Below are 55,393 nucleotides of genomic sequence, written 5' to 3' on the forward strand. Positions count from 1 at the left end.
TGGCCACGGCCTGCCGCTGGCCGCCGGAGAAGTTGCTCACCGGCGCGTCGAGGCGGGTCACGTGGAAGTCGAGCCGTGCCATGGTCTGGCGGGCCGCCTCCGCCATCTTCTGCCGGTCGAGGACGGGCAGGAAGCCGAATGCCTTCCGCACGGGTTCGCGGCCGAGAAAGATGTTGGCGCCGATCGGCAGATTGTCGGCCAAAGCGAGGTCCTGGTAGATCGTCTCGATCCCCATGTCCCGCGCTTCGTGGGGCGTGCTGAAGCGGACGGGGTCGCCGCCAAAGCGCAGTTCCCCCTCGTCGGGCTGGTAGACGCCCGAGATCGTCTTGATCAGCGTCGACTTGCCGGCACCGTTGTCGCCTGCGAGCGCCACCACCTCGCCGGCATGGACCTGCATCGACACGGCTTCGAGGGCCTGCACGCCGCCGAAGCGCTTGGAGACACTGCGCGCCTCCAGGATCGGGGTTCCCGCTTCAGTCATTGCTGCGCTCCCCCGTGAGGCGGCGCTGGCTCTGGTCGACGAGCACCGAGATGATGATGACGACGCCGACGGCGACGAACTGCCAGAACGGCTCGACATTGATGAAGACGAGACCGTACTGGATGACCGCGATGACGAGCGAGCCCGCGACCGTCCCGAGGATCGTCCCCGAGCCGCCGAAGAGGCTGGCGCCGCCGATGACGACGGCCGCGATGGAGTCGAGCAGCAGCGGCTCGCCCGCCTGCGCCGCGCCGGCCGTGAACCGCGCCGCATAGAGCACGCCGCCGATGCCGGCGCACACCGCCGACAGCAGGTAGAGCTTCAGCGTGTGGCTTCCGAGGTCAATGCCGGCCCTCGCGGCGGCCGTTCGGCTCGCTCCGATGGCATAGGTGTGCTGGCCGAAGCGGGTCTGCGACAGCATGTAATGGATGACGAGCACGATCACCGCGGTGATCAGCACCACGATGGGGAAGCCGAGCAGCCGCCCGTTGCCGAGTGCGGCGAACCATTCGTTCGAGACCGGCACCGTGGTGCCGCCGGCGAGCAGGAAGGCGGCGCCGCGGCAGACGCCGAACATGCCGAGCGTGCCGATGAAGGGCGGCACCTTGAGCCGCGAGATCAGCAGGCCGTTGACCAGCCCCGGCACCAGCGCGACGGAGATGCCCGCCCCGATGCCGACCAGCATGGCGAGCGGCGCCGGCATGTAGAGGGCGGCCGTGTTGGCGCCGTGTGCGGCGATGACGGCGGCCAGCCCCATGGTGAAGCCGACCGACAGGTCGATACCGCCGGAGATGATGACGAAGGTCTGGCCCAGCGCCAGCAGCAGCGGCGCCACTGCGAAGATCGATACCGACTGGAGGTTGAAGGTCGAGAAGACGAAGGTCGCCCCGAAGGCGGTGCGGGCCCAGACCTCGAAGAACACCAGCAGGAGCGCGAGGAACAGCCAGGCCCGGGCCCCTGCGATGAAGGCGAGCACGGCCTTGCCGCGCGAGGCGTCCGGCGTCGCCGTGTGCCGGGTCGTGTCGAGAGGCGGAGCGGTCATGGAGCGGCTCGCGATGCGGGTCCGGGGATGGCGGGCAGGGTGGGGCGCGGCGGAAAGAGGTCCGCCGCGCCCGCGGCCCGCGCGAGAGGGGAGGTCGCGCGGGCGATCATCCTCAGTTCTGGTAGACGAACTTGGCGATCTCGGGCTTGTCGATGTTGGTCTTGTCCATGACCGTGAAGCCCGTGCCGATGGCGCTCGGGATCGAGTTTCCGGTCAGGTGGGCATAGGCCGCCATGACGCCGAAATAGCCGATCTCGGCCGGGTGCTGGGCGATCGCGAGGTCGACCAGGCCGGTCTTGAGGTTGTCGACGATCGAGGTCGGCGCGTCGAAGGCGACGACCCGCACCTTGCCGGTCTGGCCTGCCTGCTTGACGCCGTTGGCGGCGCCGAGAGCGGAGAACAGGTTGGCGCCGAAGACGCCTGCGAGGTCGGGATTACGGGCATAGACCGACTGCAGCTGCGAGGCGGCTTTGTTGGCGTCGTTGTCGTTGAACTGCGTGTCGAGCACGGTGATGCCGGGATAGGCCTTCATCGCGTCCTTGAAGCCCTGCTCGCGCTGGTCGGTCGTCGAGATGCCGGGCTTGACGTTGGAGACGTAGACCTTGCCCTTCTCGCCGATCGACTTGGCGAGCGCGATGGCGGCCAGCTTGCCGCCGAGGATGTTGTCGGAGGCGACGTAGGAGAGCGGGAAGTCGGCATTGCCGGAGCCCGTCTGGTAGACGCCCGTTCCGATGAAGGTGTCGACCGTGATGACCGGGATGCCGGCCTCGGCAGCCTTCTTCAGCGGCTCGACGAGCTGCACCTTGTCGGTGGGGGCGATCAGGATCGCGTCGGGCTTCTTGGCGATGACGGCGTCGAGCACCGGCACCTGCTGCACCGGGTTGAACTCGGGCGCACCCTGGAACATTACTTCCGCGCCGACGGCCTTGGCCGCGGCCTCGGCGCCCTTGCGCATGGTGATGTAGAAGGCGTCCGTCGTCAGGCCCGGGATCAGGGCGATGGTCTTGTTCTGGGCGCTAGCGGCGCTCGCGCCCAGGATGGCGGCGGCGCCGATGGCGGCGGCCGCTACGGTCGTGAACAGCTTCTTCATGTCGTTCCCTCCTGTTGGCGCGCGTCTGTCGCGCGCCGATTGATTGTTCGGTCCGGACAGGCGCGCGGCACCGGGGCCCCGCGCCTCGTTTCAGCGTCGCCCCTCTCCTTTCTCCGCGGTGCGCGGCTCGATGCTCATGATATCGCCTCCGCATAGCGGTCGAGAACACGCTCGACGGAGGCGAGAAGCAGGGCGCGCGGCTCGGGGGCAAGGCGGCCGGCGACCACCTCCTCCCAGACCGGCGCGAGGAACTGGCCGATGAGCGGCTGCGGGATGGCGACGCCGTCCAGCGCGCGCATCAATCCCGCGACGGCCTGCCCCGCTGCCGGATCCGGCCAGACGTAGCGGATACGGTCGCTGTAGCCGTAGTGGCGCAGCACCGCCTGTTGATCCGGGGTGCCATGGACATGGCCGCTCCAGGCGTCGGGACGGGACAGCAGGACCTTCTCCATCGCCTCTCTCAGGGAGGCGTGCCCCGGCACGAGAACGGCGGCGATGGCGTCCAGCCCGTAGAGCGCCTCGCGCAGCGCGAAGGTGAGCCAGGGCCCGACCTTGAGGATGGCGAAGCCGTCCCGCACCAGCCCGGCCAGGGCGGCCGCGGGCTGGTAGTCGGTCGAATGGGCCTCGAAGACCAGTCCGGGATGGCGGTCCAGCATGGCCGAGAGACGCGCCGCCTTCTCCGGGTCGTAAACGTCGACGCTGGCATTGCCGAACTCGACTCCGGGCTGCACGACGAGGGCGATCACCCGGCCGAAGGCCTCGCCGAGGCCCTCGCCACGGAAAGCTGCCTCGTGCACCGCGAGCGTGTTCTCTGCGGCCTCGGGCGTCGTCACGACCAGGTGGTGCGCCGCATCCGTCGCGCCGCCCGGCACCGGGACCTCTGTCCCGATGACGTAGACGGGCGGAGCGTGGCCCGAGCGCGCGGCAGCGGCCTCGGCAGCCGCGGCGAGACGGGCGGCGCGGGCCGCGACGATGCCGTCGTCCAGCACGGGCGGGTCGTCGGCACAGCGCATGCTGGCGTCGAGATGAATCTTGGCGTAGCCGGCGGCGGCGAAGTCCGCCACCAGGACCTCGGCCTTCGCTATCGCGGCGTCGGCGGGCAGTCCGGTCCAGGGATTGGGGCCGAGATGGTCGCCCCCGAGGATGAGGGACGCGGGGTCGAGCCCGCACTCGGCCGCGAGGTCGCGGACGAAGTCGCGGAAGCCGGCCGGCGTCTGGCCGGTATAGCCACCGTCCTGGTTCACCTGGTTGCAGGTCGCCTCGATCAGCACCGGCGCGCCCCGCCGTTTCGCATGGCGCAGGGCAGCTTCGAGGACCATCGGATGTGCGGAACAGACGGAGGCAAGGCCGCGGCGCCGGCCCGACGGGCCCGGCACGGAGAGACTGCGAAGCAGGGAGGCGCTCATGGGGCCACACGCGAATGGCGAGGCCGGCGGAGGCTGCGGCTGCGGCCCGTCACTGTCGTTCCTCCCCGCGCTCCGGGACGGCTCCCTGGCCATCGCTCGTTCTCGACCCGAGGCTAGGAACGCGCTTCGTTCGTGTCAACGCGAAAGTTTACGCGCGGAAAATTTGTTGACTTCGCGCCCGGCCGCGCCGAACCTTTGGAAGTTCAGGCGAGGGTGCCCCAACGCACCGCGCCGCCCTTGGGGAGGATTGCCGGCCGTATCCGGCGAAGGTGGTCGATGTCCGAGCGCAAGATCAGGACGATGGACGAGTTCGCCAGCGCAAGCGGGCTCTCGCGTCCCACGGTCTCGAAGTATTTCAACGACCCCGGCAGCGTCCGCAAGACCACGCGCAACCGCATCGAGGAGGCGCTGAAGGAATGGGACTACCGCCCCAACCTCTTCGCCATGAACCTCAACCGGCGGCGCCCGCGCATCATCGGCGTCATCGTCCCGCACACCACCGACCCGTTCTACGCCGAGCTCGTCCGCCACATCGAGACGCGATGCATCCGGGCCGGCTACCTCGCCATCGTGCTGAGCTCGCATGGCGACCGGCAGCTGGAGGCGCGCGCCATCGAGACGCTGCTGTCGCTGAAGATCGCCGGCGCCATCGTCGCCCCGCTCGGCTTCGACTCCGACCTCGACCTGATCCGCTCGCTGCAGGACCGCATCCCCATCGTCTTCATGGATTCGCGCCTCGACGAGGAAACGGCCTTCGTCGGCACCGACCATGCCCAGAGCGTCGGGCTGATGGTCGACTATCTCGTGCGAACCGGGACGCCGCCCACCTTCTTCGACATGCCCTACGTCAACCACAACGGCCATGACAGGCACGAGGCCTATGCGGCCGCCATGACCCGCCTCGGGCTAGAGCCGCGCTTCGTCTCCCTCGGGCACGACAGGGACTGGAGCTTCGAGGAGATCGGCTATCGGGAGACGCTGCGCGTCCTCGACGGGCCGGGCTTCCCGACGAGCACCGTGCTCTGCGCCAATGACCGGCTCGCCTTCGGCGTGATGTCGGCGGCCTTCAACCGCGGCCTGCGCGTCGGCCGCGAGCCCGGCTGCACATTGCGCGTGGCGGGGCACGACGACCACCCGCTGAGCCGCTACACCTGCCCGCCGCTGACCACCGTCGCGCAGGACTTCGACCGCCTGGGCACGCTCGCCACCGAGACCCTGCTCGCCCGTGTCGGCGAGCCGGGCGACGACGAGGCGGGACCGCTGCCCCCGCTCCAGCAGCGCCTCGAGGCGAAGCTGATGATGCGCGAATCCGCCTGAGTTTCACCTTTCTCAAAGACGCCGAACGGGAACACCGCCAATGGCCAGCCTCACCACAGCCGAACGCCGCGGCTACCAGCAGATCTGCGGCGCCAACGGCACCATCATGGCCATCGCCTGCGACCAGCGCGGCGGCATGCGCGAGATCCTCGCACCGCCCGAGGAGCGGTCGAAGATCACCGACGCCATGCTGGGCGAGACCAAGAGCGACATCGTCGCCTGCCTCGCCAACAACGCCTCCTGCGTGCTGCTGGACCCGCTCTGCGCCGTTCCGAAAGTGGTGGACGAGGGCGTCCTGGCCCGCGACGTGGCGCTGCTCATCGGCCTCGACGCATCCGGCTACGACTCGAACGACAAGGGCCACCGGCTGTCCCGCCTTTCGGCCGGGATCACCGCGCGCCGCGTGCGTGAACTCGGCGGCACCGGCGGCAAGATCATGGTGTACCTGCGTCCGGACGCGCCGGGCACCGACGAGCACAACATCGACATCCTGCGCCGCTGCATCGCCGACTTCGCGGCGGAGGATCTCCTGCTGGTGGTCGAGTTCCTCACCTACGCCCTGCCCGGCGAAAGCAAGGAGGCCTACGCCGCCGCCATTCCCGGCATCGTCGAGGAGGGCACGCGCCAATGCGTGGCGCTGGGCGGGAAGGTCCTGAAGCTGCCCTGGCCCGGCTCCGGCGCCGCCTGCGCGGCGGTGACGAAGGCCGCCGCCGGCGTGCCCTGGGCCGTCCTCTCGGCGGGCGTCGATCATTCCACCTTCCTCGGCCAGATCGGGGCGGCCATGGAAAACGGCGCCTCCGGCGTCATCGGCGGCCGGGCGCTGTGGAAGGACTGCATCTCCCTCGACCGTGCCGTCCAGCGCGAGAAGCTGACCACGGTGGCCCTTCCCCGGCTGCGGGAAATCCAGGCCATCCTCGACAGGCACCCGCGCCAACTCGCGGCGTGACGGCATGCCGGGCGCCACCGCCATCGGGATCGACATCGGCGGCACGAACCTGCGTGCCGCCCGTGTCGCGTCCGGCGGCGCGATCCTGGAGCGCCTCTCCATGCCGGTCGACCGTGACCCCGGCCGCCTCGCGGGCATCGTCTGCGACCTCGCCGGCCGGCTGATCCGGCCCGAGGTCGCCGCCATCGGCATCGGAGTACCCGGCCGCGTCGACCACGGGCGCCGCCGGGCCCTGTCGGGCGGATATGTCGACCTGTCGGGGATCGATCTCGTCGGCCGGCTCGAAGGCGCGTTCAACCGCCCCGTCGCGCTCGACAACGACGTCGCCATGGCGCTCGCGGGAGAGCATGCCTTCGGCGCGGCCCGGGGACAGGCCGAGGTGGTCATGATCGCGGTCGGGACGGGGATCGGCGGCGCGGTGCTGTCGGCGGGCCGGCCATGGCGTGGCGGCGGCAATGCCGGCCAGCTCGGCCACCTCTCCGTCGCCCTCGACGGCCCCACCTGCGCCTGCGGGCGTCGCGGCTGCTTCGAGGCGCTCGCCGCCGGCCCCGCGCTGGGAGAGCTGATGGCGAGGGCCGGCCTGCCCGCAGGAACCCGTGCCGAGGACATGGTGGCTGCCGCCCGGCAAGGAGGCGAGACCCCCGCACGCCATGCGGCCCTGGCCTGGGCCCGCGCCCTGCGCGCCGGGATCGACACGCTCGCCGCGTGCTTCGACCCGCGCCTCGTCGTCGTCGGCGGCGGGCTCGGGACCGCGGCCTGCGCGGCGCTGGCGCTCTGCCCGCCGGAGTCGCCGTGGTTCCGCCCCGAGATCGCACCGGCCATCCTGGGAGGCGATGCCGGGATGGTCGGGTGCGCCGCCGCCGCGCTGTCCCTCGCCGGCGCGGAGGCTGCCCTATGAGACGCGCCATCCTCGTCAACGGCATCCCCGCCAGCGGCAAGACAAGCGTCTCCCGCGCCGTCGCCGACGCGACCGGGTGGCCGCTCCTGATCCTCGACACGGTCAAGGAGCCGTTCTTCGACCACCTCGGCACGGGCGACCGCGCCTGGAACCGGGCCCTCGGGCGGGCGAGCTCGCAGGCGATCTGGTCGGTGGTGGCCGACTGGCCCGACCCGGTCGGCGTCGTGGTCGACGCGTGGTTCGGCTTCGAGCCGCGCGAGATCCTGGAGGCGCACCTGGCCCGGGCGAGGATCGGGGCGACGGTGGAACTGTGGTGCCACGCACCCGCCGAGGTGATCGTCGAACGCTACAGCGCCCGGCTCGGCTCGCGGCATCCCGGCCATCCCGGCGCGGAATACATTCCGGAGATCGCTCCGCTCGCGGCCCGCGCGGCGCCGCTGGGCCGTGGCGCCGCGATCGCCGTCGACACGACCTCGCCGGTGAACGGGCCGGAGCTCGCACGGCGCGTGATGGAGGCCTTCAAGGGCTGAGCGTCAGTCGCGCGGCAGCATGCCGAGGTCGCGGACGGCGACGAGCACCTGCGCGGGATAGAAGGGCTTGGTCAGCAGGATGCTGCCTTCCAGCTGCCGGTTGCGGGAATCCGCATAGCCCGTGGCATAGATGATCGGCAGGGCGGGCCGCAGTTCACGGGCCCTGTCGGCGATATCCCAGCCGGTCAGCGGGCCCGGTAGCCTGATATCGGTGAAAAGCAGGTCTGGCGCACGTGAGGCGAGCGCCGCGACGGCCTCGCCGCCGTCTCCCGCCTGCACCACCTCGAAGCCGGCATCCTCGAGTTCGAGCGCGACGACCTCCCGGATCAACGGCTCGTCCTCGACGAGGAGAACGAGCTTTCCGCCTGCGCCCGTGGTCATCCGGCGGCCTCCGCGGATGCTGCCGCCACGAGCGGAAAGGTGAGCCGCACCAGCGTGCCGCGCCCGGGCTCGCTCTCGATCGCCAGTTCGCCCTGCGATTGCTGGACGAAGCCCAGAACCTGGCTGAGCCCCAGGCCCGAGCCGCGGCCCACGGGCTTCGTCGTGTAGAACGGCTCGACAGCCCTCCTGCGGACTTCCTCCCGCATGCCCTCGCCCTCGTCCTGAACTTCTATCGTCGCCGTATCGCCCGGCAGCACCTTAGTCCGTATCACGACTCGCCCACCCTCGGGCATGGCGTCGCGCGCATTGACGGCAAGGTTGATGATGGCGCTCTCCAGCTGATTGCGGTCCAGCAGCGCCAGGACGGGCGACGAGTCCGCCTCAATCTCGATCTCGACCAGGCCGCCCGCCGCGCCGCTGACGAGCGGCTGCAATTGCCGGGCGACCTCCGTCAGGTCGAGCACTTCCGGCTTCAACTCCTGCCGACGCGCAAAGGACAGAAGCTGCGAGGTGAGCTGTGCGGCCCGGCGCGCGCCCTCCCCCGCATTGGCGATCGCGACCCGCGCACCGGCCTGTTCCTCGCCGAGGCCGCGCTCGGCGCGGGCCAGGTTCATGGTGACGGCGGTCAGGAGATTGTTGAAGTCGTGCGCGATGCCGGCGGCGAGTTGGCCGACGGCCTCCATCTTCTGCGCTTGCCGCAGCATGTCATGGGCGCGCTCACGCTCCTCCATCGCCGCCTGCATCGCCTGCAGCGCGGCATCTCGCTCGGCCACCATGGCGCTGAGGTCGCTGTTCATCGCTCGAAGCTGCTTCGGCGAAGGCAGCGCGAGGGCTGTCGGCAGCAGCGGCCAGAGTGCGGCGGCGGTGGCGACGGATGCAGCCGCGGTGGCGGCCTTGATGAGCGCCTCGGCCCCGTAGTCGGGACGCCAGAGCGTCCAGATGGAAAAGAAATGCGTCGTGCCGCAGGCCGTGATGAACAGAGCGAAACACCAGAACACCCAGCCGAAACCCACGTCCGGGCGGCGGAAGGCGAGCACGGCGAGCACCACGGGGATGGAGAAATAGGCCGTGCCGATCAGCGCGTCCGACACGACGTGCGTCCAGATCAATTCGGGACGCCAGGTGAGGCAGTAGCCGTGCGGGGACAGCGTGTCTGAAGACAAAAGTCGCCCGATGAAGTCGAGCATCGGGGGAACCTCCCGGGGACAACAGTTGGGAACGCACGGCAGCGCCGAAGGTTCCGCCGGTCTCGGCCGCAGGCGGCTGTGAGCGCCCGCTTTGCCGATTGACAGGGCAACGCCCCTGCCCCTAAAAGGCCGCACCCGGAAAGGGGCTGTAGCTCAGTTGGGAGAGCGCTGCAATCGCACTGCAGAGGTCAGGGGTTCGAATCCCCTCAGCTCCACCAGGGTTTGCTGTGACAAAATAACTGATCCGTTTCAGACGCTTGGCGCAAGTCCGGAGAGACCTGCGTAGCCCACGCGTACGCCGTTCGGGTGCAGGGATTTCGGCGTCGTTCCTGCGCGTCGGCAAACTGCGACACGGTTCCCTTTTCGGCGCGCGGCACGGGTTTCGTTCCGGCCGGATTTCGTCGATCGCGAACTCTCGGGTGCGGGAGCAACGCGGGCGCACCCACGCAGTGCCCGCCGGGCTCGGGCCGGGCCCTGTTCCGCCATTTTCATGGAGTGTCGGAAGGCCGCCAAGGGATCGATCTTTTTTGTTTCAAAATGGGATTCACAGGCCGCAAAGCCTCTGGCAGAATCCTCCCATCGCCGCGTTGAAACCTGTCCCATGGTTGCCAGTCTCTGGCCGCCAAACGCGCCTTTTTGCGCCGGAGAACGCCGATGCTGAACCGCCGTGCCTTGTTTGGCCTGCCTCTCGCTGCCCTTCCGGCACCAGCCTTGGCTGCCACCCATGAAGCGAGAGAACCGCAAATCGACGAGGATCGCTGTCGTCGCCTGAACCCTGCCGTCGCTGCCGGATTGTCCGAGCGCTTTATTCAACTCGCGCAGAGCCGATTGGACGAGATGAGGGGAGGCGGCAGCTATCTCGACTGGCATGGTGTGGTGTCGGCGGCGTTCATCGCGGAAGGCCACGCGCGCCAGCTCTTCGAGATCGCTCGCATCCGCGCGCGCGACACTCTGAAATCCGAGCCGCAATCGTGACCGAGGATGAAATCCTCGCGGACTACGCCGCGCTTCGATCGCTCGTTACCAACGTGATCGGATTTCACGGGCTGGCCGATAACGACTACGCGAACGACAGCCTCGGTCAGCTCAAGGCCAACGCCCGCGTCTATGCCGACGGGCATGTTCTGGCGCGCCGCGTGTTCAGCCTCTCCCAACGTCTCGACGAGTGGGGAGAGTATCGCGACCTCGCCGCCGCGTTGCGTCCGCTTCGCCGGCTTTGCGCGGACATCATCGGAGCCAATGCGTGGGTGGACGATGAAGCGGCCCCCGCGGTGGAGCGCCTGATGTGCCACGCGCTAGCCTACGCCAAAGGCGTCGAGCTGGCCGTCCGGTTCATGCACGTCCATGACGATCTGACAGGGAAGGCGTAAGCCATGCTGCAACGACCCACGATGGATCGGCGCGCCATACTCGCGGGCGGGCTGGCCCTGATCGCCACGCCTGCGCTGCCCGCTCCCTATTACCCGTTGCCGGATGGGTTGACCGTCGAGTTTTTCCGGGAGGCCGCGAGAAAGCTCCGGGCCAATGTTCGCGCCTACGAGTTGGGCAAGCGCATCGTCCTGCAAGGCGCCGACCGGTCATCCTATCACCGTGATCTGAATTACGCCTTTGCGGGCATCTTCGACCGGATGGGTGATTGCCGCGAGCCGTTCGACCTTCTGGAATCCGAGCTGTACGCGGCCGAGCGCGCGCTCATGAAAAAATACGACTACAGGCCGTGAGGAACGCCATGCCCACGATAGATCGTCGTACCCTCATGACGACCAGTGTTGCCGCACTGGCCGCACCCGCAGCCCCGAGTGTTGCAGCGAGCGCGCCAACAGTCGCCACGGTTGTATTCCATCGGGCGAATGATGCGGTGATCCTTGCCGACCTCACGGCGATGGAGACGGCACTCGCTCAGGCGCGGGCGTGCCTCATTGAGGCCAACGCATTGAAAGACATGCCCCGCTACAAGATGCTGTTCGATATGTGGTGCCATCTTGAACATGTTCGCGACCTAGACAGGCTGAGGGTGGCTCCCGCCGTTGAAGAGCAGTGGGATGAAGCCCTGCCCATCATAGTCGATCCAAACCGGCCCGAAGCGGCGGGCACCTGACGAGGACGGTTACACCCCGATCGAGCCGAATGGGCTTCGATTAGCCGCTGCGCACATGGTGAACTGCAGCCTGATGGCCCCTCAGCCCCTCGAACACAACCTTGACCAGGTTGGGAAAGCGAAGGGTAGGCCGCCCCGCAAACGTGATGCCTGGACGACCAGGCCTCACGGGATCTGTCGTTTTGCTCCCGAGCAGCAGCAAGGCTTTGAACCGCTGGTTCTGGACCTCAGGCCGCCTTGCCCCCGCGCAGCACGATGTAGATGGCCGGGATCACCAAGACGGTGAGCAGCGTCGACGAGGCCAGCCCGAACAGGAGCGAGATGGCCAGCCCCTGGAAGATCGGGTCGGCGAGGATCACCGCCGCGCCGATCATCGCCGCGAGCGCCGTGAGCAGAATCGGCTTGAAGCGGATGGCGCCGGCCTCCAGCACGATGTCGCGCAGGCCACGGCCCTGGCGGTCGGCGTGGCGGATGAAGTCGACGAGCAGGATCGAGTTGCGGACGATGATGCCGGCCAGCGCGATGAAGCCGATCATCGAGGTCGCGGTGAAAGGCGCGTGGAACAGCCAGTGCCCGAGCATGATGCCGATGAAGGTGAGCGGGATGGGCGTGAGGATGACGAGCGGCAGCTTGAACGAGCCGAACTGCGCGACGACGAGGATGTAGATGCCGACGAGCGCGATCATGAAGGCGCCGCCCATGTCGCGGAAGGTCACCCAGGTCACCTCCCACTCGCCGTCCCAAAGCAGCACCGGCTTGCCCTCGTCGAGCGGCTGGCCGTGTAGCACGATCTCGGGTTTGGGAAGCGTGCCCCAGTTGATCCTGGCCAGCGCGTCGTCGACGGCGAGCATGCCGTAGACCGGCGCCTCGAAGGCCCCGGCGAGCTCCGCCGTCACCATCTCCGCCGCCCGGCCATTGTGCCGGAAGACGGGGAAGGAGGAGGGCTCCTGCCGGACGCTCACGACGTCGCCGAGCTCAACCACCGTGCGGTTGCCGGGCAAGGCGTTGGCGGGGACGGGCGTGGTCAGCGCCCTCTCGTCGAGCACGCGCGAGGCCTTGGAGAGCTCCAGCCGGATCGGGATGGGCTGGCGGCGGCCGCCGCGGTGGGAATAGCCGACCGTCGCCCCGCCCTCGAGCGTGCGCAACGTGTCGTAGACGTCGCGCTGCTCGACGCCGTGGAACTCGAGATTGTCCTGGTCGAGCGTGACGCGCAGGCGCGGGGCCGGCGTGCCGAAGCTGTCGTCGACATCGACGATGAAGGGCACGGTGGCGAAGGCCACGCGGACCTTGGTCGCTACGGCGCGCCGCGTCTCGGGGTCCGGCCCGTAGATCTCGGCCAGCAGCGTGGACAGCACGGGCGGGCCGGGCGGCGGCTCGACGACCTTGATGCTGGTGCCATTCGGAACCGGCAGGTCGGCGAGACGGTGGCGCATGTCGAGCGCGATGGCGTGGCTTGCCCGCTGGCGCTCGGCCTTCGGGGTCAGGTTCACCTGAACGTCGCCCTGCTCGGGCGAAGTGCGCAGCGCGTAGTGGCGTACGAGTCCGTTGAAGTTGAACGGGGCGGCGGAGCCGGCATAGGTCTGGAAGGAAACCACCTCGGGCACGGCCGAAAGTCGGCGGGCGATCTCCTGGAGGGTGCGGCTGGTGTCCTCGACGGAAGAGCCCTCGGGCAGGTCCACGACGACCTGCAGCTCCGGCTTGTTGTCGAAGGGCAGCAGCTTCACCGTCACGTCTTTCGTGGCGAAGAGCGCGAGCGAACCGACCGTGGCGACGCCGACGAGCAGGAGAAAGGTCCAGGCCCTTGCCCTGGAGGCGAGGATGGGCTTTGCGACGGCGAGGTAGAGCTGGCCGAGCCGGCCGACGTCACCGTGTCCGTGACCTTGTTCTGAACCGGCCTCTCCCGCAGCAAGGGCCCGTCCGGCGATCTTCAGCATCAGCCAGGGCGTCAGGATCACCGCGACAAAGAAGGAAAAGATCATCGCCGCCGAGGCGTTGGCCGGGATGGGGCTCATGTAGGGACCCATCATCCCGGACACGAACAGCATCGGCAGCAGCGCGGCGACCACCGTGAGTGTCGCGACGATGGTGGGATTGCCCACCTCGGCCACCGCGTCGATGGCGGCTTGCACCGGCGTGCGCCCGTCCCCCATGGCCCAGTGGCGGGAGATGTTCTCGATCACGACGATGGCGTCGTCGACGAGGATGCCGATGGAGAAGATGAGCGCGAAGAGGCTGACGCGGTTCAGCGTGTAGCCCATCAGCCGCGCAGCGAAGAGCGTGAGCAGGATCGTCGTGGGTATCACGACCGCAACCACCAGCGCCTCGCGCCAGCCTATCGAGACGGCGACCAGCAGCACGATGGAGACTGTCGCGAGGCCGAGGTGGAAGAGGAGCTCGTTCGCCTTTTCGTTGGCAGTCTCGCCGTAATTGCGCGTGACGGTCACGACCACGTCGTCGGGGACGACGCTGCCCTTCAGGTGACCGAGGCTTTCGGTGATCCGGTCGGCGATGACGACCGCGTTGGCCCCTGCGCGTTTCGCGAGAGCGATGGACACGGCCGGAGTGGACGCAAAGCCTCCCTCGGCCCCGGCATCGCGCACAAGGCTCGACACGCGGCTCTCGGCCGGTGAGGTCTCCAGCGTGATGCGAGCGACGTCGCGCACGTAGACGGGCCGTCCGTCCCTCGTCGTGAGAAGAAGGTTGCCGATCTCGTTCGCTCCCTGGAGGGTCTGGCCGGCCACCAGCGCCAGCTGCCGCCCGCCCTCGCGGACCTGCCCGGCCTCGAAGGAGCGGTTGGCGCCTTCCAGCTTGGCGGCGAGCTGCTGCAGCGTGACGCCGCTGCGGGCGAGCGCCTCGGGGTCCGGCTCGACACGAATCTGCTCGGGCTGCTCACCCACGATATAGGTGAGGCCGATATCGTCCAGTTTCGCGAGTTCAGTGCGCAGCTCTCGCGCAACCCTGGTCAGCCCGTTGGCGTCCCAGCGCGCGGCGGCACCGGGTTTGGGCGTGAGAGTGAGCACGACGATGGCGACATCGTCGATGCCGCGCCCGACGATCAGGGGTTCGGGTATGCCTGCGGGGATCCTGTCCAGATTGGCGCGGATTTTTTCGTGCACGCGGAGGATGGCGGAATCCGACGGCGTGCCGACGAGGAAACGGGCGGTCACCATGACGCTGTCGTCGCGGGTCTGCGAGTAGACGTGCTCGACCCCGTTGATGCCCTTGACGATGGTCTCCAGCGGCTCGGTGACGAGCTTCACCGCATCCTCGGCCTTGAGCCCGTCGGCACGCACCATGATGTCCACCATCGGCACCGAGATCTGCGGCTCCTCCTCGCGTGGCAGCGTGACCAGAGCCACGAGGCCAAGCGCAAACGAGGCGAGCAGGAAGAGCGGCGTCAGAGGCGAACGAATGAAGGATTTCGTCAGCGCGCCGGCGAGGCCGAGGCGCCGCGGCGCATGCGCCGGTGCGCTCATGGCGTCACCACGCGGTCGCCGGCGCGCAGGCCGGACAGGATCTCGACCTTGCCGCCGGCGGCGGGGCCGAGCACGACGGGAACGTCGAGGGTGCCGCCCTCCCCCGCCACCCGGACGTAGTCAACACCGCTGCGCGTCGTCACGGCGTCCTGCGGCACGATCAGCGCCTGCCGCTCCGCAACGGTGATCCACACCGGCACGCGCTCACCGACGAAGAAGTCGCCGAGCCCGTCGACTTCGGCGTCGGCAATGACTCGGCCAGCTTCCAGCTCGGGATAGACCTTGACGATGCGGCCCTCGCGGCGCGGGCCGCCCTCGGCGCCTGCCGCCTGGCCGCGCCCGCCGATGCTCACGGGGTCGCCCACCTTCACATGGCCGGCATGGCGTTCGGGAAGGGCGAGGCGCAGATAGTACCCGCTCGCGGCGATGCGGGCGATGGTCTCTCCCGGCATGACGACGGAGCCGGTGACGGCGGGTGTCGTGAGGACCCGTCCGTCCTTCGGCGCGAGCACTTGTCCTTCCGCCGTCTGCTGAACGATGACGGCGCGCTCGGCCCGGGCAGCCTCGAGCTGGTTGGTGTAAACGTTCACGGCGGTGCGCAGCTGGTCGAGACGGCTTTGCGTTTCCGCTCCGCGGCTCATGAGCGACTGGGACCGCTCCAGGTCGGACTGTGCGTTGGCGAGTTGCGCCTGCAGCGCCTTGATGCGCGCGTCGGTCGCCTGCAGCTGCAAGGCGAGCTTCTCGTCCCCTACGACCGCGATGATTTCGCCGGCCTTCACCGCCGTCCCCTCTTCGACGGCTCGCGAAAGCAGCGTGCCGCCGATCCTGGCACGCGCCGGAACCGTATCGCGGCTCTGGACCTGGCCGAACACGGCCTTGCGGTCGGGCACGGTTGCGGCCTGGAGAACTATTTCGGCAGCCGCGGCACCGGGCAGGGCATTCAGCAAGGCGAGCAGTAGCGCTGCGGGAGCGAGAGCCTTCCGCATGATGACGAATCCTGTTTGATCGCGAGACGCCCGCCGGGGGAAAGCGGCGTGCCGGGCTGTGCCGGCTCAGGTTGACATGTATTCGAAGATCCGCAATTATTTAAGCCATGATCACTGATGCCGACGCCCTTTCTGCCGCCGCCGACGAAGCAAGCGAGTTCCTGAAATCGCTGGCAAGTCCTGTTCGCTTGCGCATCCTCTGCTCCATCATCGGCAAAGAGGCGTCCGTCGGAGAACTCGCCGAGCAACTCGGCGTGCGCCAGAGCGTGGCGTCTCAGCATCTCGCCCTGCTTCGCAAGGACGGCCTCGTGAAGACCCGTCGCGAGGGCCAGACCATCTGGTATGGCCTCGCGGACGAGCGCGTGGTCCGTGTCATGGACGTGCTTCAAAAGACCTTCTGTCCGGCGGAGGAGCCGGGAGCCCAGGTCCGCAAGGCGCGGGCCCGGGCCTGACGATCGGTCGTCGCTCGGCTCAGCGAAACGCTTCGCCCACCCTGCAGCCCATGCCCTTGAAGATCATCGCCGCCGGGCAGAACCCGGTGAAGGCGGACTGGATCATGTTCAGCCCGACGAAGACGGTGAGCAGCAGGAACCAGGGTGACACAAAGTAGGCGAGAGCGGCCGACAGCAGAACCATGAGGCCGGCAAAAACTAAAACGGCACGATCGACGGTCATTTGAGACTCCTGAAGGTCGGAAGGCGGCCTCAGGCCACCTCCTCGTGGATTTCCTTGAGTTTGGATATTCCCAGCAAGTCGAGCGCGAGCTTCTCGTAGAAGGTCTCGCTCTTGCCCTGCCGGATCTTGCGGAGGAAGTATTTCTCAAAACCGATCTTGGCCGCGTGCACCCACTTTCCGGATGCTGACCAGTTGACGTTGCGTGGCGGGATTTGCGGCTGGGCGACGAAGGCGATGCCGCTGTCGCCGAAGTCGGCAAGACAGACCGCGTTCCAGGTGCCCATCGCCTTCGGCTCCTCGCCGCGCAGCAGCGCGCCAATGTTCTGCGCGGTAGCCGTGACCATGGACTCGATCATGAAGCCGGTCTTGGGCACGCCGACCGGCAGCGGCGTCTTGCCCTGCGGCGCGATGGCCACGCAGACGCCCACCGAGAAGATATTCGGGAATGTCGGATTGCGCTGGTGCTTGTCAGCCAGAATGAAGCCGCGCGGATTGGTGAGCCCCTCGATTCCGCGCACCGCCTCCACGCCCCGGAAAGCCGGGAGCAGCATCGAGAAAGCGAAAGGCAGTGTGTGCTTCGTCTTGAGCGATCCGTCGTCGTTCACTTCCTCGACGTGCATCAAGCCGGCCTCGACCTTCGCGACCTTGGCGTTGGTGATCCATTTGATGTGCTTCTCGCGCAGCGCGCTTTCGAGCAGGGACTTGGTGTCGCCGACACCGTCGAGGCCGAGATGGCCGATATAGGGCTCCGGCGTCACGAAGGTCATCGGCACGCGGTCGCGCACTTTCTTGCGCCGCAACGCAGTCTCCAGGATGAAAGCGAATTCGTAGGCAGGGCCAAAGCAGGACGCGCCCTGCGCCGCGCCGATGACGGCATGGCCGCCGGTCTTCACGAGCCCCTCGAATGCCGCGCGGGTCTGCATGGCGTGGTCGACGTGACAGACGGACTGGGTGTAGGCCTGCGGGCCAAACCCCTCGATCTCGTCGAAGGCGAGTTCAGGCCCGGTGGCGATGACGAGATAGTCGTAATCCAGCATCGTGCCGTCGTTCAGCTCGATCTGGTTCGCTTTCGGGTGAAGACGCCTCGCCCCTTCGGGCCGGAATCCGATGCCCTTTCGCTGCATGACGGGAGCAAGATCGACCTCGATCTCCTCCTTCTCGCGCCAGCCTACGGCGACCCACGGGTTGGAAGGAACGAAGCTGTAGGTGGAGCCCTTGTTGACGACCGTGATCTGGTCGCCGGGCCGCATGGCCTGCTTCATCTCGTAGGCCGTTATGGTGCCACCGAGGCCGGCGCCGAGGACGACGATGTGTGCCATGGGAAATCCTCCGTGGGATGTCGCCGTCAGTGCTCTTCGGGCTCGGCCGGCCTTCTGTTATCATATATTCGTATAATCGATAATATCAAGCGCAATCGGCATCCGCCGATGGTCGCACGTCAGATCGTACCGGCCGGAGGCTCGGCTGCGGAAAACTGGTCGAAGGCCTCGATCGCGTGGCTGGCGTACATGACCGTAGGCCCCGCGCCCATGTAGATCGCCATGCCGAGCGTCTCCAGCACCTCCTCGCGGGTTGCGCCCCGCAGGACGGCAGCTTTGGCGTGGAACGCGATGCAGTCGTCGCAGCGGATCGCTACGCTGATGGCAAGCGCGATCAGTTCCTTCGTCTTCGGGTCGAGCGCACCAGCCGTTAGCGCACCTTGCGCCATGCCTGAAAAGGCACGCATCACATCTGCCGCTCCGCCGCGGAGCTGCTTGAGCGGGTGCTGAAGACCCGCTGCGAGATCCTTCCAGTCCAGATGCATCACCGGCTCCTCGCGCTTTCCGCACTCTTTACCGCTGACAGGTGGACAGACCGGCGACCATGTAGAGCTTGCAGCTGCCCGCAAGGGCGCTGAGGACCAGCGGCAGGCCGAGCCAGCCCATCCAGTTCCAGCTGGTGTCCGGCGCCCAGTAGGGCAGCGCCCAGGCGATCAGCGCGAGGCCGAGATAGAAGCGCAACAGGCGGTCAAGGCCGCCGAGGTTCCTGGTCATAAGGCGTCTCCTGTCAGTTCGGGATGAAATGCTCGCGCGCGACGGAGACCTCGCCGCTCTCCATGTCAGTCCCGCGGAAGCCGATCTCTATGGAGCCGGACGGCAAGGCGTCCTTCGGCACAGTGACCGACACGCGCACCTGCCGCGTCTGGTCGGGGCCGACGACGACCTGCAGGGTTCCGCCGGCAGCCGCGTCCACTCCAGGCGCCTTGATGACCGCGCCGGGGGGCGCATTCTCGAGTGTCAGCGCAATCGCCCTGTCGACTGGGCGCTTGTTCAGGAAGCGCATCGTGAAGTCGTTGCGCACGGCGCCATCGGAGAGCCGCGTGAACAGCGGGTTGCGTTCGTGCAGCACGGCGACGCTCATCGTGCCGCGCGTGGCGAGAGACCACACCATCACCGCACCGACGATGGCGATGACGGCGGCGTAGAGGATCGTGCGTGGCCGGACGATGCGGTAGACGGGCGCCTCCCCCGCCGCGCGGCGGGCGATGTTGATGTCCGTGTCATACGCGATGAGCCGGTCGGGCCGGCCGATCTGGCGCATGACGGTGTCACAGGCGTCGATGCACAGGCCGCACTGCACACAGCCAAGCTGAATGCCGTTGCGGATATCGACGCCGGTCGGGCACACCGCCACACACTGGTTGCAGTCGACGCAGTCGCCCGCCGGCAGCCCGGCCTCGCGGGCGTGCTCGGCCTTCTTCACCGACATGCGGGGCTCGCCCCGGTCGCGCCGGTATGTGACGTTGAGCGCCCACTCGTCTGTCAGCGCCGCCTGGATGCGCGGCCAGGGGCACATGTAGATGCACACCTGCTCGCGCATGTGGCCGGCGAGGGCGTAGGTTGTGAAGGTGAGGATGGCGATCCAGAGATAGGCGATCCACGGAGCCTGCAGCGTGGCGAGATCGCCCACGAGCGTCGGCGCGTCGGCGAAATAGAGGACCCAGGCGCCGCCCGTCCACCACGCGATGATCAGCCAGATCGAGTGCTTGAGGATGCGCTGCGAGACGAGGTCGACGGTCCAGGCGCCCTTGTCCTTGAGCATGCGCTCGCGCCGGTCACCCTCGACCCAGCGCTCGACCGCGTAGAAAAGGTCCGTCCAGACGGTCTGCGGGCAGAGATAGCCGCACCAGATGCGCCCGGCGACCGCGTTCATCAGGAACAGCGCCATGGCGGCGATGATGAGCAGGCCGGTGAAGTAGTAGACCTCCTGCGGCCAGAGCTCGATCCAGAAGAAGTAGAAGCGCCGGTGCGGCAGGTCGACCAGCACCGCCTGGTCCGGCAGGTTGGGGCCGCGGTTCCAGCGCACGAAGGGCAGCAGGTAGTAGACCGCGAGCGTCGCGACCAGCAGGCCCCACTTGATGCGCCGGAACGTGCCGTGCACCGCCTGCGGGTAGACCTTCTTGCGGGGCGCGTAGAGCGGGCCCTCGATGATCGTGTCGCCGTCGGCCATGACGCGTTGTCCTTCGTGGGGATATCGGGGACTGGAGGTTGGACGGACCGGCGCTCGGTCAGGCCGGTCGCGTCCCGCCGATGATGCTGCGGGCCACGACAAATCCGAGCGGGATGGCGACCACGAACCCGGCGATCCCAGCGATCGGGACGAGCCGCATCCCCTGCTCGGCAAGGCTGGGCACGCTGACGACGGCGAGGATGAAGCTGCCGGCGAGCGTGGTGCCGGTCAGTGCCCACATGAGGACGGCAAGGCGAAGCATGGCGGTCTCCTCGAGAGATCCGCCGGACGGGGGCTCCGGCTGAAACGGGCCCGTATAGGTCCGTATTGAAACTTAGATACGCCGTCGAGCTTTAGCATGCTATAAGGTAGATCACGTATCCAACTTTAGCAGGAGAGGGTTCGATGCGGCTCACGGCCTTCACCAACTACGCCCTGCGCACGCTGATGTTCGCGGCCCTTCGGGGCGATGCATTGAGCCAGGTGGACGAGGTCGCGCGCGCCCACGTCATCCCTCGCACGCACATCGTCAAATGCGTCCACCAGCTTGGGCGTTGGGGCTATCTGGAGAACGTCCGCGGACGCGGCGGCGGATTTCGCCTGGCGAGGCCGGCGGCCGCCATCACGGTTGGCGAGGTGGTGCGCCTGACCGAGGACGGGCTCTCCCTCGTTGAGTGCTTCGACCCGGCGACGAACACCTGCCCCCTGTGCGGCGCCTGCGACCTTTCGCGGGGCATGCAGCGGGCACTCGCGGCCTTTCTGGCGGTACTCGACGGGATGACGGTCGCAGACATCGCGCGTGACCGGGAACCCATTCTGCACCGCCTAGGCCTCGACGAGGCTGCGCGTCCGCTGCAGCGGACGCAGGCGGCCTGACGATCACGTACCGCGCTTCGCCGCGCAGGCGTTGTGCCCGAGAAGCGCAAAGGCACCACGAGACGACAGCCGCGCGACCCAGGACGCAAGAAGCCCGGCATCCGCGGGCTAGCCGGGAACGTGCACTCCGCGGAGGGGTTGATGACCGACGCTGGGCCGATGGTCCAGCAAATCCGCGCGAGCAAGGACACACCGCCATGACAAGCAAATTGGACCCCGGCTCGCGGCCGGAGGAGAAGCGCGGCCACGGAGACGAGCTTCACCAGCTGGCGTCGGATCCCGAGCAGCGTCTGACGACGAACCACGGCGTGCCGATCAGCGACAACCAGAACTCGTTGAAGGCCGGGCGGCGCGGGCCGTCCCTCCTCGAGGATTTCGTCCTCCGCGAGAAGATCCAGCATTTCGATCACGAACGAATCCCTGAGCGGATCGTGCATGCCCGCGGCTCGGCCGCGCACGGCTATTTTGAACTGACGGAGTCCCTCTCCGACGTCACCCGCGCCCGGGTGCTGACCGAGGTCGGGGAGAAGACCGAAGTCTTCGTCCGCTTCTCCACGGTCGCCGGCGGCGCCGGCTCCGTCGATACGCCCCGCGACGTCCGCGGCTTCGCCGTGAAGTTTTACACGAAGGAAGGAAACTGGGATCTCGTCGGCAACAACATCCCGGTCTTCTTCATCCAGGATGCGATCAAGTTTCCCGACCTGATCCATTCTGTGAAGATGGAATCCGACCGCGGCTATCCGCAGGCGGCGAGCGCGCACGACACGTTCTGGGACTTCATCGGGCTGATGCCCGAGGCCACCCACATGGTGATGTGGGCGATGTCCGACCGCGCCATTCCGCGCTCCCTGCGCATGATGGAAGGCTTTGGCGTCAACACGTTCCGGCTCCTGAACGAGCAGGACGAGGCGGTCTTCGTCAAGTTTCACTGGCGGCCCAAGCTCGGCCTGCAGTCCACCTGCTGGGACGAAGCGGTAAAGATCGCCGGCGCCGATCCGGACTATCATCGCCGCGACCTGTACGAATCCATCGCCAATGGCGATTTTCCCGAATGGGAGTTCGGCGTCCAGCTCCTGACGCAGGCCGAGGCCGACGAACTTCCCTTCGACATCCTCGATGCCACGAAGGTGATTCCGGAGGAACTGGCGCCCATCCGGATTGTCGGACGCATGGTGCTGAACCGAAATCCCGACAACTTCTTCGCCGAGACCGAGCAGGTCGCTTTCCTGCCCACGAACATGCCGCCGGGCATCGACGTCTCGGAGGACCCGCTGCTGCAGGGTCGGTTATTCTCCTACCAGGACACCCAGCTTTCGCGCCTGGGCACCGTCAACTTCCACCAGTTGCCGATCAATCGTGCCAAGGGATGCCCCTTCCAGAATCTGCAGCGCGACGGACACATGCAGACCCAGGTGTTCACCGGCCGCGCCAACTACGAACCCAACTCGCTGGCCGATGCTGGCGAGCAGGGCGGTCCACGCGCCGACAGCCGTGGTGGCTTCCGCTCGGCGCCGGTGACGATGGAAGGCGAAAAGGTGCGCCTGCGTTCAGAGACCTTCGCCGATCACTACAGCCATGCCCGGCTGTTCTATCGCTCGCAATCGGCGGTGGAGCAGGCCCATCTGGCGAGCGCCCTGGTCTTCGAGCTCTCGAAGGTGTCGCTCGACCATGTCGTGACGCGGATGCTGGCCAATCTGCGCAACGTCGACGAGACGCTCGCCGAGCGCGTGGCTGCCGGCCTGAACGTGGATCTGCCTGCTGCATCGAAAGCAGCCGTCGAGCCGACCGACATGGAGCCCTCACCGGGCCTGCGGCTCATCAACAAGTACCCGCCGAGCCTGAAAGGCCGGAAGGTGGGTATCCTGGTCTCGGACGGCGCCGACGGAGCAATCGTGGCGCAAGTCCGGAGGGCCGCCGAGGAGGAGGGGGCGACGGTCATGATCGTCGCTCCGAAGGTGGGCGGGGTCGCGCTTGCCGACGGCAAGCACCTCAAGGCGGACGGGCAGCTCGCAGGCACGCCGTCCGTCCTGTTCGATGCCGTGGCGCTGGTGCTCTCCGACGCCGGATGTGCGGAGCTGCTGAAGGAGGGCTCTGCGACAGACTTCGCCAAGAACGCCTTCGGGCACTTGAAGGCCATCGGGTACACCAAAGAGGCGCAGCCGCTGCTGGACAAGTCCGGCGTGGTGCTGGACGCGAGCGTCGTCGAACTCTCCAGGGGCGCGGCAGCGTTCATCACGCCCGCAAAGTCGCGGCAATGGGACCGCGAGCCCGAAGTACGCATGCTCGCCTGACTTCGGCGCCCGGCCAAGCGCCGGGCGTTCCCACGGCGGCCATGCGCAAGACGGCGCGCCGATTTCGCGATGGGTCAGCTCTCACTGTGCGGAGCCGAGCCTCCCAGGCCCGGCTCGCATCACCGTGGGGTGGCTGACAAAGCAGCTCCGCCCTGCGCCGGAAACGGACGTTGGGGTGTCGGCTGAGACCGGACCATCAACTCGAGCACCTTAAGGTTGCATCGCTCGTCGGCAACTACCTTGGTCTTGCTACGACGTTCGAGGTCACGCTGCACTGCGGGATCACACCGGGCCGGCGAGCGATCCTTGCCGTTGGCGACCTGGCGTTCACCCGCCCAATTTGGAAAGGCAGAACGCAGCCAGAAAGCCTGCGACGGTGATCAGCCCGGCATAGTCGTGGGCGGTCTCGAAAGCCTCGGGGATCATCGTGTCGGCGAGCATGGCGAGGATAGCGCCGGCGGCGACTGCGGTCGTGGCGGCGATGATCTCAGGGCTGGCTCCCCCGAGCGCTATGTTCCCGATCAGCGCGGCGCCTCCCGAGATCAGCGCGATCCCTCCCCAAACCCCGAAGACGTAACTGAAGCCTCTGCCCGCCTTGCGCATTCCCGCCACGCTCGACAATCCCTCCGGTACGTTCGAGAGGAAGACGGCGGCCACGGTGACGAGGCTGACGCCCTTGCCGGAGAGGAGGCTCACCCCGATGACGATGGACTCCGGAATGCCGTCGAGCAGCGCGCCCACGGCAATGGCCAACCCCGAGGTGTCCGAGCCGTCCTGGCTCTGATCGGGATTGGAACCGGAGCGCTTTCGGTGCTTTGCGCCTCGCCGCGAGATGTAGATGTTGGCGGCTGTGTAGACGGCCCCACCCGCCAGGAAGCCGGCCGCCGTCGAGTCGAATCCACCCTGGCGGAACGCCTCATCCATGAGGTCGAAGGCCACCGCCGAGATCAGCACGCCGGCGCCAACCGCCATGACCGCGGCGATCACACGTTGCGGCAGGTCGGAAACCCAGGCGACGGCCGCGCCGAGAACCAGGGCAGAACCACCCAGGAGACCCCACAAGCCAGCTTGCGCCCAGATCGGCATGCTCAGAACCTCGAGTTTCCCCTACGAAGCAGAACGGGCGCGCTGCCGTCCGGTTCGCGAGGACGGGCCTGCCGCGCAGTTACGTCGTCCGGGGTGCCGTTGGTTCGGGAGGGGGCGGCCGCCGGTCCAGCGTAAGCCTCGCGACCATCGGCAGGCTCAGACCCTGGACGACGACGCTGAAGACGACGACGGCATAAGTCGCCGAGAGGATCAGCGACTTGGCCTCACTCCCGGGGAGTGCCAGCGCCAGAGCGACCGAGATGCCGCCCCGTACGCCCGCCCAGGTGAGGAAGGGCACGTTGCGGATCGACATGCCCGCGCCGGACGGAACCACCAGCAAGGGGCAGAAGACAGCGACGAGGCGCGCGAGAACGACGATCGGAATCGCGGCCGCCGCGAAACCGAACGACAGCTCGCCCCGGCTGACCACCAGAACCTCAAGCCCGATCAGCAGGAAAAGGACCGAGTTCAGGATTTCGTCGATCAGCGACCAGAGACCGAACAAATAGGTCTGCGTCCGGTCGCTCATGGCATCGCGTGGTCCCCTCGTGCCGATGAAAAGCCCCGCCGCGGCCATGGCAAGCGGCCCACTCACCTCCAGCCTCTGGGCAACCGCGTAGGTGCCCGTCACGAGCGCGAGCGAGATGAGGACTTCCACGGGATAGTCGTCGATGAGCCGCATGCCCCAGTAGGCCACGTAGCCTGTCGCGAGTCCCAGCAGGAGCCCGCCGCCCGCTTCCTTCACCAAAAGGAGGCCGGACGAAAGCAGTCCTCCGTCGGCGTCCTGGCCCGCGGCATAGGCCGTGAGCGCCGTCACGAGCACGATGCCGACGCCGTCATTGAACAGGGCCTCTCCCTGCAACTCGACTTCAAGCTCCGGCGGCAGCGAGACGGTCCGCAGCATGCTCATCACCGCGACAGGATCGGTGGGGCTGATGAGAGCTCCGAAGACCAGCGCCCAGCCGAGCGTCAGCGGCCAGCCTGCCAGCCTGGCCAGCCACCAGGCGGCGAACCCGATGATCGCGGTCGAGATCAGCGTGCCGATGACGGCGAGAAACGCGACCTGCCAGCCGCGACTCCGCAGCTTTCCGAAGTCAACGTGCAGCGCACCCGCGAAGACCAGAAAGGCGAGCATGCCGTCCATCACGAGGTGGCTGAAATCGATGCGATCAAGCGGTGAGGTCAGCGCTTCGAACAGATGCCGGTCCGGCACGGCCCGGTCCACGGCAATCAGGACACCGGAGGACGCGACGCTCATGACGAGCAAACCGACCGCATGCGGGAACGGCAGGAACTTGTGGTTCAGCCAGCCGAACACGGCTGAGAGCCCGAGCAGCAGGGCCGCGATATCGAGAAAGGAAAACACGCGGACGGTCTCATGTGAGAATGGTGTGGATTGGCCAACGTCGCCGCAGCAAGCGGGTTTGCTCGTTCGGGGCGTGTGATGTCGCCCTCCGGATGACTCAGCCCCACCCCATGCGCTCCCGGGGCCCGTCAGTCCGGCTGCCGGCACGACCGCCGTCGCGTCCCTCACCAAGAGCTTCGGCTGCCCGCTGGACCCGCCGGTTGAGGTCGGCGAGGTCGGCTGCCACCAGCGCTCCCTGGCGCGCGGTGTCGCTGATGCGGGCAAGCTGGCGCGACAGGGCATCGGACCACGGGGGGGAGGGCCGCGCTCCCGCCAGCTGCCCGATCACGTCGGCCATGCGGATCAGGATCGCGGTGTTCGCCTGCCCAGCCTGCCGCAAAGCGTCGAAAGCGGCAGCAACGAGTCCGGCCGGATCGGACCGGTCGAGAAGGACACGGACCGCACCGTCCTTGTCGCTGAGGACGGCAGCGGGCTCGCCTCTGGACATCGCTACCTCCAGCGCCCCGGCCAGCCGGTCGATCGTGGCGATGGCCGTGAACGGGTCGTTGATCCCCGGCGACAGGGCGCGCAGACCGATCTCGACGAGCTGGCGCAAGCCGAACTCGATGTCCTGGGCCGGACTTCGATCGGGGCCGACGACGAAGGCGGAGCGCACCTCCTCGACCTGGTCGTCCGCAAGGGTCCCGCCGCGCACCAGCAAATGCGGGCCATGGCACAGAACGAAGTGGCCGGCCCTGACGCGCACCTCGAAGACGACACCGGCCTTGCACGCGGCCTCCAGCAACGCCTGATGATCGACCACCTGGACGACCCCGCTCCGTCCGATGGCGATCTCCTGCGTCACGGGTGCAAGGTGTTCGGGGCGGGAAGCGTCGGCCGGGTTGTCCGCCTCCGGCAGGATCGTCCGCACGGAGCGCTGCAGTTCGCCGGCGACGAGGTCGATGATGTTGTCCGCCACGAGCGACCGGGCGACCTTGTGGACATAGAACAGAAGCGCGAACAGGCAGAGCACGGTGAGAAGGCTGGCTCCGGTCACCGCCGTGTGGGGCACGCTGCTTGCTCCGGCGACGTCGCTGATGCTCCGCAACACGACCACGATGTAGAGGATCGTGCCGATGAAGAGGCCCAGCACAGCCTGGATCTGCCGGTCGGCCATGAAGGTGGGGATCAGGCGCGGTCCGAGTTGATTGGCGGCCAGCGACAGGATGACGAAAGTGACCGACACGACGAGGGACGTCATCGTCATGAGCCCGGACAGGAGGCTCGACAAAAGGTCGCGCGCCGTCCCGGGATCACCGCTGAAGAGCCACCAGGGCGCGTGGCCGCTTTCAAGGACCAGTCCCGACAGCGCACCGCCGTGGACGAGGGCCAGATAGGCCAGCGCAAGCCCACCAAGGCTGAGGGCGAGGGGCATCGGCCAGAGCTGCCCGCGCAGGAGCACCAGAAGATTGCGCAGCCGCACGGCCGTGGAAGCGATGCCTTGGCCCCCGCCGGTTCTCAAGGCGCGTGAAGTCGAAGCGATGGCGGCCTCCGTCGGGCGCATCCGGCGGAATCACCGGTCCCGGGGCAACCGCGACGCACAAGGTTAGTTCCACGTAATCGGCCCTGTGGCCGCCAGTGAAGGCCAGTCCCGGACGTCTTCAGCTGGTGGGGACGCAATGCGCCTCGCCACAGCTCTCGGGCTTGTTCAATCGTCCTTCTTCCCGGGGCTGTCTGCCGCTCCCTGTGCGGAATGAAGCATCGCGGAGGCGATGCCATGATAGACCCCGTGGGGGACCACCAGCTTCGACATCAGGTCCGCGATCAGCGCCGTCAGCATCAGGGGGATGATGAGCGCGTGGTTCTGCGTCATCTCCGAGACGATGACGAAGCCGGTGATCGGAGCCTGCACCACGCCAGTGAGAAACGCCGTCATCCCGAGCACGCCCATGACCGGCAGGGGCACGCCGGACAGCAACCCGGACAGCGCAGAACCGATACCCGCGCCGATCGAGAGTGACGGCGAGAAGATGCCGCCAGGGATGCCGCTTGCAGCAGAAGCGAGGGTGGCCACGTACTTCAGGACCGCAAAAGAGGGCGGAGTCGGTTCGCCGTGCAGGATGGCGGTCGCCGGCTCGTAACCGGTTCCGAAAGTCGCTCCTCCGGACAGCCAGCCACAGACCGCGACGATGATACCGAGCGCACCGCCCCACACGAGGCGGCCTCTGGCGGACCCGATGCGCCCTGGAGTGGGAAGACCTGCCGCTGCCGCGGTCATCACACGGTTGAACGCACCGCCCGTGACACCGCCGACAACTCCCATCAGCGGCACAGCGATCCAGCCTGCACCGAAGGGCAGCACCTGCCCGGTCTGGCCGAAATAGGCATAGTCTCCGAGCAGCGCGAAGGAGGTGAGACCGCCCGCGATCACAGTGCCGATCACGAGACCGCTTGTCCTCACCTCGAAGGACCGGCTGAGTTCCTCGATGCCGAACACTATACCCGCGAGCGGCGTGTTAAAGGCAGCAGCCACCCCCGCCGCTGCGCCCGCGAGCACGAAGCCTGGCTGTCGGTGGGGCGCGAGCCGCCCGGCCGCGAACATGATTGCCGCTCCGATTTGCACCGTCGGGCCCTCGCGTCCAATGGAGGCGCCGGTCAGCAGGCCCCAGATCAGAAGCACGACCTTGCCGGCCGCGACCCGCAGGGACACCAGGCGACGACGCAGTTCCTGGTCCGGCGTAGCACGCGCGACGATGACCTGCGGAATGCCACTCCCGCCCGCACCGGCGAACCATCGATCCGTGATCCAGGCCGATGAAACAAAGCCGAGGGGCGTCAGCGCCAGCGGAGCGAGCGGCCAATGCGCCGCGAAGGTGCGGAACAGATCTTGCGCGATATCCGAGAGGCGGGCCAGGACGACGGCTGCGGCGCCGACCAGCAGACCTCCCGCGATGAAAACGGCCTGACGGGACCAGTGCAGCTGCAGCGGTTTGACGATTTTTGTCCAGAGAGGTCGCATGTTGCCGTGATTGGCACAGCGACGACCACGCCTCAAGCAGAGGCTTGACTGACAGGTATTCCGGCTTCCGGCATGCTGCCGTCTCAGCAGGAGCGGCGACCGGACCGACCCGGCGGCAAATCGAGCGCGTGGTCTGTCGGTGCACGATCTGACTTGCATCGCAACTGACCGGCGCGGCTCGATCGAAAGAAGATTCGGCGGATCGATTCAGACAAGAGCAGCCGGGCGGTCTCACCGTTTGGCCATCCGTTCGGTGGCATGACCTTCCTGCTTCGGTATTGCGCTGCATGATCGAAGGCGCCTAGAACGGTTCATTCGTCAGGACCCGGTGAAACTCCGGGTGGCTCTTCCGGCCGCCGATCCGCCGGACCACGCAACGCTCTCGATCATCGACCGCCGGCTTCGCCGTGCGGCGGAGTGTCTTTGCGGAACCGTCCCCCATGCCCAAGCTGCCTCACACGTCCGCCGCGCGGGTGCGCCGCGAATGGTTCTCGAATGTGCGCCCCGACATGCTGTCCGGCATTGTGGTCGCGCTTGCCCTCATCCCGGAAGCGATCGGCTTTTCCGTCATCGCCGGCGTCGATCCCAAGGTCGGGCTCTACGCCTCGGTCGTGATCGCCACGGTGATCGCCTTCACGGGGGGCCGGCCCGCCATGATCTCCGCGGCCACGGCGGCCACTGCGGTGCTGATGGGCGGCCTCGTGCGCGACCACGGCATCCAGTACCTGTTCGCCGCGACGATCCTGATGGGCGTCTTCCAGATCGTCGCAGGCTTCCTGAAGCTTGGCCGTCTCATGCGCTTCGTCTCGCGCTCGGTGATGACGGGCTTTGTCAACGCGCTCGCGATCCTGATCTTCATGGCTCAGCTGCCGGAACTGACCGGCGTTCCGACGGCGACATACGGGCTGATTTTGCTCGGCCTGGCGATCATCTACCTCCTGCCGCGCCTCACGACGCTGGTGCCGTCGCCTCTTGTCGCCATCGTCGTCGTCACGGTCATCGCCTACGGATTCCGGCTGGACGTCCGTACGGTGGCCCAGTTGGGCGAGCTGCCCTCCACTCTTCCGTCCTTCGGGTGGCCTCAGGTGCCGCTGACGCTCGAGACGCTGCGCATCATCGCTCCGGTCGCACTCACGCTGGCGGCGGTAGGACTCCTGGAGTCGCTGCTGACGGCCCAGATCGTCGATGACATGACCGACAGCCGGAGCGACAAGAACCAGGAGTGCAAGGGTCAGGGAATTGCCAACATCGCCTCTGCCCTCTTGGGCGGCATGGGCGGCTGCGCCATGATCGGCCAATCCGTGATCAATGTCTCGTCCGGCGCGCGGGGGCGGCTGTCCACCCTCGTCGCCGGCGTCTTCCTTCTCGTCCTTCTCGTGCTGCTGCAGCCCCTTCTGGCCATCGTTCCCGTGGCGGCGCTCACGGCGGTGATGATCATGGTGTCCATCAACACCTTCTCCTGGCGCTCCATCCTGAAGCTGCGGGACAATCCGAGGGCCTCCTCGGTGGTGATGCTCGCGACGGTGGCGACCGTTGTTGCCACCCACGATCTCGCGAAAGGCGTTATCGTCGGCGTGCTGCTCTCCGGCGTCTTCTTCGCGGGGAAGGTGGCGCGTCTCTGCCGTATCACCAGCACGCTGTCCCCGGATGCCGCGACGCGGACCTACACGGTGGAAGGACAGGTGTTCTTCGCCTCAGCCGGCACCTTCTCCGACGCCATCGACGTTCTCGAACCGGTAGACCGGATCGTCATCGATGTCGGCGCTGCCCATTTCTGGGACATCTCCGCGGTGGGCGCGCTGGACCGTCTGGTGCTCAAGGCTCGCCGGCACGGCCACACGGTCGAGGTCATCGGGCTGAACGAGGCGAGCGCCACCATGGTCGAGCGCTTCGCCGTGCACCAAAAGGACCCTGACGCGATCTCGGCGTCTCCGCACTGACGGGCAACTCGGATATGGTTTCCCGCGGGGGCTCTCCGGACGGAGGCCAAGATGACGATCAAGGTCGGCGAGCGCTACCAGCACCTCATCGGACGAGGAGGGTGCACGTGCATCCCGCAGGACGCGGGCATGTTCCCGGACAGCGCGATCGCTGACCTGTCACGACGACGCTTTCTCGCGACCATCGCAACAGGTGCCGTCTCCGCTGCTGCTGTCACGTCGACAGCGTCTGCTGCGAGTGCGCCGGCGTCGGTTTCGGCGATCCTGCCGGCAGCGATCATCGCAAAGGTCCACGCCGCGATCGACGCGGATACGCCTCGCCTGCTCGACATCTTCAAGGACCTTCACCAGCATCCGGAACTCGCGTTCACTGAACTGCGAACTTCCGGGATTGTCGCCCGAGATCTGCACGACCTCGGCTTCGAGGTCACGGAGGGCATCGGCAAGACCGGCGTGGTCGGTGTCATGAGGAACGGCACGGGGCCGACCGCCTGGTTGCGCGCGGACATGGACTGCAACCAGGTGCGCGAGACCACCGGTCTGCCATGGGCCGCGACCCAGCCGCAACGGCTTGCCGACGGCACCGAGGTCGACGTGATGCATGCCTGCGGACACGATGCCCACGTCACCTGGATGCTCGGCAGTGCGCGGGCGCTGGCTGGACTCAAGGCCGACTGGGCCGGCACTCTCGTCGTCTATGCCCAGCCTGCGGAGGAAATCGGACTCGGGGCGCAGGCCATGGTCGAGGACGGCCTGTGGAGGCGCGGCTTCCCGAGGCCGGACTACGCATTCGGAGCACACACCGCACCCGGCCCGGTCGGCTTCGTCGCCAACTCGCCGGGCGTACGCATGGCCGGCACCGACCAGCTCGACATCACCTTCACCGGCCTCGGCGGCCATGGCTCCACCCCGGAGATGACCATTGATCCCGTGGTCATGGCCGCGCAGGCCGTCCTGAATTACCAGACCATCATCAGCCGCAGCATTGATCCCCAGTCCGCCGCCGTCCTGTCGGTGGGCGCGATCGAGGCGGGGACGAGCAACAACATCATCCCGGGATCCGCCACCCTGAAATTGAACCTGAGGTGGTTCTCGGCGGAGGTGCGGGACAAGATGATCAGGCGGATCGACGAGGTGGGTCGCGGCGTGGCCATCGGTGCCGGCGTCGAGGAAGCACACATGCCGACCCGCCACATGAAGGGCAATGCCGGCCCGCTGGTGAACGACGAGGCGCTTGTCGGCCGCGTGAACCCCTCGCTCGCAGCCCTGCTCGGCCCCGAAAAGGTGATCGACGATTTTCCGGCCGTGATGGGCTCCGAGGACTTTCAGGAGGCGTTCAGACCTCTCGGCGGTGTTCCGTATTCCTTCGCGCTGATCGGCGTGGCACCCGTCGAGATGTTCCTCAACGCACGCGCGGCAGGACGGCCATTTCCCTACTCCAACCACAACTCGGATTTCTTCGTAGACCTCGCGGCGATCCCGATCGGAGCGAAAGTCAACACCGTGGCAGTGCTCAGCGTTCTGGCGAAGTCCGTCTGAACGCGAGGAGACAAGGGCTGACACACCCCCGTGACCTGGCGAATGGCGGCAAAGGGTCAGGTGTTCGCCTTCGAGCGTCGGTCGGTCTCGCGTAAGGCGTCGCCGCGCTTACCAACGATGGACCACCCCATTTGCCGTGAGTGGTGCCGGGCGCGGACTGCGCGCCCGGCTTGGGCGCATGCGGCCATGAGAGTCGCGTGTCAGCCCTTGATGAAGGCGAGCAAGTCGGGATTGATCGTGTCGGCATGAGTGGTGAGCATGCCGTGCGGGAAGCCTTCATAGACCTTCAGCGAGCCATTCTTCAGCAGCTTCACCGACAGGAGCGCCGAGTCGGCGATGGGGACGATCTGGTCGTCGCTGCCGTGCACGACGAACGTGGGCACGGTGATGGACTTGAGATCCTCCGTGAAGTCGGTCTCGGAGAAGGCCTTGATGCCGTCGTAGTGAGCCTTTGCCCCTCCGATCATCCCCTGCCGCCACCAGTTCCCGATTACGGCCTGCAATGGCTTCGCGCCCGGCCGGTTGAAGCTGTAGAACGGCCCGGACGGGACATCCATGTAGAACTGCGCCCGGTTCGCAGCCAAGGCGGCCCGCAGCGTGTCGAAGGCCTCGATGGGCTGTCCTCCGGGATTGGAAGGCGACTTCAGCATCACCGGCGGTACCGCGCCCACGATGATCAGCTTGGCGACCCGGCCCTGCGGCTGGCCGTGGCGCGCGACATAGCGCGTCGCCTCGCCTCCCCCGGTGGAATGGCCGATGTGCACGGCGTTGCGAAGGTCGAGATGCTGGGCCACAGCCGAGGCGTCGGCGGCGTAGTGGTCCATGTCGTGCCCTTCGGACACCTGCGTCGACCGGCCGTGCCCCCGCCGGTCGTGTGCAACGACACGGAAGCCCTTGGAGAGGAAAAACAGCATCTGGTTGTCCCAGTCATCGGACGACAGCGGCCATCCGTGATGAAACATCACGGGCTGCGCATCTTTGGGTCCCCAGTCCTTGTAGAAGATCTCAACGCCGTCGGCGGTGGTGATGGTCGGCATGGTCACTCTCCCTTGCTGGTGCTTGGCTGCGGCTTGGGTTGCCATGGCCGGTCAAAGCGGCGCGCAAGCGCTGCTATGCCCGGCCTTGCAAGGAGGACCAGGCTGCCGGCCGCCGTCGCCGCCACGACCAGGTTCGCTCCCGCAAAGGTCCACGGTGCGATCAGCGCGACCGCACCGGTCTCGCCACGTTCCATCATGCGAAGTGGCGCGGTCCCGAGCGCAGTCGCCCCGAAAGTGAACGCCCAGTAAGACGGCGCGAAAGGCTGGCGGAGGATCCAGGGCAACAGCCGCACCAGCACCGCCGCCTGAAGCAGCGCATAGCCGAGAAGTCCGCGGGCGAAGCCATCCAAGGGCCCGGATGAGAGCGACACATAGGCGATCAGACCCACCGCAGGAGGCGCGAGCTGGATCCCCAAGGCCGGGCGGAGCGGAATAGCGAGCTCGGGCGCCGTGTAGAGGCGATGCAAAAGGACCGACTCGATCGCAAGCCAAGAGAAAAGCCCGGCTCCGAAGGCGAGCTGAGCCCAATCGGCGTGGCCCAGGCCGGCCAGCGCGGTCGCAGTGACGAAGGCGCCAGCGACCAGGGGCAGATACAAGATTGGTGTATTCGCCGCGGGATCACGACCTCCTTGCCACAGGAGTCCCGTACGCCAAAGGGCGAAGGCAGCCGTCAGAAAGAAACCGAGCGAAACCAGCACTACGGCGACTGGTCTCGTGGAATGAAGTGCCCCCAGTCCGACCAGCATGGTCGAAACGCCGAGGAGCCCGGCGAAGCAGCACTGGACGGGATGGCGCAGCTCCGCGATAGCGTCCTCACGGGCCTGGATCCACTTGAGGGCATAGAGCACGACGAGGGCCGCCCAGACGACGAAGGCAATCCACGTGAGAACGTCGCCGATCTCGGGTGGAAGACCCCAGACTTCATGAGCTGTCCGCCAAGCGGCTCCCAGTCCTGAAAGGCCGAGGACCACGCCGAAGTAGGAAACCGGAACGGTCTTGATCGACATGGCTCAGCGGGTCCGTTCTGGCACGCTGAAAGCCACAGCCTGGCTCGTGAGCACCCGGTGAGTGGGATCGGCCAATTCGACCAGGACGCGGTGTGGACCCGGCGGCAGCCCCACGACGATGATGGTCTGCCCCGTGGCATCGACGAAGTGCCACGGCGCATCGTCGACCGTGATGTGGACGTGTCCGATACGGGGAGAGACGTCCAGGGCGCCCGCCCCGAATACCGGGACGACCCTGATGTTCTCGGTGCGGTACTGGATGAACACCAGCCCTCGCGAGAGCGGCTCGGGGAGAGGGGCGTCCACGACGAGCCTTGGCGGTGGCTCGTTCTCGATCGCCACCAGCGGGCTCGGTCCGACGATGTCGCGCGCGCTTTGCGCGTCGGCCCCGGATGCCGTGAGGAGAGCGGCGGTCATCACGATTACGTCCTTCAGGCGCGAGTGCATGGCTGAAATCCCGGTGACAGAGCTGGCATCAGCACCGGCGCGGAGCAGGTCGAAGCAGATGCGCTAGGCGACCTTTCGCTGGAGGAAGTCCCGAATGAGCGGCACCATCTCGTCCGCCTTGTCCTCGAGCGCGAAATGGCCGGTGTCGATGAGGTGAAACTCGACGTCTGGCAGGTCGCGCTTGTAGGGATGAGCCCCGTCCGGCGGGAAGATCTTGTCGTTCTTGCCCCACACGATCAGCGTGGGCGGCCGGTGCTGGCGAAAATAGGTCTGCACCTTCGGATAGAGCGGCAGGTTCGTGCGGTAGTCGTAGAAGAGATCCATCTGGATGTCGGCATTGCCAGGCCGGTCGAGCAGGGCCTGGTCGTGCAGCCAGTTGTCCGGATCGATCCGGCTCACATCCGAGACGCCGTCGGTATACTGGAACCGGGTGATCTCCGGCGTGACCAGGACGAGGAGCGCCTTGCGGTGGGCCTCGGAGTGATCCGACCAATAGGCCTTGATCGGATCCCAGAACTCCCTCAGCCCCTCGTCATAGGCGTTGCCGTTCTGGACGATGAGGGCGGTGACGCGCTCCGGATTCTTCAGCGCCAGGCGCCAGCCGACGGGCGCCCCGTAATCCATGACATACATGGCATATCGCTCGACACCGACCTGGTGGAGAAGGCCCGCGACGAGCTCGCCGAAGCGATCGAATGTGTAGGGGAATGTGGCGCGGTCCGGCATGGCGCTCTGCCCGAAGCCGGGGTAGTCAGGCGCGATCACATGATACCGGTCCGCCAGTTGGGGTGTCAGGTTCCGGAACATGTGGGAGGATGTCGGGAAGCCGTGGAGCAGAAGCACCACCGGACCGTCGGTCGGGCCCGCTTCCCGGTAGAAGATGTCGATACCCTCGACCTTGGCGGTCCTGTAGTGCGTCGTGGGCCAAGGTGTATGCGCGTTGGTGCCGGCCGCGGCGGGGGCAGACACCGTCTTCGCCAGCGCCCCGGCGACGAGCGCCGATGAAAGCCCCAGGAGGATTTGACGCCGGGCCTGTTGCTGGCCGCAGGTGGGCTCGCGCATTGATCTCCTCCAGAGCAAGGGTTTTCACGTCCTGCAGGGTTGTCGGTCGATGCAAAGACATCAGATCTGCGCGGAGCCGCCGTCGACGAAGACCTCGGATCCGGTGACGAAGCGGCTCTCGCTGGAGGCCAGGAACACGGCGACGTCCGCCACCTCCTCGGCGGTCGCGAGCCGGCCAAGCGGCGTGGTCTTTGTGACGAAGCGGACCATCTCCTCATGCTCCTCGTCGGAGCCGGCGAGACCATGCCAGCCGGGCGTCGACGTCGCCCCGGGGGCCAACACGTTGATGCGAATTCCCCGTCCCGCGAGATCGAGAATCCAGTTCCGCGCCAGGCTGCGGATCGCCGCCTTGCTGGCGGCGTAAATGCTGAAGGCGGGTGTTCCCGTGCTCGCCGCCGTCGACCCTGTGAGGATGACGGAGCTCTGGGCAGCCAGGAGGGGAAGCGCCTTCTGGACGGTGAAGACGGTGCCCCGGACGTTTGTCGCGAAGGTGGTGTCGAAATGCTCCTCCGTGATCTCGCCGAGAGCGGCAAACTCGCCTCCGCCAGCGTTCGCGAAGAGCACGTCGATGTGCCCCGCTTCATCCCTCACGGTTGCGAAAAGCCGGTCGAGATCATCGAGCCGGGCGACGTCTCCGACGACACCCTTTGCTGCTGGCCCGACGCGTTCCACGGCGGCGGCCAGCTCGGTGGCACGGCGACCCATCATGTAGAGCCGCGCTCCTTCGGCCTCGAAGCGGAGCGAGGTCGCGAGCCCGATTCCGCTGTTCGCCCCCGTGATCACAGCGACCTTGCCCTCCAGTCGTCCCGGCATTGACATTCTCCTGCTCGAGCTCAGCGGGGCTTGCGTCAGACGCCCTGGAAGACCAACCGGGTGAAGTAAGCGGGGTCGACGAGGAAGTTGCCCCAGACTGGGTCGAAGGCAGCGGTCGGTCTGGCCGCGACGATGTCGGCGACCGGCAGGCCCTGGCGCTTGAGCTTGGCCACGTTGTCGCGGATCGCGACCAGCATGTCGCGGAAGCTCTGCAGCTCGGCCTTGTTGCTGACCGGGCCGCCGTGTCCGGGGATGATGATCGTCTTGTCTGTCGCAGCTGCGAGATTGGCATCCGATGCGGCGATCATGCCGTCGATGCTGCCCCCGGTGGAGTAGTCGATGAAGGGGTAGATCCCGTACCAGTAGGTGTCGCCGGCATGAAGAATGTCGGCCTCGGCGAAGTAGACGGAGATGTCGGAGTCGGTGTGGGCCCGCCCATACGCCTGGAGCGCGATGGACTGTCCATTGAGCTTGAGGTGCTTGTCCTTCGCGAAGACGTCGGACGGCACGCCGTCGGGCGGCAATGGGAGGAAATTGTAGTCCCAGTCCTCGACGCGCTGCACCTGCGAGAGATAGGTCCGGGATTTCTCATGGGCGATGATCTTTGCTCCCGCCGCATTCAGCCAGGCATTGCCGTCGGCGTGGTCGAAGTGCCAGTGCGTGTTGATGAGATGGGTGACGGGATCGGACGAGAGCGACGCGAGCGCCTTGCCGACCTGGTCTCGCGACACGCTGATTCCCGCGTCGACCAGAACCTTCCCGTCCGGTCCGGTCAGGACGGCGATGTTGCCTCCCGAGCCCTCCAGGATGCTGACGCCGCCTCGCAACCGGTGCACGTGGATGGGACCTGCGGCGGCGCTGTCCTTGATCAGACTGACGATACCGCGTGCCTCGGCGTAGGCGGCCCTCGGGCTCAGCCACCCCGCGCCGAAGACGGCCGGGGCCGTCGCGCAGCAAAGGCAGAAAGCGCGGCGGGACAGGGTGCGCGGGATCGCGGGCATGGAGACCTCGGGGGAAAGAGGCGGGGCAACTGTGGCGGCTGGACGCGCGGCTCAGGCCTTGGCGAAGGCGAGCAGGTCGGCGTTGAAGCGCTCTGCATGCGTCACGGTGAGACCGTGCGGAGCACCAGGGTAGACCTTCAGGGTGGCACCCTTGATGAGCTTGACCGAGCGCATCGCGGAGTCGGCGATCGGGACGTTCTGGTCGTCATCGCCGTGAATGATCAGGGTCGGCACGTCGATCCTGGCGAGATCCTGCGTGAAGTCCGTCTCCGAGAATGCCCGGATGGACTCGTAGGCGTTGACGATGCCGGCCTGCATGCTCATCAGCCAAAAGGCATCCCTGACGCCCTGGGACACCTGCGCACCCGGGCGGTTGGCTCCGTAGAACGGTCCGTCGCCGAGGTCGCGGTAGAACTGCGCGGGATTGGCCGCGAGACTGGCGCGGGTCGCGTCGAAGACGTCGAGCGGCAGCCCTCCAGGATTCGCAGCAGTCTTGAGCATCAGCGGAGGGATGGCAGAGGTCAGGACGGCTTTTGCGACCCGGCCGGTTCCGTGCCGTCCCATGTAGCGGGTGACTTCCCCTCCACCCACAGAATGGCCGACGAGGATGACCTCCTTGAGATCGAGCGAGCCGATCAGTGCCGCGAGGTCGTCCGCGTAGGTATCGAAGTCGTTGCCCGTCGCCGTCTGGGATGACCGTCCGTGGCCGCGACGGTCATGGGCGATGCACCTGAACCCGTGCGACGTCATGAAGAGCATCTGGGAGTCCCAGGCGTCCGCGCTGAGCGGCCACCCGTGGGAGAACACGACGGGACGCCCCTTCCCCCAATCCTTGTAGAAAATCTCGGCGCCGTCCTTCGTCCTGACGACATCCACGGCGTTGCCTCCTCTGGGGTGCTCCGGCTCGCTTATGGTGGCCGGAGCGGCCTGTCCTGCGGTTGCAGCGCTGGACAGGGCGGGTGCCGCGACAAGAAGGGCGGCGCCTGTCATAAGAACCCTGCGTCTTGACGGAGCTTGCACAGGAAAGGGCGAGATCAAATCGGGCCTCATGCCGTTCTCCATGGACCGGTGAGCCGGTGTGGCCCATAAATATTCAGCTACACACTTGCTTTTTGTCTCTGTTACTCACGTACGCTTGTTACAATTGCATGTTGCTTGTTCGCTTTACTTGAGGTGACAATACTCTTCGATAGGGTGACGCCGTAGCCATCAAGCTCGAAAAGCAGCTTCTCACTTCCTGGAAAGAGGCTGGCCGTGGACAGACTGGAAGCCATGACGATCGTCATCGCCATCGCCGAGCAGGGCAGCCTCTCGGCGGCGTCGCGCTTGCTCGGCAAGCCTGTCCCGACGGTCAGCCGCAAGCTGTCCGAGCTGGAAGGCCGGCTCAACGCCCAGCTGTTTCAGAGGTCATCGCGCCGACTGCGGCTCACCGATGCCGGCCGCTCCTACATCGAGGCGTGCAAGCGGATCATCGACCAGGTGGAGGATGCCGAGCGCGAGGTGTCGGGCGAGTACCGCGCGCCGACAGGCGATCTCACCGTCACCTCGCCCTGGGGGCTGGGGCACATGCATCTCCTGCCGATTGCCTGCGAGTTCATGGCTGAGTTCCCGGACATCGGCCTTCGCCTGATGATGACCGACAGGGTGTTGCGTCCCCTCGAGGATCACATCGACGTTTCAATAAGGATCGGGCCTCTCGCCGACAGCAGCATGATCGCGACCAGGATCGGCATGGTCCGGCTCGTCGCTTGCGCGAGCCCGGGCTACCTCGAGCAGCGTGGCTGCCCGGCCTGTCTCGCCGATCTCGCCCACCACGATTGCATCACCCTCGACGATTTCGACGTCCAGCGCACATGGCGCTTCACGGAGGGCGCGCGGGAGGTCGCCGCGCCGATCCGATCGCGGCTGAGCGTCAACACCTCCGAGGCCGCGGTGGAAGCGGCCATTACCGGGGCGGGCATAGCCCGCGTGATGTCGTACAAGATGGAGAAGGCCCGGCGCGAAGGTCGCCTTGCCATCGTGCTCGAGCCATTCGAACCGGAGCCGCTGCCCGTCCACATCGTCTATGCCGAGCGCAAGCCGATGCCCTTGAAGCTGCGGGCCTTCCTGAACTGGATTACGCCCCGGCTGAAAGGAAGGCTGGCAGCCCCCACCTCCCTTGAAGCCGCCCCAATGGACGACGCAGGTGCCGCAACAAGGACACACGCGGCAGCGCCTGCCCGCGACCTCGCCTGAGCCGGTTCAGCTGAAGTGCCTGAGCCAGGCGGCACAAGGCAGGAGCTTTCCCATAAGCACGACGATGAAGGCTGCCGTCCTGGACGCGGCCGGAGCGCCGCTTCGCATTGCCGCCATCGACCGCCCCGTGCCCGGTCGCGGGCGACCCGGCCCGGGTACAGAAGCGGCAACGTTTCGGCCGTGGCCCACTCAAAGCCGGAAGTGACCGTCGTTCTCCACGCTCTGCAGGGGCGCTTGGGAAAGGTGCATCTCCGGAACACTCGCAGGGATCGCGAGCACTGCTGCGGTCGCATCCTGGATGGTCTCCACTGAAACCCCGGGTGCGCGCTCGCGGAGGACCAGTCCGGCGTCGGTGGGCTCGATGACGGCAAGATTCGTCACCACGAGCGTGACCCGTCGGACGGACGTCAAAGGCAGGGTACAGCGCGGAACGATCTTCGATCGCCCGCGCGCGGCATGTTGCATCGCCACGATGACACGGCGGGCACCGCTCACCAGATCCATGGCGCCGCCCATCCCGGGAACCATCTTGCCGGGAACCACCCAGTTGGCGAGGAGGCCCAGTTCGTCCACCTCCAGGCCTCCGAGGACGGTGGCATCCAGGTGACCGCCGCGGATCAGGCCGAAGGAGAAGGCGCTGTCGACCCGCGCAGCGCCCGGCACGGCGGTGATGAAGCCGCCTCCGGCATCGGTCAGGTCTTCGTCCTCCATGCCCTCGGGCGGCCGTGCGCCCATGCCGACAATCCCGTTCTCGGACTGGAAGAGGATGCCGTCATGCAGAGAGACGTAGCGCGACACGCCGGTCGGCAGGCCGATGCCGAGATTGACCAGTGTACCCGGGTGGAGTTCACGGGCGACCCGACGATGGATGATTTCCTCGGGAGACATCATGCGGCCCTCTCGATGAGGTGGTCGACGATGACGCCGGGCGTATCGACGGCGTCGGGCGGAATGGTGCCGACCGGCAGGATCTCGCGCGGCTCGCACAGGACGATGCGCCCCGCCATCGCCATCAGCGGGTTGAAGTTGGTCGCCGTCAGCTGGTAGGCGAGGTTGCCGTTGTAGTCGGCCCGGTCGGCGTGGATCAGGGCGAAGTCGGCCGGCAGCGGCGGCGCGTAAAGCCACTGCTCGCCGTCGATGTCGATGATTCTCTGGCCCTGCGCGGCCTCCGTTCCCAGACCCGTCTTGGTCAGGACGCCGCCGAGCCCGAATCCGGCGGCGCGGATGCGCTCGGCCAACGTGCCCTGCGGCACGAGCTCGACCGCAATCGAGCCCTCGATCATGCCCCGCTGCGTCTCGGCGTTCAGCCCGATATGCGAGGTGATCACGCGCGCGACGAGCCGCGCGGAGATCAGCTTGCCGATGCCGAAGCCGGGTTTCGCCGTGTCATTGGCGATGATGGTGAGGTCGCGGCGTCCGGCTTCGACCAGCGCGTCGATGAGCCGGTGTGGCGATCCCACGCCCATGAAGCCGCCGATCATCAACGAGGCGCCGTCCGGGATGAAGGACACCGCCTCGGTCGCTGCAATTGCACGCTTCATGGTGACCCCCTCACCGCGCGGCGTTCCGGCCGCCGCACTTCAGCCCATGACGTGGTAGCCGCCGTCGACGTGGAGCACGCTGCCGGTGACGTTGCGGCCGGCGGCGCTGGCCAGGTAGACGGCGGCTTCTCCCACGTCCTCGATCGTCGCGAGTCTGCGCATCGTCCTTTCCGCCGGTCAGGCGGCCTTGCCCTTCCGCCCGCCCGCACTGCCCGGCGGAACGGCCGAGGGCGGGGGAGGAACGATCTGGGGCTCGGCGGGGCGGGCCTCCAGCGTGGGCTGGCCGAGCACCCTGCGGAAGCGCTGCAGCGCATGGATGGTGTGGGGCTCCATTTCTTCCAGCGGGCCGGCGATGTACTCGACCGTCTCGATCGCCCTGCGCCGGTCTTCGTCTGTGGCGAGCAGGAGCGCGAGACTTTCGAAAGCCTGCTCGGGCTCGAACTCGACGATGACGCCCTGCTCGTGGATGAGCGCTGCGCGGCGGTCCGCGCCCATGGCCGCGAACGGCTCCCACGTGTTGAGCACGAGGGCAGAGCGCTCCAGGCGCGAGCGGCGGACCGAGCCGCGGGCCTGGGCGAGGATGATCAGCATGCGGATGACGGCCTCGGCGAAGCCGCCGCGCGCAACGTTGAGGAGATGCGCCTGCACCTCCGGCAGGTAGCGCAGTTCCAGCGGGTCCTTGCGGGTCCGCTGGAACGCCATGGGCTCGCCGACACGCTGCATCGCCGGCGAGGCGTAGATGCCGAAGAACATCGCCTCCGCCCAGAAGTCCGCCGCGTCGCGCATCAGGTCGAGCGATTGCTCGACGCTGTCGGCCCAGATTTTCTCCAGCTGCCGGAAGGGCTGGTCGGTCGGGACCGGCTTGCGGTCCTGGCGCGCCGCCTCCGCGGCCCCGGCGATCCACCCCATGGCGGGATTCTGATCGGACAGGGACAGGCGCTGCACACGGGCAGGGTTCAGGGTCTTGATCGCCTGCGCCGTGGCCGGTGTGGTCATGCCGCGGACGAAGGGCCTGCCCCACAGGTCGTAGACCTCGGCAGTCAGCTGAGACACCCGGTCGACGGCCGCGAAGGACTTCTCCTCGTCGCGCACGCCGTCGTCGAGCGCGCGGATGTCGTCCAGCTTGCGTTCGGCGAAGCTGACGACGAAGTGCTTGTCGAGCCCTTCTCCGCGCTCCTCGTCGATGGTCATTTCGTACAAGCCGGGAGCCAGCGCCTCGATCGTCTTGATCGTGGACGCCACTTCGGAGTGCTCCTTCTTCGCGATGGAAGACGAGACGAAGATGCCGAGGTGGCCGACGCTGTCATGCACCATGTAGACGATGCGCTGCCCGCGGATCTTGATCTCGTTCTCGTCGGCATAGGTGTCGACGACCCAGTTCAGGGCCTGCTGCGGCGGCGTGATGTTGTCACCGTGGCTGGCGAACACGATGATGGGCGAGCGGATCGCCTTTAGGTCGAGGTGGCGACCGTGCTCCAGCCTCGCCTCGCCGCGCGCCAGCTTGTTGCCGACGAAGAGTTGCTCGACGATCCAGCGGATTTCGTCGCGGGTCATGAAGTGGAAGCCGCCCCACCAGCGCTCGAACTCGAGGAAGCGGTCGGCCCCTCCCACCGGGTTCTGGTAGAGGTCGATATACTTGCCCCAGAAGTTGCGGGCAGGATTCAGCATCTCGAAATTCGATACGAGATGGGCGCCGTCGAACTCGCCGTCTCCGAGGTCGGAGAGCAACAATGCGGGTAGCACACCGCCGACGAGGCCGCCGAGGTAGCGCATCGGGTTCTCGCCGACCCGGCCCGACCAGTAGGCCAGCGGGGCGCCGTTGATGACGAGCGGGCCGGTGACATCCGGGTTGGTGGCGGCGAGAAGCATGGTCGCCCAACCGCCCTGGCAGTTGCCGACCACGATGGGTTTGGGCGCCTCGCTGTGGCGGCGGGCAATCTCGCGGATGAACTCGCCCTCGGCCCGGGTGACGTCGGCCAGGGTTTGCCCGGGTTCGGGATGGGGCCGGAAGGCGACGAAGTAGACGGGGTGGCCGTCGCGCAGCGCGACGCCGACCTGGCTGTCCTGCTTGAACCCGCCGATGCCGGCGCCGTGGCCGGCGCGGGGGTCGATGATGACGTAGGGGCGCTTCCAGTCGTGCACCTCGACGCCTTCGGGCGGCACGATGCGCAGCAGGACGTAGTTGACGGGCCGCTTCAGCGTCGCCCCGTCGAGCACCACCTCATGGTCGTAGATCAGGACCGGCGGCGTGCCCGCGGCTTCGTGCTCGCGGTCGTTGTTGCCGCGCCTGCGCAGCACGTCGAGCGTGATGACGGCGCGCTGGCCGGCATCGACGGCGTAGTCGCGCGCCATCTCGGTCAGCGCCGTGCCATTGCCGCCCGTCGCAAGCAGAGAAGACATCGCTTCGTGAAGGCGCGACTGCAGGTCCCGGGACCGCTGGAGGTGCTTGCGGCCGGACCGCTCGGCGTGGCGCATGAAGGAATTGAGCAGGATTTCCGCCTGCCGGGTCGCCAGAAGCCTGTCTTCCTGGGTCTGCTCGGCCAGTCGACGGGAATTCGCCAGAGGCTCCATCATCCACTCCTGCCATAACGCGTCGGTTGAACTGGAAATCGCGGGGCCTCAGGCCGCGCGGGCCGCCTCGCACACCCCGGCGACCCTTGCCGTGTGCTCCGCGATCATGTGTTCCTCGTCGGTCGGGACCACGAAGGCGCGGATCGAGGACGCCGCCGCGGAGATGAGGGGCCTGCGCTCCGCATTCGCCTCGTCGTCGAGCACGACGCCCAGCCATGCCAGCCGCCGCAGGACCGCGGCCCGGATCGCCGCGGCGTTCTCTCCGATGCCGCCGGTGAAGACGATGGCGTCGATGCCCTGCATCACGGCGGCGAGCGAGGCGACCTCCCGGCAGATGCGGGACACGAAGCAGGCCACGGCCTCGAGCGCCTGCACACTGTCGGAGGCCAGCAGCTCGCGCATGTCCGCCGACAGGCCGGACAGGCCCTTCAGACCGGATTCCGTATAAAGCAGGCGCGTCAGGCCGGCGGCGTCCATCCCCTTCTCGGACATCAGGTAGAGAAGGACGCCGGGGTCGATTTGCCCGCAGCGCGTGCCCATCACGAGGCCGTCGAGCGCGGTGAAGCCCATGGTCGATGCGACAGACACGCCGTCCTTCACGGCGCAGAGCGAGGCCCCGTTGCCGAGATGGGCGATGACCACGGCGCCGACGGCGTCGATAGGCGCGACGTCGCGCAGCTTCCGCGACACATACTCGTAGGAGAGCCCGTGGAAGCCATAGCGGCGCACGCCATCGTCGTAAAAGGACCGCGGAATGGCGAAGGCGTCGACCTCGAAGGCGTGGCCGCGGTGGAAGGCGGTGTCGAAGCACGCGACCTGGGGCGTGCCGGGAAAGGCATCGCGGGCCGCCTCGACGCCGGCGAGATTGTGCGGCTGGTGAAGGGGCGCGAGCGGCACGAGACGCCTGAGATCGGCGAGAAGCCGATCGTCGATCAGCGCCGGAGCCGCGTGCGACGGCCCGCCATGGACGATGCGATGACCCGCGGCGACGACGTGGGCGCCCGGGAACTCGGCCGCGATCCAGTCGAGGATCGCAGCCATGGCGCGCACATGCGTGCTCGCGCCTTCCGGCTGCAGCGCGACGGTGCGCGGCGGCTCGTCACCCGCCTTGCGGGCCTGCAGCACCGCCCGGGTGAGAAGGCCCTCCACCTGGCCGGACGCCGCCCGCTGCACGGTTCCGCCCGCAACGGCGAAGATCCCGAACTTGATCGAGGAGGACCCGGCATTGAGCGTGACGAGGAGATCCTGGCGCATCGATCGCTCCTATTCGGCGGCGAGCGGATGGGCGGCGGGCAGCTCCAGCGGGCGGCCCTCGCGCCGGAAATACTCGTAGAGCTGGGCCAGCGCGCAGGAGACCAGCCGGGCGCGGTCGTCGTCGGCGCGGCTCGTGAGCATCACGGGAGCCCTTGCGCCGACGACGAGCCCGGCGGCTTCCGCCCTGGCGACGAAGGTGAGCTCCTTGGCCAGCATGTTGCCGGCCTCGAGGTTCGGCACGATCAGCACGTTGGCGCGACCGGCCACGAGAGATGCGATCCCCTTGGTTCGCGCGGCCTCGAGATCGACCGCATTGTCCATGGCGAGGGGCCCGTCGACGATGCCTCCGCGAATCTGGCCGCGCTCCGCCATCTTCGAGAGGATGGCGGCGTCGAGGGTAGACGGGATGTTGACGTTGACCGTCTCGACGGCGGAGAGCACCCCGACCCGCGGCTCGCCGGAGCCGCAGGCCCTGGCGAGGTCGATGGCGTTCTGGACGATATCGACCTTGGTGGTCAGGTCGGGCGCGATGTTGATCGCCGCGTCCGAGATGAAGAGCAGCGAGTCCAGCGTCGGCACGTCCATCGCGAAGACGTGGCTGATGCGGCGGTTGCCGCGCAGGCCACCATCCTTGCGCACGATCTGCGCCAGCAGCTCGTCGGAGTGGATGTTGCCCTTCATGACGGCCGCGGCCGCGCCCTCGCTGACGAGCGACACCGCCTTGGCGGCGGCTGCGACATGGTCCTCGACCGCGACGATCTCGATGCCGTCCAGCGTCTCCCCGAGATCGCCCGCCGCCTTGCGGATGCGCTCGGGCGAGCCGACGAGGATCGGCCTGATCAGTCCCTCGCGGGCCGATAGGAGGGCGCCGCCGAGCGAGTTTGCGTCGTCGGGGCAGACAACCGCCGTGGCCATGGGCGGCAGCGTCGCCGCCTTGGCGACCAGTGCGGCGAAGTGATCCTTGCGGTCGAGGATGAGTTCCGGGAGATCCCGGACGGAGGTCTCGATCCTGGCGAGAGGGGCTTCGACTTCCGCCACGCCCTCGCACACCACGGCTCCGTCGTCGGCCAGGACACGCGTCTCGAACGTGGCGAGCGGGCATTCGCCCCTGCCTGAGCAGGTGACTTTCACCTGGAGCCTGTCACCGATGCGGACGCGTCGGAGGAAGCGGAGCGTCTGCGCGCGATAAAGGGTTCCCGGACCCGGCAGGACGTTGCCGAGGACGGCCGACACCAGCGAGCCCACCCACATCGAAGGTGCGTAAGCCTGCCCCGGGTCGCCACCGGACTGGGGGAGGGTCGCGGGATTCAGGTTGCCGGTGACGTGCGCGAACAGGACCAGGTCCTGTTCCGTGCAGACCCGATCGATCGTCGCGGTGGCGCCCTTCTCGAGCTCTGCCCACGAGGTGTTGCGGACCGTCTTCGTGCCACGCATGGACCGCCTCCGAGTTGTCGCGGACGTCGGTAACCGCTCCGGAGGCAGCATCGAAGCTCTCTCCGGTCACCGCGCCGGTGGCCGTTAATGGATGTTGCGGCGCAGCGTAGGCTTGGCCCTTGACAACCCTGTGACCTTCTCAGCGCTCGAAGTCGCGATGCACGTCATGCACGATGATTCCTTCGTGCCGCGTCGGCATCGTCAGCCAGTCGCGGTGCGTCAGGGTGCGCCGCGTGTCGAGATATCCGCTCTGCCAGTGCTCTCGCATGGACGTTCCGGAGAACTCATGGTCCTTGGCGTGGCCCTCATACGCTTTCTGCTGGTAGATGAGGTGCAGGATGGCGATGCTCGGCAACGCCCCGAGTACCTCGCGCAGGCGGCGGTCCTCGTCCGTCAGTGCCTCGTCGGGGATCTGGTTCAGCAGGCGGCGGGCGCGCGTTTTCCACTGGTGCAGCCGCCGATAGAGATCGGTGGTGTAGCGGGTGCGCGAGGAAAACATGATGTCCTTGCGCCGGGCCGTCACCTCCTCGATGTCGCGCGGCAGGGGGCCGCGCGCACTGAAGAGATCGACCTGGAAGACGAGCGTGTCGACGCCCTGCTCCTCGTCGAGCAGATGCTGCAGGGGCGTGTTGGATACGATGCCGCCGTCCCAATAGTGGTCGGTTCCGATCTGCACCATGGGAAAGGCGGGCGGCAGCGCGCCGCTCGCCAGGATGTGCTCGGGTCCGATCACGTCACGGCGATTGTCGAAATAGACGAAGTTGCCGGTGGCCACGTTGACTGCGCCGACCGAGAAGACGACCCCCGACGTGTTGAGGTAGTCGAAGTCGACGAGGTCCGTCAGTGTCGAGCGAAGGGGTTCCGTGTCGTAGTAGCTGAGCGCATCGCGAGAGCCCGCGAAAGTGAAATGCGGGTTGACCTGGCGTGGCTTGAAGAAGCCGGGCTGGCCGAGCACGGTGGTGAGATAGGCGCTGGAGATGTTTCGCGCCTTGCGGAACAGGTCTCCTTCCGGCGTGAAGTACCAGACCTTGCGGTCCGTCACCGTCTCCCAGAACGTCCGCAGCCGGTCGATCCGCCGCTCCGGCGGATTGCCGGCGATGATGGCGGCGTTGATCGAGCCGATCGACACGCCCGAGATCCAGTCGAGCGCGATGCCCGCCTCGTGCAGCGCCTCGTAGACTCCCGCCTGGTAGGCGCCGAGCGCGCCGCCGCCCTGCAGGACGAGGGCGATGCGATCGCACCCGTCCGGCCGGACGTCGGCCGACGCTCGGGCCTCCTGTTCGACCCGCGCGTCCATCAAAAGAGCCGGGAGAACAGGAAGTAGAGGCCTCCGGAGAGCGCGATGGCCGCGGGCAGGGTCAAGACCCACGCCATCAGGAGATTGCGCACCGTCGCCATCTGCAGTCCCGATCCGTTGGCGGCCATGGTGCCCGCCACGCCTGAGGAGAGGACGTGGGTCGTCGAGACCGGCAACCCGAAATTGTCGGCGGCGAAGATGGTGCCCATGGCGACCAGTTCGGCGGCGGCGCCCTGGCCGTAGGTCAGGTGCGTCTTGCCGATCTTTTCGCCGACGGTCACGACGATGCGCTTCCAGCCCACCATGGTGCCGAGCCCGAGCGCGATGGCCACGGCCACCTTGACCCAGAGAGGGATGAAGCGGGTGGCTGCGTCGAGAGACTTCTTGTAGGCGCCGAGCGTGTCGATGTCGGCAGCCGACAACTCGCTGCCCTTGTCCTTGAGAAGGAAGCGGATCGCCTCCGAGGCGAGGTACATGTCGTTCCGGGTGTTCCCCACGGCGGCGGCCGGGACCTTGGCGAGGCTGCCATAGCCCTCGATCTGGTTCGAGATGTCGCGGACGAGGAGCGCCAACGCCGGCAATGTCCCTCCCGTGAGCTCGTGTCGGGAGATATAGGCCGTCACCACGGGCCTGGGATCGCCGATGATGTTGTAGCCGGCGGCCTTGCCCTCGATCACCTTGGATGCCGCGAGCGAGGTGTCATGGAAAGCCGCCATCTGGCTTTCAGGCAGGGCGCGGTTCAGCGCATAGGCGGTCGGCACCGTACCGATGAGGATGAGCATGATGAGGCCCATGCCCTTCTGGCCGTCGTTGGAGCCGTGCGCGAACGACACGCCGGTGCAGGTGAAGATCAGCAGCGCCCTGATCCACAACGGCGGCGGCTTGTTGCCGACCGGCTCCTTGTAGAGGGCCTGGTTGCGGATGAGTGCCTTCATGGCGAGGAACAGCAGGGCCGCGCAGACGAAGCCGACGAGCGGCGACAGCAGCAGCGCGTAGCCGATCTCGGTGGCCTTGCCCCAGTCGACGCCCGACGTGCCGTCGCGGCCGTGCAGGAGCGCATTCATGATACCGACGCCGATGATGGAGCCGATCAGGGTGTGCGAGCTCGAGGCCGGCAGCCCCAGCCACCATGTGCCGAGGTTCCACAGGATCGCGGCGATCAGCAGCGCGAAGACCATCGCGAAGCCTGCGCCCGAGCCAACCTGGAGGATCAGCTCCACCGGGAGAAGCGAGACGATGCCGAAAGCGACTGCTCCGGTCGAGAACAGGACGCCCAGGAAGTTCCAGAACCCCGACCAGACGACGGCGGCGTTGGCCGGCATGGAATGGGTGTAGATGACGGTCGCGACGGCGTTCGCGGTGTCGTGAAAGCCGTTGACGAACTCGAAACCGAGCGCGATCAGCAGCGCGACGCCGAGCAGCAGGAACGGCAGCCAGGTCGTGACGGGCGTCCCGGTGTCGCGGACGTCCGTCCAGATGCTGTAGGCGGCAAAGAACAGGCCGATCGCCATCGCACCGACGAAGAGGATGGCGCCGATCGGTCCGAGTCCGCCGTCGAGATGCGGCCTGGGCGACGGCCGCGCCGCGGCCGCCGTATCGAGTGTCATTTCGGTCATGGACGCCTCCTGCCCCGTGTGTGGCGGCTCCCGGAGAGCCAGCCGCTGCGAAGCTTGCAAGGGCCTCCGACAGGGAGATGACGTTGCGATGTAAAAATTCGACGTCGAGCCAAGCTCAGGCCGCGGCGCGAGCCTCGTCATAGATGAAGAAGCCGCGGCCCCGCTTGCGACCGAGATAGCCGGCGTCGCACATTTGCTTCAGCAGCGGACTGGGGCGGAACTTCGGATCGTCGAAGCCGCCATAGAGCGTCTCCATGATGTCGAGCACCACGTCGAGGCCGATGAGGTCGGCGAGAGAGAGCGGGCCCATGGGGTGATTTGCGCCGAGCTTCATCATCGCATCGACGTCGTCCGGCGAGGCGAGCCCCTCATAGACGCAGTTGATCGCCTCGTTGATCATGGGGATCAGCACGCGGTTGACGACGAAGCCGTAGCTGTCACGCGAGACGCGGGCCGTCTTGCCGATCCGCCCGCACAAGGCAACCACGTCGTCGCAGACGGAATCCTCCGTCTGTAGCGCGCGGACGATCTCGACCAGCTGCATCATTGGAACGGGATTGAAGAAATGCATGCCGACGACGCGGCCGGGATGGCGCGAGGCGGCCGCGATGCGGGTCACGGAGATCGACGAGGTGTTCGTCGCCAGGATGGCGGTCTCGCTGCAGATGTCGTCGAGTTCGCGGATGAGCGCTTCCTTCACCTCGATGCGTTCGACGATGGCTTCCACAACCAGGTCGCAGGGAGCAAGCAGCGCTGCCTCGGTGACGGGCGTGATGCGCGCCAAGGCATCCTTGCGATCGGACTCGAGCAGCTTTCCGCGCTGGGCGAGCCGCAGGAGGCTGCGGTCGATCGTCGTCATGGCCCGATTCAACGCATCCTTGCCGAGGTCACGCATCACGACCGGAAACCCTGCCATCGCGAAAGCCTGCGCGATGCCGTTGCCCATGGTGCCGGCGCCCACGACGCCGATCGTCTGGATGTTTTTGCCCATCGTTCGCCCCCGTCTCTGGAAGAGCCGCTATGGGAGCAGCAGCAGGCGACGGGAATGCGAAGTCTGCGTGAGATCGGGGCGACACACGGGCGTCATCGCCGGGAGAGAGCGTCTGAAGGTTGGCGTCGGTCTTATGGGGTGATCATGCCGGATTCAGAGATCGACGACCTCCACGCTGCGGTACGCTCCTTCAGCGACGCTTGGGCGAGAGGCGACTGGGTCGCCGTCGAACGGCTGATGTCGGCCACCTACACCCATACCGACTTCGCGGGTGAGTTCCTCGACAGGCAGGGTTGGCTCGACTACGTGCGCAGCCGGAGCGGGCAGCCAACCCGGATTGACTTTGACGAGTTGAACGCCCGCATCCTTGGCGACACCGCCATCGTCACCGGCATCAATGCTATCCACTGGAGCGGCGGTGAGGCCGCGGGGATCGACCAGCGTATCCGGTTCACCCAAGTGTGGCGCAAGCGCGAGGGCCGATGGGAGCGGGAAGCATTCCATGCCTCGCTTCTTCCAGACGGCGCCTGAAGCCGGGGGAAGACGTGAGTCCGGCCTTGCCGAACTCCCCTGCCACCATGGTCGGCGCCCATAGGACGGCGCGGGCCGGCGCCTTCCTTCGTTGACTGATATGCGACTTCACCAACGGGGGGTGAGAGCTCTGCAATCCTTCGTCTGACGTCACTGGACCAAGAACGCGGAAGACCTCCAGAGGCTCGCGGATCCCCTTCAGATTGATCTCTCCTCGGGGTTCGATTTCGAACTGCCCGGGGCCGAGCACGGGCGCAAGCCCTGACCAGGGTGTCAGTGTCAGTCCGGCTCGGATTGATCGCCGGCAATGCCCTCCAGCGCGGCGCGCGCCCGCTCTCGCGGATCCGCGCAGCCATCGGCGATGTCGATGAGGGCCTGGACAGCCAGCGCCCGAAGCACACTGATCTCGGCTGACAGATCGTCATGCTCATAGACGATCGTCTCCCAATCCAGGATGGAAGCAGCAGGCATCGGCGGCACATCGGTGCGGATGGGTGCGCCCACGGCCCACTCCGACAGCACTGCCGCCGCCCGGCCCACAGCCGCCTGCCGAGCCAGATCTCCAAGAATGACAGAGCGTTGGATGTCCGAACGCTCTGGCTTGCTCTTTTTCATCTCGGCCTCCGACAAAGCTGGCCTGGCGGGCCGTCGAACAAGGCCGCTAGCAGCGCCCGATGACGCAACGAAGAACGCACCCTGATCCCGGCTGCCGGTCCCACTGTTCGCGGCGCGAGCTTCCGCCTGCGCAAGTGTCATGCAGATGTCGGCACCCCCTGCTTGAACCAAGCTGAAGCAGGGAGCGTGCAGGATGAGTGAAGCAGCACCGATCAGTGGCCGTTCGGTCAACAGGCGTTCGCCGCGCAAGGCCGTCGTCGCTGACCATCCGAGGGCTGATGACCCCGGTCGCTTCGCCAATCGCGAACTCTCCTGGCTGGAGTTCGACCGCCGCGTGCTGGAAGAGGCGGGCAACCCGTCCAATCCCCTGCTGGAACGCCTGCGCTTCCTGTCAATCGCGGCCAGCAATCTGGACGAATTCTTCATGGTCCGGGTGTCCGGCCTGATCGAGCAGGTGGAAGCCGGCATCACCTCGCCGACCATGGACGGCCTTACGCCAGCCGTCCTGATGGAGCGGATCGGCGAGAGCGCCGGCCGCCTGAACGCCGACCAGCAAGCAGCCTGGCGCGACCTGCGACGGCTGCTGGTCGCCGAGTCGATTCACGTCGTCGAGCGGGAAGAGCTTTCCGCGGCCGACCTCTCGGCGCTGGCGCGACACTTCGAGGATCTCGTCTTCCCCGTCGTGACGCCGCTGGCCATCGACCCCGCGCATCCCTTTCCGTTCATCCCCAACCTTGAACTCTCCCTCGCTCTCGACGTCGTGCGGGCCGAGGACGGGCGCGAGTTCCAGGGCCTGATCCGCATCCCCGGCAAACTGCCGCGCTTCGTGCGCCTCGAAGGTGACTCGTCCACGCACCGCTTCGTCCGCGTCGAGGATCTGATCGCGCAGTTCGCGGAACAGCTCTTCCCCGGCTGCGTCATCGGCGGGATGGGCCTGTTCCGGGTCGTCCGCGATCTCGACATCGAGTTCGCCGAAGACACCAACGATCTCGTGAGGGTTTTCGAGGCGGCGCTGAAGGAAAGGCGCCGTGGCTCGGTGATCCGGCTGGAGGTCGCATCCGACATGCCCGAGGCGCTGCGCGCCAGCGTCGCTCGCGAGCTCAAGGTCGATGCCCAGGACATTCTGGTCGAGAGCGGACTGATCGGCCTGTCGTCTCTGTCGCAGATCGTCGGCGTCGAGCGCCCGGATCTGAAATTCCCGCCCTTCGTTCCGCGGTTTCCGGAGCGTATCCGCCAGTTCGGCGGCGACTGTTTCGCCGCCATCCGGGAGAAGGACATCGTCGTCCATCACCCGTACGAGTCCTTCGACGTGGTCGTGCAGTTCCTGAACCAGGCGGCCCGCGACCCCAACGTCGTGGCCCTGAAGCAGACGCTCTACCGCACCTCGGCCGACAGCCCCATCGTCCGTGCGTTGATCGAGGCCGCGGAGGCGGGAAAGTCGGTGACGGCGCTCGTCGAGCTGAAGGCGCGCTTTGACGAGGAGGCCAACATCCGCTGGGCGCGCTCGCTGGAACGTGCGGGCGTTCAGGTCGTCTACGGCTTCATCGACCTCAAGACGCACGCGAAGCTGTCGATGGTGGTGCGGCAGGAGGCCGGTAGGCTGGTCACCTACTGCCACGTCGGAACCGGCAACTACCACCCGATCACGGCGCGCATCTACACGGACCTGTCCGTCTTCACCTGCGATCCCGAGATCGGGCGGGACGTGGCTCGCATCTTCAACTTCATCACCGGATACGGCGAGCCGGCGGAACTCGACCAGATGTCGATCTCACCGACCTCTGCCAAGCCGCGCCTGCTCGAAGACATCGCCGCCGAGATCGAGCATGCCCGCGCCGGCCGGCCGGCCGCGATCTGGATAAAGTGCAATTCCCTGGTCGACCCGCAGATCATCGACGCTCTCTATGCGGCAAGCCAGGCGGGCGTTCACATCGACCTCGTCGTGCGCGGCATCTGCTGCCTTCGGCCGGGCGTCGAAGGCCTTTCCGAGAACATCCGGGCCAAGTCGATCGTCGGACGCTTCCTGGAGCACTCCCGCATCTACGCCTTCGGCAATGGGAATGGGCTGCCGAACAAGGATGCCCGCCTCTACATTTCGTCCGCCGACCTGATGCCGCGCAACCTGGACCGGCGCGTCGAGACGCTCCTGCCGATCCGCAACGCCACCCTGCACGAGCAGATCCTCGACCAGGTCCTTCTCGCCAACCTCATGGACAACGTGCAGAGCTGGGCCATTCTCGCCGACGGCACGAGCCGGCGCATCGTCAGGCCGGACGAGGACGCCTTCAGCGCCCAGGGCTACTTCATGACCAATCCCAGCCTGTCCGGCCGGGGCAAGGCCCTGGCCCAGTCCCAGCCGCGCAAGCTGGCCGAAATTGCCCAGCGTGGCCGCGAGGCCGCGGAGTAGTCTCTGCGTGTCATCGCCCTGCAACGCAGGCGTGCGACTTGGGTGCACCTGAGGAGACTATCCTCTTCCCCCGCCGGTACCCCGCCCGGCGGGGTTTCTTTTTCGGGGACGTCAACCGGCGCGCCGTGTTTCCTCCAGCGCCACTGGCCGAGCGATCGGAACTTCGGCCGGCTGAGGCCGGGTCGCGTGGGCCCGGCGTGCGGGACCCGTCCCGCTCATCAGGAACTCCTGCGCATTGAAGCGTGACGCCGGACTTGCCGGCGTGTCGCGGATCCATGAGCCGTCTGGCTGCAGGAGCCAGCTGCCATCATTGTCCATGACGTTGGCAGCCAGGATCTGCGCGAGGATGCGCTCGTGCGCGCCGGGTTCGGTGACCTGCAGCAGGACTTCCAGACGCCTGTCGAGATTGCGCGGCATCAGGTCCGCGGAGGAGATGTAGACGACCGCACGCGGATGCGGCAGCGCATGCCCGTTGCCGAAGGCGTAGATGCGGGAATGCTCGAGAAAGCGGCCAACGATGGAGCGGACCCTGATCCGCTCGGACAACCCGGGCACGCCCGGGCGCAGGCAGCAGATGCCGCGCACGATGAGTTCGATCTCGACCCCCGCCGCGCTCGCCTCGTAAAGGGCTTCGATGATCTCGCGGTCCGCGAGGCCGTTGCACTTGGCCCAGATCGTCGCGGGACGCCCGGCGAGCGCGTGGGCCGCCTCGTTGCGAATGGCGTCCAGGAGCGTCTGCCGAAGGTCGAGCGGGGAGATCCGGAGGGTCTCCATCGCGCGCGGCTCGCACGATCCGGTGGCGTAGTTGAAGATCCGGTTTGCGTCGCGGCCGAGAGCCGGGTCGGCGCTGAAATAGGAGATGTCCGTGTAGTGCCGCGCCGTCTCGGGGTTGTAGTTCCCTGTTCCGAGATGCGTGTAGGTGACGATCTCCTGGCCCTCGCGACGCGCGACGAGGGTCAGCTTGGCATGCGTCTTGAGGGCCGAGAAACCGAAGACCACCTGCGCGCCGGACCGCTCGAGGTCGCGCGCCCACTTCACATTTGCAGCCTCGTCGGAACGCGCCTTCAACTCGACCACGGCCGTGACGGCTTTTCCGGCCTCGGCCGCGCGCATCAGGGCGGCGACAATCGGACTGTCGCGGGACGTCCGGTAAAGCATGTGCTTGACCGATACGACCGATGGGTCGTCGGCGGCAGCATCGAGCAGCCGTACGACGGGATCGAACGACTCGTAGGGGTGGTGCACCACGAGGTCCCGGTCGCGGATGACGTCGAGCAGCGCGGCGTCCCGCGCCGCGAGGCGGGTTGGCGTCACGCCCCGATGCGGGGGATAGCGCAGGTGCGGAACGTCGAGGTCGGCGAGGGCGGTGAGGTCGCAGGGAGCGAAAAAGCCCTGGATTCTGGACGCACCGGGTCCGTTCCCGGCCACGCAGGACT

The 55,393-nt window shown here is 67.1% G+C and carries 52 protein-coding genes, 1 tRNA gene and 1 other annotated feature (2 of these 54 cut by a window edge); of the genes, 17 read left to right on the plus strand and 36 right to left on the minus strand.

The window, feature by feature from the left end:
- The 4 genes from AC5JCN_RS15660 to AC5JCN_RS15675 all read right to left on the minus strand — a co-directional run.
- Positions 1-481, minus strand: partial view of an ATP-binding cassette domain-containing protein gene (locus AC5JCN_RS15660; RefSeq protein ID WP_495756011.1) — the 5' portion only. Its footprint begins 269 nt before the window's first position; 481 of the gene's 750 nt are visible here — the first part of the coding sequence; the start codon lies at positions 479-481; the stop codon falls past the left edge of the window.
- On the minus strand, positions 474-1,523 hold the full coding sequence (locus AC5JCN_RS15665; RefSeq protein WP_495756012.1) for an ABC transporter permease subunit: 1,050 nt from the start codon (positions 1,521-1,523) through the stop codon (positions 474-476). Before AC5JCN_RS15665 ends, AC5JCN_RS15660 begins: the two co-directional genes overlap by 8 nt.
- 112 nt (positions 1,524-1,635) lie before the next feature.
- The gene (locus tag AC5JCN_RS15670) at positions 1,636-2,613 is read right to left on the minus strand and encodes an ABC transporter substrate-binding protein (RefSeq protein ID WP_495756013.1); all 978 of its coding nucleotides are present in this window, start codon (positions 2,611-2,613) and stop codon (positions 1,636-1,638) included.
- A gap of 134 nt (positions 2,614-2,747) precedes the next feature.
- Entirely contained in the window at positions 2,748-4,019 is a 1,272-nt protein-coding gene (locus tag AC5JCN_RS15675; protein ID WP_495756014.1) for a D-tagatose-bisphosphate aldolase, class II, non-catalytic subunit, read from the minus strand.
- A gap of 276 nt (positions 4,020-4,295) precedes the next feature.
- On the opposite strand from AC5JCN_RS15675, the gene AC5JCN_RS15680 reads away from it, so the two are divergent.
- Genes AC5JCN_RS15680 through AC5JCN_RS15695 form a run of 4 tightly spaced genes read left to right on the plus strand, consistent with a single transcriptional unit; the run spans position 4,296 to position 7,710 of the window.
- Entirely contained in the window at positions 4,296-5,336 is a 1,041-nt protein-coding gene (locus tag AC5JCN_RS15680; RefSeq protein WP_495756015.1) for a LacI family DNA-binding transcriptional regulator, read from the plus strand.
- A gap of 40 nt (positions 5,337-5,376) precedes the next feature.
- Positions 5,377-6,282 carry a tagatose-bisphosphate aldolase gene (locus AC5JCN_RS15685; RefSeq protein ID WP_495756016.1) on the plus strand — a complete coding sequence of 302 codons (906 nt, stop codon included), beginning with the start codon at positions 5,377-5,379 and terminating at the stop codon, positions 6,280-6,282.
- Between the two features lie 4 nt (positions 6,283-6,286).
- Complete coding sequence (locus AC5JCN_RS15690; protein ID WP_495756017.1) at positions 6,287-7,180, plus strand: ROK family protein; 894 nt, start codon at positions 6,287-6,289, stop codon at positions 7,178-7,180.
- On the plus strand, positions 7,177-7,710 hold the full coding sequence (locus AC5JCN_RS15695) for a P-loop nucleotide/nucleoside kinase family protein (protein WP_495756018.1): 534 nt from the start codon (positions 7,177-7,179) through the stop codon (positions 7,708-7,710). Before AC5JCN_RS15690 ends, AC5JCN_RS15695 begins: the two co-directional genes overlap by 4 nt.
- A gap of 3 nt (positions 7,711-7,713) precedes the next feature.
- On the opposite strand, the gene AC5JCN_RS15700 is transcribed toward AC5JCN_RS15695, so the two are convergent.
- Together AC5JCN_RS15700 and AC5JCN_RS15705 are read right to left on the minus strand one after the other, a co-directional pair.
- Positions 7,714-8,091 (minus strand): response regulator, encoded by a 378-nt coding sequence (locus tag AC5JCN_RS15700; RefSeq protein WP_495756019.1) that lies wholly within the window; start codon positions 8,089-8,091, stop codon positions 7,714-7,716.
- Positions 8,088-9,278, minus strand: a complete 1,191-nt coding sequence (locus AC5JCN_RS15705; RefSeq protein WP_495756020.1) for a sensor histidine kinase — start codon at positions 9,276-9,278, stop codon at positions 8,088-8,090. The genes AC5JCN_RS15700 and AC5JCN_RS15705 overlap by 4 nt, the downstream gene beginning before the upstream one ends.
- Before the next feature lie 142 nt (positions 9,279-9,420).
- On the opposite strand from AC5JCN_RS15705, the gene AC5JCN_RS15710 reads away from it, so the two are divergent.
- The 5 genes from AC5JCN_RS15710 to AC5JCN_RS15730 all read left to right on the plus strand — a co-directional run bounded on the left by AC5JCN_RS15710 (position 9,421) and on the right by AC5JCN_RS15730 (position 11,376).
- Positions 9,421-9,496 (plus strand) — tRNA-Ala (locus AC5JCN_RS15710).
- Between the two features lie 436 nt (positions 9,497-9,932).
- A complete protein-coding gene (locus AC5JCN_RS15715; RefSeq protein ID WP_495756021.1) occupies positions 9,933-10,253 on the plus strand; it encodes a hypothetical protein in 321 nt (106 codons plus the stop codon).
- A complete protein-coding gene (locus AC5JCN_RS15720) occupies positions 10,250-10,648 on the plus strand; it encodes a hypothetical protein (RefSeq protein WP_495756022.1) in 399 nt (132 codons plus the stop codon). Before AC5JCN_RS15715 ends, AC5JCN_RS15720 begins: the two co-directional genes overlap by 4 nt.
- Positions 10,649-10,651: 3 nt before the next feature.
- Positions 10,652-10,999 carry a hypothetical protein gene (locus AC5JCN_RS15725; protein WP_495756023.1) on the plus strand — a complete coding sequence of 116 codons (348 nt, stop codon included), beginning with the start codon at positions 10,652-10,654 and terminating at the stop codon, positions 10,997-10,999.
- 8 nt (positions 11,000-11,007) lie between these two features.
- Positions 11,008-11,376: a hypothetical protein gene (locus AC5JCN_RS15730; protein ID WP_495756024.1), complete on the plus strand. Its 369-nt coding sequence runs from the start codon at positions 11,008-11,010 to the stop codon at positions 11,374-11,376.
- Positions 11,377-11,603: 227 nt separating this feature from the next.
- Here AC5JCN_RS15730 and AC5JCN_RS15735 read toward each other — a convergent pair whose 3' ends face one another.
- Complete coding sequence (locus AC5JCN_RS15735; RefSeq protein WP_495756025.1) at positions 11,604-14,852, minus strand: efflux RND transporter permease subunit; 3,249 nt, start codon at positions 14,850-14,852, stop codon at positions 11,604-11,606.
- Positions 14,849-15,838, minus strand: coding sequence for an efflux RND transporter periplasmic adaptor subunit (locus AC5JCN_RS15740; RefSeq protein WP_495756026.1), 990 nt, complete (start codon positions 15,836-15,838; stop codon positions 14,849-14,851). The genes AC5JCN_RS15735 and AC5JCN_RS15740 overlap by 4 nt, the downstream gene beginning before the upstream one ends.
- A 107-nt stretch (positions 15,839-15,945) precedes the next feature.
- On the opposite strand from AC5JCN_RS15740, the gene AC5JCN_RS15745 reads away from it, so the two are divergent.
- On the plus strand, positions 15,946-16,290 hold the full coding sequence (locus tag AC5JCN_RS15745; RefSeq protein WP_495756027.1) for an ArsR/SmtB family transcription factor: 345 nt from the start codon (positions 15,946-15,948) through the stop codon (positions 16,288-16,290).
- A 19-nt stretch (positions 16,291-16,309) separates the two neighbouring features.
- Here the strand turns inward: AC5JCN_RS15745 and AC5JCN_RS15750 are convergent, their stop codons facing one another.
- From AC5JCN_RS15750 to AC5JCN_RS15775, 6 genes are all read right to left on the minus strand, one after another.
- Positions 16,310-16,513: a YgaP family membrane protein gene (locus tag AC5JCN_RS15750; protein WP_495756028.1), complete on the minus strand. Its 204-nt coding sequence runs from the start codon at positions 16,511-16,513 to the stop codon at positions 16,310-16,312.
- Between the two features lie 29 nt (positions 16,514-16,542).
- A complete protein-coding gene (locus tag AC5JCN_RS15755) occupies positions 16,543-17,832 on the minus strand; it encodes an NAD(P)/FAD-dependent oxidoreductase (RefSeq protein WP_495756029.1) in 1,290 nt (429 codons plus the stop codon).
- Positions 17,833-17,951: 119 nt separating this feature from the next.
- Positions 17,952-18,317: a carboxymuconolactone decarboxylase family protein gene (locus AC5JCN_RS15760; RefSeq protein WP_495756030.1), complete on the minus strand. Its 366-nt coding sequence runs from the start codon at positions 18,315-18,317 to the stop codon at positions 17,952-17,954.
- Positions 18,318-18,345: 28 nt separating this feature from the next.
- Entirely contained in the window at positions 18,346-18,546 is a 201-nt protein-coding gene (locus AC5JCN_RS15765) for a YgaP family membrane protein (RefSeq protein ID WP_495756031.1), read from the minus strand.
- A 13-nt stretch (positions 18,547-18,559) separates the two neighbouring features.
- Positions 18,560-20,002 (minus strand): cytochrome c oxidase accessory protein CcoG, encoded by a 1,443-nt coding sequence (gene ccoG, locus AC5JCN_RS15770; RefSeq protein WP_495756032.1) that lies wholly within the window; start codon positions 20,000-20,002, stop codon positions 18,560-18,562.
- A 58-nt stretch (positions 20,003-20,060) separates the two neighbouring features.
- A complete protein-coding gene (locus AC5JCN_RS15775) occupies positions 20,061-20,264 on the minus strand; it encodes a hypothetical protein (protein WP_495756033.1) in 204 nt (67 codons plus the stop codon).
- A 143-nt stretch (positions 20,265-20,407) separates the two neighbouring features.
- Here AC5JCN_RS15775 and AC5JCN_RS15780 point away from each other — a divergent pair, with 143 nt between their 5' ends.
- On the plus strand, positions 20,408-20,878 hold the full coding sequence (locus AC5JCN_RS15780; protein ID WP_495756034.1) for an Rrf2 family transcriptional regulator: 471 nt from the start codon (positions 20,408-20,410) through the stop codon (positions 20,876-20,878).
- A 197-nt stretch (positions 20,879-21,075) separates the two neighbouring features.
- A complete protein-coding gene (locus tag AC5JCN_RS15785; RefSeq protein ID WP_495756035.1) occupies positions 21,076-23,169 on the plus strand; it encodes a catalase in 2,094 nt (697 codons plus the stop codon).
- A gap of 327 nt (positions 23,170-23,496) precedes the next feature.
- Here AC5JCN_RS15785 and AC5JCN_RS15790 read toward each other — a convergent pair whose 3' ends face one another.
- The 4 genes from AC5JCN_RS15790 to AC5JCN_RS15805 form a co-directional block, all read right to left on the minus strand.
- Positions 23,497-24,255: a ZIP family metal transporter gene (locus tag AC5JCN_RS15790; RefSeq protein ID WP_495756036.1), complete on the minus strand. Its 759-nt coding sequence runs from the start codon at positions 24,253-24,255 to the stop codon at positions 23,497-23,499.
- Positions 24,256-24,334: 79 nt separating this feature from the next.
- A complete protein-coding gene (locus tag AC5JCN_RS15795) occupies positions 24,335-25,621 on the minus strand; it encodes a cation:proton antiporter (RefSeq protein WP_495756037.1) in 1,287 nt (428 codons plus the stop codon).
- 97 nt (positions 25,622-25,718) lie between these two features.
- Complete coding sequence (locus tag AC5JCN_RS15800; protein ID WP_495756038.1) at positions 25,719-27,164, minus strand: DUF2254 domain-containing protein; 1,446 nt, start codon at positions 27,162-27,164, stop codon at positions 25,719-25,721.
- A gap of 144 nt (positions 27,165-27,308) precedes the next feature.
- Positions 27,309-28,619, minus strand: coding sequence for a chloride channel protein (locus AC5JCN_RS15805; protein ID WP_495756039.1), 1,311 nt, complete (start codon positions 28,617-28,619; stop codon positions 27,309-27,311).
- Positions 28,620-28,937: 318 nt separating this feature from the next.
- Positions 28,938-28,993 (plus strand) — a sequence feature (sul1 is cis-regulatory element that is thought to sense ions involved in sulfur or methionine metabolism; They are found in Alphaproteobacteria).
- Positions 28,994-29,059: 66 nt separating this feature from the next.
- Here AC5JCN_RS15805 and AC5JCN_RS15810 point away from each other — a divergent pair.
- The gene (locus AC5JCN_RS15810; protein ID WP_495756040.1) at positions 29,060-30,559 is read left to right on the plus strand and encodes a SulP family inorganic anion transporter; all 1,500 of its coding nucleotides are present in this window, start codon (positions 29,060-29,062) and stop codon (positions 30,557-30,559) included.
- Positions 30,560-30,610: 51 nt separating this feature from the next.
- Entirely contained in the window at positions 30,611-32,098 is a 1,488-nt protein-coding gene (locus AC5JCN_RS15815) for an amidohydrolase (RefSeq protein ID WP_495756041.1), read from the plus strand.
- 200 nt (positions 32,099-32,298) lie between these two features.
- Here the strand turns inward: AC5JCN_RS15815 and AC5JCN_RS15820 are convergent, their stop codons facing one another.
- The 7 genes from AC5JCN_RS15820 to AC5JCN_RS15850 all read right to left on the minus strand — a co-directional run bounded on the left by AC5JCN_RS15820 (position 32,299) and on the right by AC5JCN_RS15850 (position 38,341).
- Positions 32,299-33,135, minus strand: a complete 837-nt coding sequence (locus AC5JCN_RS15820) for an alpha/beta fold hydrolase (protein ID WP_495756042.1) — start codon at positions 33,133-33,135, stop codon at positions 32,299-32,301.
- A gap of 2 nt (positions 33,136-33,137) precedes the next feature.
- Entirely contained in the window at positions 33,138-34,142 is a 1,005-nt protein-coding gene (tehA, locus tag AC5JCN_RS15825; RefSeq protein WP_495756043.1) for a dicarboxylate transporter/tellurite-resistance protein TehA, read from the minus strand.
- A 3-nt stretch (positions 34,143-34,145) separates the two neighbouring features.
- Complete coding sequence (locus tag AC5JCN_RS15830) at positions 34,146-34,589, minus strand: DUF6130 family protein (RefSeq protein WP_495756044.1); 444 nt, start codon at positions 34,587-34,589, stop codon at positions 34,146-34,148.
- A 63-nt stretch (positions 34,590-34,652) separates the two neighbouring features.
- The gene (locus AC5JCN_RS15835; protein ID WP_495756045.1) at positions 34,653-35,651 is read right to left on the minus strand and encodes an alpha/beta fold hydrolase; all 999 of its coding nucleotides are present in this window, start codon (positions 35,649-35,651) and stop codon (positions 34,653-34,655) included.
- Between the two features lie 60 nt (positions 35,652-35,711).
- Positions 35,712-36,464, minus strand: a complete 753-nt coding sequence (locus tag AC5JCN_RS15840) for an SDR family NAD(P)-dependent oxidoreductase (RefSeq protein ID WP_495756046.1) — start codon at positions 36,462-36,464, stop codon at positions 35,712-35,714.
- Positions 36,465-36,499: 35 nt separating this feature from the next.
- On the minus strand, positions 36,500-37,465 hold the full coding sequence (locus tag AC5JCN_RS15845) for an MBL fold metallo-hydrolase (protein ID WP_495756047.1): 966 nt from the start codon (positions 37,463-37,465) through the stop codon (positions 36,500-36,502).
- A gap of 51 nt (positions 37,466-37,516) precedes the next feature.
- A complete protein-coding gene (locus AC5JCN_RS15850; RefSeq protein ID WP_495756048.1) occupies positions 37,517-38,341 on the minus strand; it encodes an alpha/beta fold hydrolase in 825 nt (274 codons plus the stop codon).
- A 378-nt stretch (positions 38,342-38,719) separates the two neighbouring features.
- Here AC5JCN_RS15850 and AC5JCN_RS15855 point away from each other — a divergent pair, with 378 nt between their 5' ends.
- On the plus strand, positions 38,720-39,700 hold the full coding sequence (locus AC5JCN_RS15855) for a LysR family transcriptional regulator (RefSeq protein WP_495756049.1): 981 nt from the start codon (positions 38,720-38,722) through the stop codon (positions 39,698-39,700).
- 189 nt (positions 39,701-39,889) lie between these two features.
- Here the strand turns inward: AC5JCN_RS15855 and AC5JCN_RS15860 are convergent, their stop codons facing one another.
- From AC5JCN_RS15860 to AC5JCN_RS15900, 9 genes are all read right to left on the minus strand, one after another.
- Positions 39,890-40,588 (minus strand): 3-oxoacid CoA-transferase subunit B, encoded by a 699-nt coding sequence (locus tag AC5JCN_RS15860; RefSeq protein WP_495757661.1) that lies wholly within the window; start codon positions 40,586-40,588, stop codon positions 39,890-39,892.
- A complete protein-coding gene (locus AC5JCN_RS15865) occupies positions 40,588-41,241 on the minus strand; it encodes a CoA transferase subunit A (RefSeq protein ID WP_495756050.1) in 654 nt (217 codons plus the stop codon). The genes AC5JCN_RS15860 and AC5JCN_RS15865 overlap by 1 nt, the downstream gene beginning before the upstream one ends.
- Before the next feature lie 39 nt (positions 41,242-41,280).
- Positions 41,281-41,403 (minus strand): SDR family oxidoreductase, encoded by a 123-nt coding sequence (locus AC5JCN_RS15870; RefSeq protein ID WP_495756051.1) that lies wholly within the window; start codon positions 41,401-41,403, stop codon positions 41,281-41,283.
- A 15-nt stretch (positions 41,404-41,418) separates the two neighbouring features.
- Entirely contained in the window at positions 41,419-43,812 is a 2,394-nt protein-coding gene (locus tag AC5JCN_RS15875) for a DUF3141 domain-containing protein (RefSeq protein WP_495756052.1), read from the minus strand.
- Between the two features lie 48 nt (positions 43,813-43,860).
- Positions 43,861-45,066: an acetate/propionate family kinase gene (locus AC5JCN_RS15880; protein ID WP_495756053.1), complete on the minus strand. Its 1,206-nt coding sequence runs from the start codon at positions 45,064-45,066 to the stop codon at positions 43,861-43,863.
- Positions 45,067-45,075: 9 nt separating this feature from the next.
- Positions 45,076-46,500, minus strand: a complete 1,425-nt coding sequence (locus AC5JCN_RS15885) for a bifunctional enoyl-CoA hydratase/phosphate acetyltransferase (RefSeq protein WP_495756054.1) — start codon at positions 46,498-46,500, stop codon at positions 45,076-45,078.
- 139 nt (positions 46,501-46,639) lie between these two features.
- The gene (locus AC5JCN_RS15890) at positions 46,640-47,797 is read right to left on the minus strand and encodes a patatin-like phospholipase family protein (protein WP_495756055.1); all 1,158 of its coding nucleotides are present in this window, start codon (positions 47,795-47,797) and stop codon (positions 46,640-46,642) included.
- A complete protein-coding gene (locus AC5JCN_RS15895; RefSeq protein ID WP_495756056.1) occupies positions 47,797-49,413 on the minus strand; it encodes an inorganic phosphate transporter in 1,617 nt (538 codons plus the stop codon). Before AC5JCN_RS15895 ends, AC5JCN_RS15890 begins: the two co-directional genes overlap by 1 nt.
- Positions 49,414-49,528: 115 nt before the next feature.
- The gene (locus tag AC5JCN_RS15900; RefSeq protein ID WP_495756057.1) at positions 49,529-50,404 is read right to left on the minus strand and encodes a 3-hydroxyacyl-CoA dehydrogenase family protein; all 876 of its coding nucleotides are present in this window, start codon (positions 50,402-50,404) and stop codon (positions 49,529-49,531) included.
- A 144-nt stretch (positions 50,405-50,548) separates the two neighbouring features.
- Here AC5JCN_RS15900 and AC5JCN_RS15905 point away from each other — a divergent pair, with 144 nt between their 5' ends.
- On the plus strand, positions 50,549-50,935 hold the full coding sequence (locus AC5JCN_RS15905; RefSeq protein ID WP_495756058.1) for a nuclear transport factor 2 family protein: 387 nt from the start codon (positions 50,549-50,551) through the stop codon (positions 50,933-50,935).
- 279 nt (positions 50,936-51,214) lie between these two features.
- Here the strand turns inward: AC5JCN_RS15905 and AC5JCN_RS15910 are convergent, their stop codons facing one another.
- Positions 51,215-51,550 (minus strand): hypothetical protein, encoded by a 336-nt coding sequence (locus AC5JCN_RS15910; RefSeq protein WP_495756059.1) that lies wholly within the window; start codon positions 51,548-51,550, stop codon positions 51,215-51,217.
- Positions 51,551-51,743: 193 nt separating this feature from the next.
- On the opposite strand from AC5JCN_RS15910, the gene AC5JCN_RS15915 reads away from it, so the two are divergent.
- Positions 51,744-53,957: an RNA degradosome polyphosphate kinase gene (locus AC5JCN_RS15915; RefSeq protein WP_495756060.1), complete on the plus strand. Its 2,214-nt coding sequence runs from the start codon at positions 51,744-51,746 to the stop codon at positions 53,955-53,957.
- A 111-nt stretch (positions 53,958-54,068) separates the two neighbouring features.
- Here AC5JCN_RS15915 and ppk1 read toward each other — a convergent pair whose 3' ends face one another.
- Positions 54,069-55,393, minus strand: the 3' portion of a protein-coding gene (gene ppk1 / locus AC5JCN_RS15920) for a polyphosphate kinase 1 (protein WP_495756061.1). The gene runs 829 nt beyond the window's last position; 1,325 of the gene's 2,154 nt are visible here — the last part of the coding sequence; its start codon lies off the right edge, out of view; its stop codon occupies positions 54,069-54,071.

It is taken from the genome of Alsobacter sp. (assembly GCF_059501845.1).

What these genes read in the sequence shown, in the direction of transcription:
- AC5JCN_RS15870 (WP_495756051.1), bottom strand. Translation starts at nt 41,403, where the DNA reads ATGCGCAGACTCGCGACGATCGAGGACGTGGGAGAAGCCGCCGTCTAC.
- AC5JCN_RS15690 (WP_495756017.1), top strand. Translation starts at nt 6,287, where the DNA reads ATGCCGGGCGCCACCGCCATCGGGATCGACATCGGCGGCACGAACCTG.
- AC5JCN_RS15685 (WP_495756016.1), top strand. Translation starts at nt 5,377, where the DNA reads ATGGCCAGCCTCACCACAGCCGAACGCCGCGGCTACCAGCAGATCTGC.
- AC5JCN_RS15910 (WP_495756059.1), bottom strand. Translation starts at nt 51,550, where the DNA reads ATGAAAAAGAGCAAGCCAGAGCGTTCGGACATCCAACGCTCTGTCATT.
- AC5JCN_RS15755 (WP_495756029.1), bottom strand. Translation starts at nt 17,832, where the DNA reads ATGGCACACATCGTCGTCCTCGGCGCCGGCCTCGGTGGCACCATAACG.
- AC5JCN_RS15900 (WP_495756057.1), bottom strand. Translation starts at nt 50,404, where the DNA reads ATGGGCAAAAACATCCAGACGATCGGCGTCGTGGGCGCCGGCACCATG.
- AC5JCN_RS15885 (WP_495756054.1), bottom strand. Translation starts at nt 46,500, where the DNA reads ATGCGTGGCACGAAGACGGTCCGCAACACCTCGTGGGCAGAGCTCGAG.
- AC5JCN_RS15730 (WP_495756024.1), top strand. Translation starts at nt 11,008, where the DNA reads ATGCCCACGATAGATCGTCGTACCCTCATGACGACCAGTGTTGCCGCA.
- AC5JCN_RS15725 (WP_495756023.1), top strand. Translation starts at nt 10,652, where the DNA reads ATGCTGCAACGACCCACGATGGATCGGCGCGCCATACTCGCGGGCGGG.
- AC5JCN_RS15715 (WP_495756021.1), top strand. Translation starts at nt 9,933, where the DNA reads ATGCTGAACCGCCGTGCCTTGTTTGGCCTGCCTCTCGCTGCCCTTCCG.
- AC5JCN_RS15750 (WP_495756028.1), bottom strand. Translation starts at nt 16,513, where the DNA reads ATGACCGTCGATCGTGCCGTTTTAGTTTTTGCCGGCCTCATGGTTCTG.
- AC5JCN_RS15895 (WP_495756056.1), bottom strand. Translation starts at nt 49,413, where the DNA reads ATGACCGAAATGACACTCGATACGGCGGCCGCGGCGCGGCCGTCGCCC.
- AC5JCN_RS15775 (WP_495756033.1), bottom strand. Translation starts at nt 20,264, where the DNA reads ATGCTTCGCCTTGCCGTCCTCATGTGGGCACTGACCGGCACCACGCTC.
- AC5JCN_RS15740 (WP_495756026.1), bottom strand. Translation starts at nt 15,838, where the DNA reads ATGCGGAAGGCTCTCGCTCCCGCAGCGCTACTGCTCGCCTTGCTGAAT.
- AC5JCN_RS15820 (WP_495756042.1), bottom strand. Translation starts at nt 33,135, where the DNA reads ATGCCGACCATCACCACCGCCGACGGCGTTGAGATCTTCTACAAGGAC.
- AC5JCN_RS15845 (WP_495756047.1), bottom strand. Translation starts at nt 37,465, where the DNA reads ATGCCCGCGATCCCGCGCACCCTGTCCCGCCGCGCTTTCTGCCTTTGC.
- AC5JCN_RS15840 (WP_495756046.1), bottom strand. Translation starts at nt 36,464, where the DNA reads ATGCCGGGACGACTGGAGGGCAAGGTCGCTGTGATCACGGGGGCGAAC.
- AC5JCN_RS15785 (WP_495756035.1), top strand. Translation starts at nt 21,076, where the DNA reads ATGACAAGCAAATTGGACCCCGGCTCGCGGCCGGAGGAGAAGCGCGGC.
- AC5JCN_RS15780 (WP_495756034.1), top strand. Translation starts at nt 20,408, where the DNA reads ATGCGGCTCACGGCCTTCACCAACTACGCCCTGCGCACGCTGATGTTC.
- AC5JCN_RS15865 (WP_495756050.1), bottom strand. Translation starts at nt 41,241, where the DNA reads ATGAAGCGTGCAATTGCAGCGACCGAGGCGGTGTCCTTCATCCCGGAC.
- AC5JCN_RS15805 (WP_495756039.1), bottom strand. Translation starts at nt 28,619, where the DNA reads ATGCGACCTCTCTGGACAAAAATCGTCAAACCGCTGCAGCTGCACTGG.
- AC5JCN_RS15680 (WP_495756015.1), top strand. Translation starts at nt 4,296, where the DNA reads ATGTCCGAGCGCAAGATCAGGACGATGGACGAGTTCGCCAGCGCAAGC.
- AC5JCN_RS15800 (WP_495756038.1), bottom strand. Translation starts at nt 27,164, where the DNA reads ATGCGCCCGACGGAGGCCGCCATCGCTTCGACTTCACGCGCCTTGAGA.
- tehA (WP_495756043.1), bottom strand. Translation starts at nt 34,142, where the DNA reads ATGTCGATCAAGACCGTTCCGGTTTCCTACTTCGGCGTGGTCCTCGGC.
- AC5JCN_RS15810 (WP_495756040.1), top strand. Translation starts at nt 29,060, where the DNA reads ATGCCCAAGCTGCCTCACACGTCCGCCGCGCGGGTGCGCCGCGAATGG.
- AC5JCN_RS15875 (WP_495756052.1), bottom strand. Translation starts at nt 43,812, where the DNA reads ATGGAGCCTCTGGCGAATTCCCGTCGACTGGCCGAGCAGACCCAGGAA.
- AC5JCN_RS15815 (WP_495756041.1), top strand. Translation starts at nt 30,611, where the DNA reads ATGACGATCAAGGTCGGCGAGCGCTACCAGCACCTCATCGGACGAGGA.
- AC5JCN_RS15695 (WP_495756018.1), top strand. Translation starts at nt 7,177, where the DNA reads ATGAGACGCGCCATCCTCGTCAACGGCATCCCCGCCAGCGGCAAGACA.
- AC5JCN_RS15735 (WP_495756025.1), bottom strand. Translation starts at nt 14,852, where the DNA reads ATGAGCGCACCGGCGCATGCGCCGCGGCGCCTCGGCCTCGCCGGCGCG.
- AC5JCN_RS15745 (WP_495756027.1), top strand. Translation starts at nt 15,946, where the DNA reads ATGATCACTGATGCCGACGCCCTTTCTGCCGCCGCCGACGAAGCAAGC.
- AC5JCN_RS15760 (WP_495756030.1), bottom strand. Translation starts at nt 18,317, where the DNA reads ATGCATCTGGACTGGAAGGATCTCGCAGCGGGTCTTCAGCACCCGCTC.
- AC5JCN_RS15790 (WP_495756036.1), bottom strand. Translation starts at nt 24,255, where the DNA reads ATGCCGATCTGGGCGCAAGCTGGCTTGTGGGGTCTCCTGGGTGGTTCT.
- AC5JCN_RS15880 (WP_495756053.1), bottom strand. Translation starts at nt 45,066, where the DNA reads ATGCGCCAGGATCTCCTCGTCACGCTCAATGCCGGGTCCTCCTCGATC.
- AC5JCN_RS15890 (WP_495756055.1), bottom strand. Translation starts at nt 47,797, where the DNA reads ATGGACGCGCGGGTCGAACAGGAGGCCCGAGCGTCGGCCGACGTCCGG.
- AC5JCN_RS15860 (WP_495757661.1), bottom strand. Translation starts at nt 40,588, where the DNA reads ATGTCTCCCGAGGAAATCATCCATCGTCGGGTCGCCCGTGAACTCCAC.
- AC5JCN_RS15830 (WP_495756044.1), bottom strand. Translation starts at nt 34,589, where the DNA reads ATGCACTCGCGCCTGAAGGACGTAATCGTGATGACCGCCGCTCTCCTC.
- AC5JCN_RS15835 (WP_495756045.1), bottom strand. Translation starts at nt 35,651, where the DNA reads ATGCGCGAGCCCACCTGCGGCCAGCAACAGGCCCGGCGTCAAATCCTC.
- AC5JCN_RS15665 (WP_495756012.1), bottom strand. Translation starts at nt 1,523, where the DNA reads ATGACCGCTCCGCCTCTCGACACGACCCGGCACACGGCGACGCCGGAC.
- AC5JCN_RS15765 (WP_495756031.1), bottom strand. Translation starts at nt 18,546, where the DNA reads ATGACCAGGAACCTCGGCGGCCTTGACCGCCTGTTGCGCTTCTATCTC.
- AC5JCN_RS15905 (WP_495756058.1), top strand. Translation starts at nt 50,549, where the DNA reads ATGCCGGATTCAGAGATCGACGACCTCCACGCTGCGGTACGCTCCTTC.
- AC5JCN_RS15670 (WP_495756013.1), bottom strand. Translation starts at nt 2,613, where the DNA reads ATGAAGAAGCTGTTCACGACCGTAGCGGCCGCCGCCATCGGCGCCGCC.
- ccoG (WP_495756032.1), bottom strand. Translation starts at nt 20,002, where the DNA reads ATGGCCGACGGCGACACGATCATCGAGGGCCCGCTCTACGCGCCCCGC.
- AC5JCN_RS15700 (WP_495756019.1), bottom strand. Translation starts at nt 8,091, where the DNA reads ATGACCACGGGCGCAGGCGGAAAGCTCGTTCTCCTCGTCGAGGACGAG.
- AC5JCN_RS15675 (WP_495756014.1), bottom strand. Translation starts at nt 4,019, where the DNA reads ATGAGCGCCTCCCTGCTTCGCAGTCTCTCCGTGCCGGGCCCGTCGGGC.
- AC5JCN_RS15705 (WP_495756020.1), bottom strand. Translation starts at nt 9,278, where the DNA reads ATGCTCGACTTCATCGGGCGACTTTTGTCTTCAGACACGCTGTCCCCG.
- AC5JCN_RS15915 (WP_495756060.1), top strand. Translation starts at nt 51,744, where the DNA reads ATGAGTGAAGCAGCACCGATCAGTGGCCGTTCGGTCAACAGGCGTTCG.